This window comes from Proteiniborus sp. DW1, from assembly GCF_900095305.1.
GTDB lineage: Bacteria > Bacillota > Clostridia > Tissierellales > Proteiniboraceae > Proteiniborus.
This window is the reverse complement of the sequence record NZ_FMDO01000038.1, coordinates 1-57,671: the sequence shown is the minus strand read 5'-3', so window position 1 is coordinate 57,671 and position 57,671 is coordinate 1. Positions and strand designations below refer to the sequence as shown.

At 31.5% G+C, this 57,671-nt stretch carries 62 protein-coding genes, 1 tRNA gene and 1 riboswitch (1 of these 64 running past the window's edge); of the genes, 56 read left to right on the top strand and 7 right to left on the bottom strand.

The window, feature by feature from the left end; all coding sequences use genetic code 11:
• From aspS to DW1_RS09805, 4 genes are all read left to right on the top strand, one after another.
• Positions 1-1,597: the 3' portion of an aspartate--tRNA ligase gene (gene aspS, locus DW1_RS09820; RefSeq protein WP_074350445.1), read on the top strand. Its footprint begins 185 nt before the window's first position; the window shows 1,597 of its 1,782 coding nt (coding positions 186-1,782); the start codon falls outside the window, past its left edge; it ends in the stop codon at positions 1,595-1,597.
• Between the two features lie 230 nt (positions 1,598-1,827).
• A complete protein-coding gene (locus DW1_RS09815; RefSeq protein WP_074350444.1) occupies positions 1,828-2,586 on the top strand; it encodes a tRNA threonylcarbamoyladenosine dehydratase in 759 nt (252 codons plus the stop codon).
• Between the two features lie 22 nt (positions 2,587-2,608).
• Positions 2,609-3,037 carry a SoxR reducing system RseC family protein gene (locus tag DW1_RS09810; RefSeq protein WP_074350443.1) on the top strand — a complete coding sequence of 143 codons (429 nt, stop codon included), beginning with the start codon at positions 2,609-2,611 and terminating at the stop codon, positions 3,035-3,037.
• Positions 3,038-3,078: 41 nt separating this feature from the next.
• Positions 3,079-3,357, top strand: coding sequence for a metal-sensitive transcriptional regulator (locus tag DW1_RS09805; protein ID WP_074350442.1), 279 nt, complete (start codon positions 3,079-3,081; stop codon positions 3,355-3,357).
• A 125-nt stretch (positions 3,358-3,482) separates the two neighbouring features.
• Here the strand turns inward: DW1_RS09805 and DW1_RS09800 are convergent, their stop codons facing one another.
• Entirely contained in the window at positions 3,483-3,926 is a 444-nt protein-coding gene (locus DW1_RS09800) for a threonine/serine exporter family protein (protein ID WP_074350441.1), read from the bottom strand.
• 2 nt (positions 3,927-3,928) lie between these two features.
• Positions 3,929-4,699, bottom strand: coding sequence for a threonine/serine exporter family protein (locus DW1_RS09795; RefSeq protein ID WP_083605621.1), 771 nt, complete (start codon positions 4,697-4,699; stop codon positions 3,929-3,931).
• Between the two features lie 229 nt (positions 4,700-4,928).
• On the opposite strand from DW1_RS09795, the gene glyA reads away from it, so the two are divergent.
• From glyA to DW1_RS15920, 7 genes are all read left to right on the top strand, one after another.
• Positions 4,929-6,158 carry a serine hydroxymethyltransferase gene (gene glyA, locus DW1_RS09790; protein ID WP_083605620.1) on the top strand — a complete coding sequence of 410 codons (1,230 nt, stop codon included), beginning with the start codon at positions 4,929-4,931 and terminating at the stop codon, positions 6,156-6,158.
• A gap of 342 nt (positions 6,159-6,500) precedes the next feature.
• On the top strand, positions 6,501-7,853 hold the full coding sequence (locus tag DW1_RS09785; protein ID WP_074350439.1) for a DUF512 domain-containing protein: 1,353 nt from the start codon (positions 6,501-6,503) through the stop codon (positions 7,851-7,853).
• A 4-nt stretch (positions 7,854-7,857) separates the two neighbouring features.
• Positions 7,858-9,183: a ribosome biogenesis GTPase Der gene (gene der / locus DW1_RS09780; protein ID WP_074350438.1), complete on the top strand. Its 1,326-nt coding sequence runs from the start codon at positions 7,858-7,860 to the stop codon at positions 9,181-9,183.
• 2 nt (positions 9,184-9,185) lie between these two features.
• Positions 9,186-9,785: a glycerol-3-phosphate 1-O-acyltransferase PlsY gene (gene plsY, locus DW1_RS09775; RefSeq protein ID WP_074350437.1), complete on the top strand. Its 600-nt coding sequence runs from the start codon at positions 9,186-9,188 to the stop codon at positions 9,783-9,785.
• A gap of 17 nt (positions 9,786-9,802) precedes the next feature.
• Positions 9,803-10,828: an NAD(P)H-dependent glycerol-3-phosphate dehydrogenase gene (locus DW1_RS09770; protein ID WP_074350436.1), complete on the top strand. Its 1,026-nt coding sequence runs from the start codon at positions 9,803-9,805 to the stop codon at positions 10,826-10,828.
• A 185-nt stretch (positions 10,829-11,013) separates the two neighbouring features.
• Entirely contained in the window at positions 11,014-12,492 is a 1,479-nt protein-coding gene (gene spoIVA, locus DW1_RS09765) for a stage IV sporulation protein A (protein ID WP_074350435.1), read from the top strand.
• A 125-nt stretch (positions 12,493-12,617) separates the two neighbouring features.
• Positions 12,618-12,743 carry a hypothetical protein gene (locus tag DW1_RS15920; protein WP_278335737.1) on the top strand — a complete coding sequence of 42 codons (126 nt, stop codon included), beginning with the start codon at positions 12,618-12,620 and terminating at the stop codon, positions 12,741-12,743.
• Between the two features lie 700 nt (positions 12,744-13,443).
• Here DW1_RS15920 and DW1_RS09760 read toward each other — a convergent pair.
• A tRNA-Pro gene (locus tag DW1_RS09760) sits at positions 13,444-13,520 on the bottom strand.
• A gap of 225 nt (positions 13,521-13,745) precedes the next feature.
• Between DW1_RS09760 and DW1_RS09755 the strand changes: the two genes are divergently transcribed.
• From DW1_RS09755 to pyrR, 13 genes are all read left to right on the top strand, one after another.
• On the top strand, positions 13,746-14,123 hold the full coding sequence (locus tag DW1_RS09755) for a hypothetical protein (RefSeq protein ID WP_074350434.1): 378 nt from the start codon (positions 13,746-13,748) through the stop codon (positions 14,121-14,123).
• Positions 14,124-14,191: 68 nt separating this feature from the next.
• On the top strand, positions 14,192-15,511 hold the full coding sequence (locus DW1_RS09750) for a biotin/lipoyl attachment domain-containing protein (RefSeq protein WP_159433581.1): 1,320 nt from the start codon (positions 14,192-14,194) through the stop codon (positions 15,509-15,511).
• 18 nt (positions 15,512-15,529) lie between these two features.
• The gene (locus DW1_RS09745) at positions 15,530-16,228 is read left to right on the top strand and encodes a YggS family pyridoxal phosphate-dependent enzyme (RefSeq protein WP_074350432.1); all 699 of its coding nucleotides are present in this window, start codon (positions 15,530-15,532) and stop codon (positions 16,226-16,228) included.
• 3 nt (positions 16,229-16,231) lie between these two features.
• Positions 16,232-16,681, top strand: coding sequence for a cell division protein SepF (locus DW1_RS09740; RefSeq protein ID WP_242942473.1), 450 nt, complete (start codon positions 16,232-16,234; stop codon positions 16,679-16,681).
• A 16-nt stretch (positions 16,682-16,697) separates the two neighbouring features.
• Positions 16,698-16,961, top strand: coding sequence for a YggT family protein (locus DW1_RS09735; RefSeq protein ID WP_083605618.1), 264 nt, complete (start codon positions 16,698-16,700; stop codon positions 16,959-16,961).
• A gap of 13 nt (positions 16,962-16,974) precedes the next feature.
• A complete protein-coding gene (locus DW1_RS09730) occupies positions 16,975-17,760 on the top strand; it encodes a YlmH family RNA-binding protein (RefSeq protein WP_200800504.1) in 786 nt (261 codons plus the stop codon).
• An 18-nt stretch (positions 17,761-17,778) separates the two neighbouring features.
• Positions 17,779-18,249 (top strand): DivIVA domain-containing protein, encoded by a 471-nt coding sequence (locus DW1_RS09725; protein ID WP_074350430.1) that lies wholly within the window; start codon positions 17,779-17,781, stop codon positions 18,247-18,249.
• Between the two features lie 163 nt (positions 18,250-18,412).
• Positions 18,413-19,231, top strand: coding sequence for a bifunctional 3-deoxy-7-phosphoheptulonate synthase/chorismate mutase (locus DW1_RS09720; RefSeq protein ID WP_074350429.1), 819 nt, complete (start codon positions 18,413-18,415; stop codon positions 19,229-19,231).
• A gap of 402 nt (positions 19,232-19,633) precedes the next feature.
• Entirely contained in the window at positions 19,634-19,912 is a 279-nt protein-coding gene (locus DW1_RS09715) for a DUF5665 domain-containing protein (protein WP_200800503.1), read from the top strand.
• 9 nt (positions 19,913-19,921) lie between these two features.
• Entirely contained in the window at positions 19,922-20,578 is a 657-nt protein-coding gene (locus DW1_RS09710; RefSeq protein ID WP_074350427.1) for a TraR/DksA C4-type zinc finger protein, read from the top strand.
• 98 nt (positions 20,579-20,676) lie between these two features.
• Entirely contained in the window at positions 20,677-21,132 is a 456-nt protein-coding gene (lspA, locus tag DW1_RS09705) for a signal peptidase II (RefSeq protein WP_074350426.1), read from the top strand.
• 13 nt (positions 21,133-21,145) lie between these two features.
• Positions 21,146-22,057, top strand: a complete 912-nt coding sequence (locus DW1_RS09700) for an RluA family pseudouridine synthase (RefSeq protein WP_074350425.1) — start codon at positions 21,146-21,148, stop codon at positions 22,055-22,057.
• A 120-nt stretch (positions 22,058-22,177) separates the two neighbouring features.
• A complete protein-coding gene (gene pyrR, locus DW1_RS09695; RefSeq protein WP_074350424.1) occupies positions 22,178-22,717 on the top strand; it encodes a bifunctional pyr operon transcriptional regulator/uracil phosphoribosyltransferase PyrR in 540 nt (179 codons plus the stop codon).
• A 228-nt stretch (positions 22,718-22,945) separates the two neighbouring features.
• Here the strand turns inward: pyrR and DW1_RS09690 are convergent, their stop codons facing one another.
• Complete coding sequence (locus tag DW1_RS09690; protein ID WP_074350423.1) at positions 22,946-24,721, bottom strand: Rqc2 family fibronectin-binding protein; 1,776 nt, start codon at positions 24,719-24,721, stop codon at positions 22,946-22,948.
• Positions 24,722-25,229: 508 nt separating this feature from the next.
• Here DW1_RS09690 and DW1_RS09685 point away from each other — a divergent pair.
• From DW1_RS09685 to DW1_RS09605, 17 genes are all read left to right on the top strand, one after another.
• The gene (locus tag DW1_RS09685; RefSeq protein WP_347499720.1) at positions 25,230-26,123 is read left to right on the top strand and encodes a YicC/YloC family endoribonuclease; all 894 of its coding nucleotides are present in this window, start codon (positions 25,230-25,232) and stop codon (positions 26,121-26,123) included.
• Between the two features lie 27 nt (positions 26,124-26,150).
• Positions 26,151-26,411, top strand: a complete 261-nt coding sequence (locus DW1_RS09680) for an extracellular matrix/biofilm regulator RemA (protein WP_074350421.1) — start codon at positions 26,151-26,153, stop codon at positions 26,409-26,411.
• 26 nt (positions 26,412-26,437) lie between these two features.
• Positions 26,438-27,034 carry a guanylate kinase gene (gmk, locus tag DW1_RS09675; RefSeq protein WP_074350420.1) on the top strand — a complete coding sequence of 199 codons (597 nt, stop codon included), beginning with the start codon at positions 26,438-26,440 and terminating at the stop codon, positions 27,032-27,034.
• An 11-nt stretch (positions 27,035-27,045) separates the two neighbouring features.
• The gene (gene rpoZ, locus DW1_RS09670; protein ID WP_074350419.1) at positions 27,046-27,249 is read left to right on the top strand and encodes a DNA-directed RNA polymerase subunit omega; all 204 of its coding nucleotides are present in this window, start codon (positions 27,046-27,048) and stop codon (positions 27,247-27,249) included.
• A gap of 20 nt (positions 27,250-27,269) precedes the next feature.
• Entirely contained in the window at positions 27,270-28,463 is a 1,194-nt protein-coding gene (coaBC, locus tag DW1_RS09665) for a bifunctional phosphopantothenoylcysteine decarboxylase/phosphopantothenate--cysteine ligase CoaBC (RefSeq protein ID WP_074350418.1), read from the top strand.
• A gap of 97 nt (positions 28,464-28,560) precedes the next feature.
• Entirely contained in the window at positions 28,561-31,047 is a 2,487-nt protein-coding gene (gene priA / locus DW1_RS09660; RefSeq protein ID WP_074350417.1) for a primosomal protein N', read from the top strand.
• Positions 31,048-31,058: 11 nt separating this feature from the next.
• Positions 31,059-31,511 carry a peptide deformylase gene (gene def, locus DW1_RS09655; RefSeq protein WP_074350416.1) on the top strand — a complete coding sequence of 151 codons (453 nt, stop codon included), beginning with the start codon at positions 31,059-31,061 and terminating at the stop codon, positions 31,509-31,511.
• A gap of 10 nt (positions 31,512-31,521) precedes the next feature.
• Positions 31,522-32,451: a methionyl-tRNA formyltransferase gene (gene fmt, locus DW1_RS09650; RefSeq protein WP_074350415.1), complete on the top strand. Its 930-nt coding sequence runs from the start codon at positions 31,522-31,524 to the stop codon at positions 32,449-32,451.
• A gap of 176 nt (positions 32,452-32,627) precedes the next feature.
• On the top strand, positions 32,628-33,971 hold the full coding sequence (rsmB, locus tag DW1_RS09645; RefSeq protein ID WP_074350414.1) for a 16S rRNA (cytosine(967)-C(5))-methyltransferase RsmB: 1,344 nt from the start codon (positions 32,628-32,630) through the stop codon (positions 33,969-33,971).
• Positions 33,972-34,043: 72 nt separating this feature from the next.
• Positions 34,044-35,087 carry a dual-specificity RNA methyltransferase RlmN gene (gene rlmN / locus DW1_RS09640; RefSeq protein WP_074350413.1) on the top strand — a complete coding sequence of 348 codons (1,044 nt, stop codon included), beginning with the start codon at positions 34,044-34,046 and terminating at the stop codon, positions 35,085-35,087.
• A 31-nt stretch (positions 35,088-35,118) separates the two neighbouring features.
• A complete protein-coding gene (locus DW1_RS09635) occupies positions 35,119-35,862 on the top strand; it encodes a Stp1/IreP family PP2C-type Ser/Thr phosphatase (protein WP_074350412.1) in 744 nt (247 codons plus the stop codon).
• A gap of 4 nt (positions 35,863-35,866) precedes the next feature.
• Positions 35,867-37,819, top strand: coding sequence for a Stk1 family PASTA domain-containing Ser/Thr kinase (gene pknB / locus DW1_RS09630; protein ID WP_074350411.1), 1,953 nt, complete (start codon positions 35,867-35,869; stop codon positions 37,817-37,819).
• 22 nt (positions 37,820-37,841) lie between these two features.
• Positions 37,842-38,717, top strand: a complete 876-nt coding sequence (rsgA, locus tag DW1_RS09625; RefSeq protein ID WP_074350410.1) for a ribosome small subunit-dependent GTPase A — start codon at positions 37,842-37,844, stop codon at positions 38,715-38,717.
• 2 nt (positions 38,718-38,719) lie between these two features.
• A complete protein-coding gene (gene rpe, locus DW1_RS09620; protein ID WP_200800502.1) occupies positions 38,720-39,367 on the top strand; it encodes a ribulose-phosphate 3-epimerase in 648 nt (215 codons plus the stop codon).
• Between the two features lie 43 nt (positions 39,368-39,410).
• Positions 39,411-39,513: riboswitch (TPP riboswitch) on the top strand.
• 85 nt (positions 39,514-39,598) lie between these two features.
• Positions 39,599-40,168, top strand: coding sequence for an energy-coupled thiamine transporter ThiT (gene thiT / locus DW1_RS09615; protein WP_074350409.1), 570 nt, complete (start codon positions 39,599-39,601; stop codon positions 40,166-40,168).
• Positions 40,169-40,181: 13 nt separating this feature from the next.
• Positions 40,182-40,808, top strand: a complete 627-nt coding sequence (locus tag DW1_RS09610; protein ID WP_074350408.1) for a thiamine diphosphokinase — start codon at positions 40,182-40,184, stop codon at positions 40,806-40,808.
• A 94-nt stretch (positions 40,809-40,902) separates the two neighbouring features.
• Positions 40,903-41,091, top strand: coding sequence for a hypothetical protein (locus DW1_RS09605; RefSeq protein ID WP_074350407.1), 189 nt, complete (start codon positions 40,903-40,905; stop codon positions 41,089-41,091).
• Between the two features lie 66 nt (positions 41,092-41,157).
• On the opposite strand, the gene rpmB is transcribed toward DW1_RS09605, so the two are convergent.
• Positions 41,158-41,349, bottom strand: a complete 192-nt coding sequence (gene rpmB / locus DW1_RS09600; protein WP_074350406.1) for a 50S ribosomal protein L28 — start codon at positions 41,347-41,349, stop codon at positions 41,158-41,160.
• A gap of 230 nt (positions 41,350-41,579) precedes the next feature.
• Here rpmB and DW1_RS09595 point away from each other — a divergent pair, with 230 nt between their 5' ends.
• From DW1_RS09595 to DW1_RS09570, 6 genes are all read left to right on the top strand, one after another.
• Positions 41,580-41,936: an Asp23/Gls24 family envelope stress response protein gene (locus DW1_RS09595; protein ID WP_074350405.1), complete on the top strand. Its 357-nt coding sequence runs from the start codon at positions 41,580-41,582 to the stop codon at positions 41,934-41,936.
• A 45-nt stretch (positions 41,937-41,981) separates the two neighbouring features.
• Positions 41,982-43,589 (top strand): DAK2 domain-containing protein, encoded by a 1,608-nt coding sequence (locus DW1_RS09590; protein ID WP_200800505.1) that lies wholly within the window; start codon positions 41,982-41,984, stop codon positions 43,587-43,589.
• A gap of 92 nt (positions 43,590-43,681) precedes the next feature.
• Positions 43,682-45,754: an ATP-dependent DNA helicase RecG gene (gene recG / locus DW1_RS09585; RefSeq protein ID WP_347499719.1), complete on the top strand. Its 2,073-nt coding sequence runs from the start codon at positions 43,682-43,684 to the stop codon at positions 45,752-45,754.
• Positions 45,755-45,885: 131 nt separating this feature from the next.
• Positions 45,886-46,440 (top strand): 16S rRNA (guanine(966)-N(2))-methyltransferase RsmD, encoded by a 555-nt coding sequence (rsmD, locus tag DW1_RS09580; protein ID WP_074350402.1) that lies wholly within the window; start codon positions 45,886-45,888, stop codon positions 46,438-46,440.
• A complete protein-coding gene (gene coaD / locus DW1_RS09575; RefSeq protein ID WP_074350401.1) occupies positions 46,441-46,923 on the top strand; it encodes a pantetheine-phosphate adenylyltransferase in 483 nt (160 codons plus the stop codon).
• Positions 46,924-46,925: 2 nt separating this feature from the next.
• Positions 46,926-47,372, top strand: a complete 447-nt coding sequence (locus tag DW1_RS09570; protein ID WP_074350400.1) for a cell division FtsA domain-containing protein — start codon at positions 46,926-46,928, stop codon at positions 47,370-47,372.
• 38 nt (positions 47,373-47,410) lie between these two features.
• On the opposite strand, the gene ylbJ is transcribed toward DW1_RS09570, so the two are convergent.
• On the bottom strand, positions 47,411-48,718 hold the full coding sequence (ylbJ, locus tag DW1_RS09565) for a sporulation integral membrane protein YlbJ (protein ID WP_083605615.1): 1,308 nt from the start codon (positions 48,716-48,718) through the stop codon (positions 47,411-47,413).
• A 110-nt stretch (positions 48,719-48,828) separates the two neighbouring features.
• Positions 48,829-50,085 (bottom strand): nucleotidyltransferase, encoded by a 1,257-nt coding sequence (locus DW1_RS09560; protein ID WP_074350399.1) that lies wholly within the window; start codon positions 50,083-50,085, stop codon positions 48,829-48,831.
• 177 nt (positions 50,086-50,262) lie between these two features.
• Between DW1_RS09560 and DW1_RS09555 the strand changes: the two genes are divergently transcribed.
• The 9 genes from DW1_RS09555 to fabG all read left to right on the top strand — a co-directional run bounded on the left by DW1_RS09555 (position 50,263) and on the right by fabG (position 57,659).
• A complete protein-coding gene (locus DW1_RS09555) occupies positions 50,263-51,459 on the top strand; it encodes an acetate/propionate family kinase (protein WP_074350398.1) in 1,197 nt (398 codons plus the stop codon).
• 113 nt (positions 51,460-51,572) lie between these two features.
• On the top strand, positions 51,573-52,076 hold the full coding sequence (locus tag DW1_RS09550) for a YceD family protein (protein ID WP_074350397.1): 504 nt from the start codon (positions 51,573-51,575) through the stop codon (positions 52,074-52,076).
• Positions 52,077-52,095: 19 nt separating this feature from the next.
• The gene (rpmF, locus tag DW1_RS09545) at positions 52,096-52,275 is read left to right on the top strand and encodes a 50S ribosomal protein L32 (protein WP_074350396.1); all 180 of its coding nucleotides are present in this window, start codon (positions 52,096-52,098) and stop codon (positions 52,273-52,275) included.
• A 134-nt stretch (positions 52,276-52,409) separates the two neighbouring features.
• Positions 52,410-52,991: a transcription factor FapR gene (gene fapR / locus DW1_RS09540; RefSeq protein WP_074350395.1), complete on the top strand. Its 582-nt coding sequence runs from the start codon at positions 52,410-52,412 to the stop codon at positions 52,989-52,991.
• A gap of 1 nt (position 52,992) precedes the next feature.
• Complete coding sequence (gene plsX / locus DW1_RS09535) at positions 52,993-54,012, top strand: phosphate acyltransferase PlsX (RefSeq protein ID WP_074350394.1); 1,020 nt, start codon at positions 52,993-52,995, stop codon at positions 54,010-54,012.
• Complete coding sequence (locus tag DW1_RS09530; RefSeq protein ID WP_074350393.1) at positions 53,990-55,006, top strand: beta-ketoacyl-ACP synthase III; 1,017 nt, start codon at positions 53,990-53,992, stop codon at positions 55,004-55,006. Before plsX ends, DW1_RS09530 begins: the two co-directional genes overlap by 23 nt.
• 1 nt (position 55,007) lies before the next feature.
• A complete protein-coding gene (gene fabK, locus DW1_RS09525; RefSeq protein ID WP_074350392.1) occupies positions 55,008-55,946 on the top strand; it encodes an enoyl-[acyl-carrier-protein] reductase FabK in 939 nt (312 codons plus the stop codon).
• A gap of 10 nt (positions 55,947-55,956) precedes the next feature.
• A complete protein-coding gene (gene fabD / locus DW1_RS09520; RefSeq protein ID WP_074350391.1) occupies positions 55,957-56,904 on the top strand; it encodes an ACP S-malonyltransferase in 948 nt (315 codons plus the stop codon).
• An 11-nt stretch (positions 56,905-56,915) separates the two neighbouring features.
• Positions 56,916-57,659 (top strand): 3-oxoacyl-[acyl-carrier-protein] reductase, encoded by a 744-nt coding sequence (fabG, locus tag DW1_RS09515; protein ID WP_074350390.1) that lies wholly within the window; start codon positions 56,916-56,918, stop codon positions 57,657-57,659.
• Positions 57,660-57,671: the final 12 nt, after the last annotated feature.

Genomic DNA, 57,671 nt, shown 5'->3' with positions numbered 1-57,671 from the left:
AGAAGAAACTTTTAATAAAGCAGAAATCATAAGAAGTGAATATGTGTTAGCTGTTAGAGGTAAAGTATACAAGAGACAATCTATAAATAAAGAATTACCAACGGGTGAAATTGAAGTATTCGTAGAAGAACTTAAAATATTAGATGAAGCAGAGACGCCACCTATTTATATTAAGGATAATGATGATGTGGCAGAATCCATGCGTCTAAAATATAGATATCTTGACTTAAGAAAGCCTTCAATGCAAAGTAATTTAAGAATGAGACATAAAGCTGCAAAGTTAGTAAGAGATTTCTTAGACGAAAACTATTTTGTAGAAGTTGAAACGCCAATGTTAACAAAGCCTACTCCAGAAGGCGCAAGAGACTATGTAGTGCCAAGCAGAGTTAATCCAGGAAAATTCTATGCATTACCACAGTCACCACAGCTATTTAAGCAACTTCTAATGGTATCAGGCATGGATAGATACTATCAGATAGTTAAATGCTTTAGAGATGAAGATTTAAGAGCAAACAGACAGCCTGAATTTACTCAAATAGATATTGAGATGTCTTTTGTAGATATAGAAGATGTGTTGGCATTAAATGAAAAGCTAATCTATAAAATATTTAAGGAGCTAAAGGGAATAGAAATATCTCTTCCGATAGATAGAATGACTTACGATGAGGCTATGAGCCGATTTGGTTCAGATAAACCAGACTTGAGGTTTGGCTTTGAAATCAAATGTTTGTCTGAAATAGTCAAAGATAGTGAATTTAAGGTATTTAGTGATGCTATTAAGAATGGTGGAGATGTGAGAGCAATTAATATTAATGGTTATGGAGATGAATTTACTAGAAAAAATATTTCTCAGCTTGAAGACTTTGTTAAGACATACGGAGCAAAGGGATTGGCATGGATTAAAATAACTGATGAAGGTATCACATCGCCTATAGCTAAGTTCCTGAAAGAAGAAGAGCTAACTGGAATAATTGAAAAGATGGAAGCACAAAAGGGTGACTTAATTTTAATAGTTGCTGATAAACCATCTGTGGTATTTGCATCATTAGGAAGCTTAAGAGTAGAAGTGGCTAAGAGACTTGATTTAATAAAGAATGACGAATATAAATTAGTTTGGATAACTGAATTCCCGTTATTTGAATTTGATGAAGAAGAAAATAGATATGTAGCCAAACATCATCCATTTACTCATCCAGTAGATGAAGATATAGACCTATTAGAAACAGCACCAGAAAAGGTAAGAGCAAAGGCTTATGATATTGTAATAAATGGAGATGAAATAGGTGGGGGAAGTATTAGAATAAATAACTCTCAGCTACAAGAAAGAATGTTTAAAGCACTAGGATTTACTATGGAAGAAGCATGGGATAAGTTTGGATTTTTATTAGAAGCATTTAAGTATGGAGCACCACCACACGGCGGAATAGCATATGGATTTGATAGGCTAGTAATGCTTCTTACAGGCAGCGACAACATAAGAGATGTTATAGCTTTCCCTAAAACACAAAGTGCAACATGTCTACTTACAAATGCGCCAACTGCATTAACAGATGCACAGTTATCGGAGATACATGTAAGTACTATATTAAATGAATAATGAAAGGCTAAAAGCTTAGGGCTCTAGAATGTTTTGAGCCTTAAGCTTTATTTTTTAATATATTATGATAAACTGAAGTTTTACCTAGATACATGAAAAGTCCATACATTCTATTTACTTTTTCTTTAAAGTATAAATACTACATTATTGATACAAAATTAAAACTATGCTATTATTTATTTGGCTAATAAAATGAAATAATATAATATTTATATAAGGAGATGTAATATATGCTGCACTCTTTTTCACGTACAGAGATGTTAATAGGTACAGAAGGATTACAAAAGCTGAAAGAAAGTAAAATAGCTGTATTTGGTATTGGGGGAGTTGGTAGCTTCTCAGTTGAGGCTCTTGTTAGGAGCGGAGTAGGTTCATTTGTACTTGTTGATGATGATGATATTTGCTTAACAAATATAAATAGACAAATTCATGCTACTAGAAAAACTATAGGAAAACCTAAAGTAGAGATTATGAAGGACCGCATTTTAGAAATCAATCCAAAAGTAAAAGTTGTTGCACATAAGGAACTATATAATAGTGATAGTGCTGAAAGGTTATTAGAAGACGATTACACATATGTAATAGATGCAATAGACATGGTCTCAGCTAAGCTAGATTTAATTGAGAGATGTAAAAGCAGAAATATACCAATTATTAGTGCCATGGGCGCAGGTAATAAGTTAAATCCAACTATGCTTGAGGTATCGGATATTTATAAAACTAGTGTATGTCCTTTAGCAAAAGTTATGAGAAAAGAGCTTAGAAATAGAAACATTAAAAGTCTAAAAGTTGTATATTCAAAGGAAGTACCTATAACACCACAGAGCGTTGGTGGTAATTGTAAAACAGATTGTATTTGTCCAAATAAGGATAGAACATGTTCTGTGAGAAGACAAATTCCTGGAAGCGTATCATTTGTTCCTTCAGTAGCTGGTTTAATTATTGCCTCTGAGGTTATTAAAGATATTTTGGGTATAAATAATTTATAACAAATTAAATGGAGGTATAGTAATGGAACAAGTTGGGCTTGTAGTTAATACAAATAGGAACACAGCAATGGTAGTAGTTGGTAGGGCATCAGCATGTGGAGGAAGCTGTGCTTCATGTAGCTCAAGTTGTAAAACACCTGGTATTTCACTGGAAATCAAAAATACTCTTGGTGCTAAACCTGGAGACTATGTGGAATTAAGAGCACAAACAAGTCAGATTTTAAAATCTGCTGCAATTGTATATTTGATACCGTTATTTGCTATGATAATCGGAATTATAGTTGGTATAAATATTTTCATGTCTGCTGGTTATTCAAATTATGAATCATATGGTTTTATTGTAGGCTTAGTATTTCTAGGATTATCTTATATTATTCTAAGGATAATTGATAAAAAAGTCAAAATGAGAAATAAAGCTATTATTGAAATGATTAGAATAATAAATAACTAATCAAACTTGTTTTTATCAGATATACTTTGGGAGGTGTCTGGGTGGAGACTATTAAAGAAAAAAATAATACTGATAATATCTTAAAAAGACTTAGAAGAATTGAAGGCCAGATTAAAGGAATACAAAGAATGGTAAATGAAGAAAAGTACTGTGGAGATATTTTGATACAGATAGCAGCTGCTAGAGCAGCACTTAATAAAGTTGGAGGAATTATCTTAGAAAGTCATATGAAAGACTGCTTAAAAAAACATCTTGAGAACAAAGGAGAAGATGAAGTTTTAGATAATCTAATAGAAACCATGATTAAGTATACAAAGTAAAGGTAACTATAGTTAAATTAAGTAGTTAAATTAAGTAGTTAAATGAATAAAATATGAAGATATACAGTAAAAATAGCCTTTATGAATACAAGTTCTAAAGGCTATTTGTTAATATAACAAGCAAATTACTTAGATTCTTTCATTTTATATTTGATTAAAGCTCTACTGAATGATGAAGATACTATTATTCCTACTGCAATAGCGATAGCAATAAATATAGCTTCCGTACCTGATTCTGCTGCATCAATAAAGTTTTTATCAATTACAGCTAGCATTGTGTAATACATTCCTGCTCCAGGAACTAATGGGATAATGCCCGGTATTGTAAATATGGTAGCAGGTTTTTTATATTTTTTTGCCATAAACTCACCTGTTAAACCTACTGTTATGGCTGCTATAAGCGTTGCACCTATTGTAGAGGAGAGTAACTTAGTCGAAATAATATATACTAGCCAGCCTATTGCGCCACAGAGGCTAGACTTAACGACAGAATCTTTAGGTATATTAAAAAAAACAGCAAAGCCAGTAGTTGATAAAAATGCAAATATAAATTGTATGATGTAAGACATAATTACATTCCCCCATGAAAAATAATTAACATTAATCCTACACCAAGAGCAACAGATAGTGCAACTATAATAGCTTCAAGGCCTCTTGACATACCTGCAACAAAGTCTCCAAGCATAGAATCTCTAGCAGCATTTGTTATGGCTACGCCAGGAACTAAAGTCATTATGATTCCAATTACTATTTTATCCATATTATTTCCTAATCCGAGCTTAACAGCTATTATTGCAAAGAAAGTTCCTACGGCTGCAGCTATGAAATTATTAATAAAATATATCATGTTAACTTTACCAAGGATACTATTTGATTTAACAACTATAATACTTATGAGGAAGGCACAAATAAAATCAAAAAAAGTACCTCCAAACAAAAGGGAGAAAAATCCTCCAGCAATTCCACCAAATAAAGCATTAACGAAGCCTGGATAAGCTTTCTTATTGTCTATTTCTTCAAGACGCTTGAATCCCTCATCAATAGTCATTTTTGAACTAACAAAATCTCTTGAAAATTCATTTACTAGAGCTATCTTATTTAAGTCTATAGTTTTACTTTTTGTTCTTTGTATGTATGTTAATATATCGTCTCCAAAACCAATTGCTAAAAGTATTCCTGTAGGAATTACAAAGGGTTCTGCATATGTGATAAATTTTTTTGACTTACATATTCTAGAAACCGTATCTTCAACACGATAGGTCTCTGCTCCATTTTCAAGCATCATTTTACCTGCTAATATTGCCATACTTAATAGTCTTTTAGCATCTTTTTTTGTTTCCACATATAACACCACCTAAAACATTATATTTCTATTATACCAAAACAAACCTAATATCATATCTAAATAATTGACATAATAACAGTATACAATTAATCTATTTGTATTAACTTTTTGATAAAAACAATTAATAACTATTTATTATATTTCTCTAAAATGGTATATTATATATGTATTAATTATAATCAGATATAATTAAATAAGAGTCTATATAAGAAAGGAGCAAATGATTATGGATTTTAGTAGTCTAAGAGAGTTTGACCCAGAAATTATGAAAGTAATTGAGCAAGAAACAGAAAGACAAAGAAGTAAAATTGAACTTATTGCATCTGAGAACTTTGTAAGCAAGCAAGTTATGGAGGCAATGGGAAGCCAATTAACAAATAAGTACGCTGAAGGTTATCCAAGTAAGAGATACTATGGTGGTTGTGAATATGTTGATGTAGCAGAGGAGCTAGCTAGAGAGAGATTAAAGAAGCTTTTTGGAGCAGATCATGCTAATGTTCAGCCTCATTCTGGAGCAAATGCTAACCTAGGTGTATATTTTGCAGTATTAAAGCCTGGCGATAAAGTTCTGGGTATGAACCTTTCTCATGGTGGTCATTTAACTCATGGTAGTCCAGTTAATATATCTGGTACATACTATAACTTTGTTGCATATGGTGTAAATAAAGAAACTGAAACAATAGATTATGACGAAGTGAGAGAAATTGCTTTAAAAGAAAGACCAAGACTAATAGTTGCAGGTGCTAGTGCATACCCTAGGATAATAGATTTTGCGAAATTTAGAGAAATAGCTGATGAAGTAGGAGCATATCTAATGGTTGATATGGCTCACATAGCAGGTCTTGTAGCTGCAGGACTACATCCAAATCCAGTTCCTTATGCAGATTTCGTTACAACTACAACTCATAAGACACTTAGGGGACCTAGAGGTGGAGCTATTCTATGTAAAGAAGAGTATGCAAAGCAAATTGATAAATCAATTTTCCCTGGAATCCAAGGGGGGCCATTAATGCATATTATAGCTGCTAAAGCAGTTAGCTTTAAAGAAGCTCTAGAAGATGATTTTAAAGAGTATCAAAAACAAGTCTTAAAAAATGCTAAAACTTTAGCAGATAGTCTTGTTGAAAAAGGATTTAGACTAGTTTCAGGTGGAACTGACAATCATTTAATGCTTGTAGATGTTAGCAAAAAGGGACTAACAGGTAAGAAGGCAGAAGCTTTACTTGATCACATCGGTATAACAACAAATAAAAACACTATACCATTTGAAACAGAGAGCCCATTTGTTACAAGTGGTCTAAGAATCGGTACTCCTGCTGTTACTACAAGGGGTATGAAGGAAGAGGATATGAAAGAAATCGCAAATATTATTAGTCTTACATTTGAAGAAAAAACTGATGAAAATACTTTAAAAGGACTAGTTAAGTCACTTTGTGATAGGTTTCCACTTTATTAGTATGAAATAATTTTAAATGTTCAAGAAGGTATTGTAAGCTTTTTTAGTCTTATAATACCTTTTCTTTTTCTATACTAAGAATAAGAGGCTTATTTAGGTAAAAAAATACTATGAAGACATATGACGGAAAATGAATGTCAAGCTGTAGTCTTAAATATTATTAATCAGGTATAATGAAAGTTCATTATGCCTTTATTTATTCGATAATTAAATAAGCATAATTATTTAGTTTATGCTATAATTATTGAAGAAATAGTAAAATATATATTAAATTGTGATATAATATTGAAACTGGGCTAGCTTTATGCCTTATCAAATATAAATTTTTTCGAAGGAGATAATATGGAAGTAAATAATTATGAGGTTAATACCTATTATGATGGAAAAAATATTATAGATAATGTTGATGAGAACAGTATTGCTGAAGAATTAGGAATCGAACCGGGGGATATACTAATTTCAATAAATGATAATAAGATTATAGATATAATTGATTATAAATATTTAATTACAGACGATTTCATAACTATGACTATCCAAAAAAAAGATGGAGAGTTGTGGGACCTTGAAATCGAGAAAGATTACTATGAAGACATAGGAATTACTTTTACAAATCCGCTTATTGACAAAGCAAAGAATTGTAGAAATAAATGTATATTTTGTTTTATAGATCAGCTACCAAAGGGTATGAGAAAAACTCTATATTTTAAAGATGACGATTCTAGATTATCTTTTTTACAAGGTAATTTTATAACATTGACAAATCTTAGTGATGAGGAGATAGATAGAATAATTAGGTATAGACTAAGTCCAATTAATGTGTCAGTACATACTACGGATCCAGAACTAAGAATAAAGATGTTGAATAACAAGAATGCAGGAAATGTTTATAGTATTCTAAAAAGATTTAGTGAAGCAGGAATAGAGATGAATTGTCAGATTGTTCTCATACCTGGTATCAATGATGGAGATAATCTTAAAAAGACATTAAAAGACTTATCAAATCTTTATCCAAGTATATCTAGTGTTGCAGTAGTACCTGTAGGTATTACAAGATATAGAGAGGGATTAAGTCAATTAAAAACCTATGACTACGAAAGCGCTAACGAACTTTTGGAATGCATTCATAGCAAGCAAAAAGAATATTTAAGTGAAATTAATACTAGATTTGTTTTTGCTTCAGATGAGTTTTATGTCTTAGCAAATATGCCAATTCCTGAATTTGATGAATACGAGGGTTTCCCTCAATATGAAAATGGAGTAGGTCTCCTAAGATCATTTCATCAAGAGGTTCAGGAAGCACTTAATAATATCAAAAAGAATTCAATTTTAAATAAGAGCTATACTATAGCTACTGGCACTTTAGCATATGACTTTATTAATGATATTGCTAATATGGTGACATCTAAAATAGAAGGACTTAGATTAAATGTGGTACCAATAATTAATGATTTTTTTGGAGAAAAAATAACAGTTTCAGGATTAATTACAGGAAAAGATTTAATAGAGCAGTTAAAAAGACATGAAATAGGGGATGGAGTAATTATTCCTAATTCTATGCTTAGAAGAGGAGATAAGGTTTTTTTGGATGACATTACAGTTGCAGATGTTGAGAGCAGCTTAAATACTAATGTAATTATTTCTGACGTTGACGGTGGAAAGTTTGTTGATATTTTCAAAAATAGAATGAGGTGATAAAATGGCTAGGCCAATAGTTGCAATAGTTGGAAGACCTAATGTAGGTAAATCTACTCTTTTCAATAAACTTGCTGGCAAAAGAATATCTATTGTTGAGGATATGCCTGGAGTTACAAGAGATAGAATATATGCAGAGGGTGAATGGCAAAACAAATATTTTACTATGATAGATACAGGAGGAATTGAACCTCGGAGCAATGATATAATCATGTCTCAAATGAGGAGACAGGCTGAGATAGCAATTGAAACAGGAGATGTCATACTTTTTGTAGTTGATGGAATAGAAGGTTTAACTACTACAGATAGAGAAGTAGCTGATATGCTTAGAAAGACTAATAAAAAAGTTATTCTAGTAGTTAATAAAATCGACACTCCAAAAACCCCAGATACAATTTATGAGTTTTATGAGTTAGGACTAGGGGTGCCAATTGTAATATCTGCTGGGCAAGCACTAGGTTTGGGTGACTTATTAGATGAGGTTGTCAAGCATTTTCCAGAGGATAAGGATGTCGATTACAATGAAGATATCATTAAAGTTGCAGTAATCGGTAAACCCAATGTAGGCAAATCATCTCTCATAAATAAAATATTAGGAGAAGAAAGGGTAATTGTCAGCGATATTGCGGGAACTACAAGAGACGCAATAGACACTTATTTCACTCATGGAGAAGATGAATATGTCTTTATAGATACTGCAGGAATGAGAAAAAGAAAGAGAGTAAATGAAAATATAGAAAGATACAGTGTAGTTAGAACATTAACAGCAATAGAGAGAGCAGATGTTTGTATAATAGTCATAGATGCAGTTGAGGGAATTACAGAGCAAGATACAAAGATTGCTGGATATGCACATGACAATGGAAAAGCTGCCATAATTGCAATAAACAAGTGGGATTTAATTGAAAAGGAAACAAACACATACTTGAAATTTGAAGAAGATGTAAAAAGAGTACTATCCTTTATGAGCTATGCTCCTATTGTATTCATTTCAGCTGAGACTGGAAAAAGAGTTGAAAAGCTACTGGATTTAGTAAAGGTAGTTTCCAACAATCATGCTATGAGAATATCTACTGGTACTTTAAACGACATTATAGGAGAGGCAGTATTAATGAATCAACCGCCTTCAGATAAAGGAAGAAGATTAAAAATATATTATAGTACACAAGTTGGTATTAAACCTCCTAAGTTTGTCATATTTATTAATGACGAAGAACTCATGCATTTTTCATATGCAAGGTATCTAGAAAATCAAATTAGGCAGTCCTTTGGCTTTGAAGGGACACCTATTCAGTTTGAGTTTCGAGAAAAGGGAGAAAAGGGGGATTAATATTGTCTGATGTTATAATTGTCTTGTTTATTGGGTATGGAATAGGGAATTTTGCTACATCCTATATATTAGGAAAAATTCTCAAGAAAACTGATATAAGAAAACACGGGAGTGGTAATGCAGGTGCTACTAATGCGTTACGGGTGTTCGGGATAAAATTGGCTGCTGCTACATTTGTTATTGATGCGCTAAAAGGTGTACTGGCAGTTATAATTGGAAACTCTATTCTAGGACCTTTAGGAGGACTAATTGGAGGAGTTTCAGCTGTAATAGGGCATAACTGGCCTGTTGTTCTAAAGTTTAAGGGAGGCAAAGGGATTGCTTCTACAATAGGTGTAGTTGCTACTATTAACTACCAAATAGCATTGGTATGCGTTATAATTGGACTAATAATAGTAGTTAAAACAAGGTATGTTTCATTAGGTTCTATAATAGCAATATCTTTATTACCGATATTATCAGTTATTATGATAAAACCATTTGATTTGAACTTCTTTGTTTTTTCACTAGTATTAACAGCAATGGCAATTTTCAGACATAGAAGTAATATAAGAAGATTAATAAATGGAAACGAATTAAAACTAGGTCAAAAAGCACTTTAACAAGGGGTGAACTAAGGTTGAAGAATATTTGTATACTTGGAGGAGGTAGCTGGGGGACAGCATTAGCTGTTGTTCTTGCTAAAAAAGGCTATCATATAGACCTATGGCTAAGAGATAAAAAACAATGTGATGAAATCAACAATGCAAGAGAAAACCTTAAATATTTACAGGGAATTTTATTGTCTAACAATATAAGAGCAACTAATGATATTATCAGGGCAGTTTCAAATAAGAAAATAATAGTTTCTGCTGTTCCTACTCATGCCGTTAGGGAAACAATGAAGCTAATAAAAAGCCACATATGTGGTGAGCCTATTATAGTAAATGTTGCAAAGGGAATTGAAATGAATACATTATCAAGAGTTTCTGAAGTTGTTGCTGAAGAAATTCCAAATGCAGAATACACAATTTTATCAGGTCCCTCTCATGCAGAGGAAGTTGCTAGGGATATGCCAACTACTGTTGTAGCAGCATCTACTAAAAAAGCTGTTGCTGAACTCATACAAGATGTTTTTATGACTCCAAAGTTTAGGGTCTATACTAATCCAGATGTAATAGGAGTGGAATTAGGTGGAGCATTAAAAAATGTAATAGCTTTAGGTGCTGGAATATCAGATGGATTAGGTTATGGAGATAACACAAAGGCTGCATTGATGAATAGAGGATTTGTTGAAATAGCTAGGATGGGCGAAGCTATGGGAGCTAATAAAATGACATTTGCAGGCCTATCTGGAATTGGAGATTTAATAGTTACCTGTACTAGCATGCATAGTAGAAACAGAAGAGCAGGAATATTAATTGGACAAGGGTATAGCTTACAGAAGGCTATCGAATCAATTGGAATGGTGGTAGAGGGCATAAAAACAGCAAAGGCATCATATCAACTTTCAAAAAAATATGGTGTGACTATGCCTATAACAGAGGAAATATATAAGGTTCTCTATGAAGGTGCAGATGTTAAGAATGCTGTAGTAAAATTAATGCTTAGGGATAAAACTCATGAAATAGAAGATATAGTTAATGAAGACCAACTTTTTTGGTAAAGACATGTTAAATACATGTCTTTTTTTGTTAGCATGTCATATTGTTCGAGTATGAAGTCATATATATTATAAAAGGGTTTTGTTTTTTGAAAGTAAACTATATTTATCTAAGTAGCTAGCATTCAAATAGCTATCTACAGAGAAATAAATATATATTTCTATCATTTTAAGAAGGAGGTTTGTTAGTGGAAAAGTTTAATATCTACAGGGATATTGCAGAAAGAACTGATGGAGACATCTATATTGGCGTAGTTGGTCCAGTTAGAACAGGAAAATCTACTTTTATAAAAAGATTTATGGAAAAACTGGTTGTACCAAATATAGACAATAAGTTCAAGAAAGAAAGAGCAAATGATGAATTACCCTTAAGTGGATCAGGAAAAACAATAATGACAACAGAACCCAAATTTGTACCTACTGATGCAGTAGAACTAACTTTAAAAGATAATGTGAAATTTAGAGTTAGAATGGTGGATTGTGTTGGATATTTAGTCAAAGGAGCATTAGGTCATGAAGAGAATAACATACCTAGAATGGTAATAACCCCATGGTATGAAAAAGAAATACCATTTGAGGAAGCGGCTGAAATTGGTACAAGAAAAGTAATTACAGATCACTCAACAATAGGAATTGTAGTTACAACAGATGGATCAATCACTGATATAGACAGATCAAATTATATAAAAGCTGAGGAGAGAGTTATCAGTGAGCTTAAGGAATTAGATAAACCTTTTGTTATACTTCTTAACTCAAAACACCCAGAGTTAGATAGTACTATAGCTTTAAGAGAGAATCTAGAAGAGAAATATAAAGTGCCAGTTATAGCTGTAGATTGTTTAAATATGGAGATGACAGAGATAAATCACATACTTGAAAAGGTATTATTAGAATTCCCAATTAAAGAGATAAACATTAATCTACCACAATGGATTGAAGGGTTACCAAAGAATCATTGGGTAAAGAGCTCCATTTTTAATTCCATAAAAGAAATTGTTCACAATCTTCAAAGATTAAGTGAGATAAATCATGCTGTAAATAAATTTGGGGAATTAGATATAATAAGCAATGTTAAAATCAAAGGAATTGAACTTGGAGAAGGAGTAGCAAATATAGAGATGAATGTTGATGGGCAGTTATTCTACAGAATTTTGAATGAACTAACTGGATATAAAATTGACGGTGAACATCAATTGCTAGGATTAGTGACAGGCTTAGCTAAAGCTAAGAGAGAATTTGATAAGGTTGAAAGAGCTTTAAATGATGCGAGGCTCACAGGATACGGATTAGTGCCTCCTAGTCTGGAAGAATTAGACTTAGCTGAACCAGAAATTTTCAAGCAAGGAAATAGATTTGGAGTCAAGTTAAAGGCTATGGCACCAAGCCTGCATTTTATTAGGGCAGATTTGACTACTGAGGTTTCTCCAATAATAGGAACTGAGAAGCAAAGCGAAGAGTTAGTAAAATATTTATTAGATGAGTTTGAAAGCGATCCATCAAAGATATGGGAATCAAATATGTTTGGGAAGTCCTTACATGATTTAGTAAAAGAGCAGCTGGAAAGCAAACTAAACATGATGCCAGAAGACGCCAGAAGTAAAATGCAGAGAACTTTAGAGAGAATAGTAAATGATTCAAGCGGAGGGCTAATCTGTATCATAATATAAAATGGGAAGGGGCACCTTCCCATTTTTGTGTATGCACTCGGCATGTTCAACAACTTGGTGGTGAAAGTCCAGTGCGAGCTTGATGATAGGAACCGTTAGCTGAGGGCAAGGGTGTTCATGCTGACATGGAATTTGAAGGAAGCCTAAAGCAAAATCCTGAGCATAATATCCAAAAATACAGGCAGTTAAATAAAACAATTTGTAGAAGAGTTGAATATAATAAGTCAGGTGTTTTTTTAATAGATGGATGATTAATTACTAAACTTAGATTTTGTGATCAAAATAAACAAGTCAGGGTAAAACCTCGACTGTTTAGAACTAAAAGAAAAATCCACAGCTACAGAATATTAGCACTAATAATATAAAGAAAAATAGTAGAGTATCATTCGAACCAAATATTCCTTGATTTGACATAGTATTACTACCTCCTACTAGTTAATTTTTAATTGTTTTTTAAGGGAGCTCCTAATGGGTGTAATATATAGTATGAAACTTTCAATAAGATGTTACGAAAATATATAATGAAAGGTATAGAAGAAGTATAGAAGTTTAGGGGTTATAACTTATGAGCAAAATTAATAAAATAATAAGATTAAATTCTCTATCATTTATCAGAAGTATCCTTTAAAAAGAATGTGAGGAATGAAAAGTTGGATTAAACTTAGATATTGAAAATGTGGAGGAGTATCTCAAGAAAATATTGAGGGATAAATAAAACTAAATCTATGATAAATTGTTATATAGCATAAATTTTTTCACTAATAAGAGTAGGTTTCTAAAATATTTTGTAAAGATGAAATCTAAAATGAAATAAGGTGGCTGTTAAGCCACCTTTGTCATTAAATATGTAAGCTGCTTATGCATCCAATTAAAAAATACAGCTTTTAATCAAAATACTTATAATATGAATGGCTAATTTACAACGTTAGTTGACTATATAAAACTATAAACTGGTCGGGATGACAGGACTTGAACCTGCGACCCCAAGTCCCCCAGACTTGTGCGCTACCATGCTGCGCTACATCCCGATAATATCATAAGTAAAGCATTCATAAAATAAGCTCATAGGATATTTTGTTAATAATATAAGTAATATTATATCATAAAAATATCAAAAAGCTAAGTGAATATTTTCTTTAATTTTATGTATCAGTAGTAAAATAGAGATTTAATATTAGTTGTTTCTATATGTTTTATAGTTCTTGAATTTATGATATACTTTTTATATAAAGCTAATAGAAAGTAGGTATATTATGTTCTTATCTGAAATTATATTGGTTTTGATAATGCTTTTTTTAGTGAGCATAATTGGATATATTTTAGTAGTTGTTAAAGAAAAACTCTATTTAAGTGATAATATAATAGTTTTAGGCAAAAAATCTGTGACCCAGGATCATATTGATGAAACAGACATGAAGTTTTTCTCCTTAAGTGGAGTCAAATTAAAATCAGGAGATGAGATAAGGGTAACTTTATATAATAACGATAAAGTAGATGGAATAGTAATTGGAGCAAAAACTAAAAATAGAGAGCTATTATTAGTGACCCATAAAGATGAGGTAAAAAGCTTTGAATTAGATAAAATCAAAAAAATAAAAGTAGTAAGTAAATATGGATGCTTTTTCAAATAAATGCTTCATAATTTAGAATTTCTGAATTTTTTCGTTTTAGTTTGAAGGAAAATAGAATTGTATGAAGAATTATAATAGGCAAGAGGTGGTCTAATGTCTCAAGAGGAACGAAAAAAAAAAGAATTAAGCGTAAAAGATTTAGAATTACTTTAATAATAATTGTAGTATCCTATATTTTTTCTAGAATGATACCTGTATTTTCCATAGGAATTCATAAGACTGTTATTGCTGAGGCTGGAGTTATAGAAGATATTGTTTCTTCTAAAGGAATAGTTATTAAAGATGAGTTTGTATATAAGTCAGAAACTCAAGGTACTGTATCTTTGCTAAAGCAAGAAGGTGAAAAGGTGGCTAAGGGAGTTCAAGTTGCTAGAATTAACAGAGCAGAGGGGAGTACATATTCAAATGAGTTAGAAGAGATAAATAGACAGATAGAGATATTAAAAAAATCATCAGATAATAAGGAAATACTTAATGAAGATAAAAATAAAATACATGATAATATTGCTTCAATAATTGATGAACTTCAAAATAGTATATTAAGTGGAAATTATAGCGATGCTCTTATACACAGGGATACCTTACTAATGACTATTGACAAGCAACAGCTAGTTGCAGGGCAAAATAGTCTCATGTCTAATAGCTTAGATAATCTCCTAGAACGAAAGAATGAAATTATCAAAAATATGGAAAGTTCTAAACATGTAAGCTACGCTCCAAAATCTGGAATAATAAGCTACCAGCTAGATGGTTTAGAGGATATTTTTACAATAAGCAAAATCAATGATTATGAATCTAGTGATTATAGACTTATAGATGTAAACAAAACAGACTTGACAGAAAAGAATATAGTTAATTTTGGAGAGCCTGTTTATAAGATAATAGATAATTTCACATGGTATATAATGACGGAAGTTGATTCTAAGGGAATGGACAAGCTTGAAGAAGGTAAGACAATATACATAAAAATCAATGATGATGAAAGAAAAATAATATCTAGAGTAGTAAGACTTGTTAAAGAAAATGACAAATGCTTTATTATCTTAAAACTAACGGAATATTTCCACGAATATTACAATGAAAGATACTTAGATATCCATATAGTTAAAAACACATATGAGGGACTGATAATTCCAAGTAAGTCCATAATAGAAAAAGATGGAATAAAGGGTGTTTATATTAAAGATATAAGCGGAATAGTTAAATTTAGACCAATAAAAATATTAGCTAGCCATAATGAGCATACTATTGTAAGTAAAGGGGCTGGGCTTAATAGTGTAATAGAGCTTGAAATAAATGGTGAAGTTCAGAAATTTAATACTATGCAAATGTATGATGAAGTATTTGTTAATGGAAGTAAGATTAAAGAAGGACTTATAATTGATTAACATAGGGAGGGATTATCGATTTATATTAAAAATAACATTGATAAAATTTATGAAAGAGTAAACAGTATCATATCTAAAAAAGGCTTAAGCTTGGATGATATTACAATAGTAGCTGTAACTAAAACAGTAGATGTTGACAGAATTAACGAGGCTATTTCCTATGGAATTTCAGATATTGGAGAAAATAAAGTTCAGGAAATTCAATGCAAATATGAGAAAATAGTTCCAAACACAAAATGGCATATGATAGGGCACCTACAAAGTAACAAAGTAAAGTATATTATTGATAAGGTTCATTTGATACATTCATTAGATAGAGTTAGTTTAGCTAAAGAAATCCAAAAAAGAGCTGAAGAACATGATATATGTGTAGATACATTAGTTCAGGTAAATATAGCTGAGGAAGACTCTAAATTTGGCTTAAGAAAAGAAGAAGTTATCCCTTTTATTGAAACTATAAAAGACTTTAATCGAATAAGAGTAAAGGGCTTAATGACAATAGCACCATATGTAGAAAATCCTGAAGAAGTGAGATTTGTTTTTAGAGATTTAAAGAATATGTTTGAGGATATTAAGGAATTTAAATTTTCTAATGTAGATATGAAATATCTATCTATGGGAATGACAAATGACTTTGAAGTTGCATTAGAAGAAGGTGCAAATATGATACGTATAGGAACTGGTATTTTTGGAAAAAGAACATATAAGGAGGATTAATAAATGGGAGACATTGCAAACAAGTTTATGAATAAGGTTAAATATATAATAGGGATTGATGATATGGAAGAACCAGATGATGAAATAGTTGAAACTAATAATGAAATTGAATTAGATTTACAAAAAAATATGTATAGACAGAATAAGATTTTAAATATTCATACTAATAATACTGTTAAGCTAGTAGTTTATGAGCCCATAAAATATGAAGAAGCTCCTAAAATGGTCGAAGATTTAAAAAACAGGAAAATTGTAGTCATAAACTTAGAAGAAATGGAAACAGAACCAAAGAAGCAAATTTTTGATTTTTTAAATGGTTCAATTTATGCATTAGATGGTAATATTCAAAAAGTTTCTAAAGATATATTCATTTTAGCTCCAAGTAATGTAGAAATAGATTCAAGATTAAAGGAAGAATTAAAAAACAAAGGAATATTTCCTTGGCAAAAATAATTAAGAGGTGAAAAGCTTGGGCGTTTTAAAGATGGCATTAGAAAGGCTAATTTATATAGTTGAAACTCTTATTTTCATTAGAGCTATATTATCATTTATTGTAATAGATACAAATAATGCTATAACCTCTTTTATCTTTCAAGTTACTGAACCAGTTTTATCACCATTTAGGGAAATTTTGAGAAGACTGAAAGTTGATACAGGAATGATAGATTTTTCGCCTCTTTTGGCTATACTATTCCTATCTTTTCTGTCTAGAATTATTAATATAATTTTTTAGGATAGATATGACAATGGATAAAAACGCATTAATAGAACATATTAAAGATAAAAATCAACACTTAACTATGCGCAGAGTTTTAGATAAACTTGAAAGAGTAGTTGGAAAATATTCTATAGAATTTACTGATTTTCTAGATCCATATCAAAGAAAGCTATGTTATTCATTTATTAATAGGTTTCAGGAAGTTTCATTTTTTGAAGATGGAGGACTAGAAAACTCTGAAAGAAAGTCTATAATAATATTTCCGTCTTATATGGATAGGAGCGATGTTTTATCACCAATACAGGCATTGAGAATTGATGGAAGCTTTAAGTTCAGAGAATTAACTCATAGAGATTATTTGGGCGCCATAATGAGTTTAGGTATAAAGAGAGAAAAAATTGGTGATATATTAATCCATAAAGATTATGGAAATATAATTACTTTTAAGGAAATCGCAGATTACATAAAATTCAATTTGGATATGATCAACAGGGAACCAGTAGTAATAACTGAAGTAGAATCATTTGAATTGGAAGAGGCGCAGGATGATTTTATTGAAAAAAGCTTAACCCTATCTTCTTTTAGGCTGGACGTATTTGTAAGCGCTATTTGCAATCTTTCTAGAGAAAAAAGTTCTTCACTCATTAAAAATGGTTATGTTAAGGTTAATTGGCAGACTATAGATTTAATTTCTAAAGAAGTACATGAAAATGACATGATATCAATACGTGGTTTTGGAAGAACAAAAGTTAGTATGATTTTGGGAAAGACAAGGAAAGATAGATATAAAGTCGTTGTAAAAATAATTAAGTAAAGGGGATGACATAGCAATATGCTTACACCACTTGACATTCAAAATAAGGAGTTTAAAAGAGGAGTAAGAGGATATAAGGAAACAGATGTGGATGCTTTTTTAGATGAAATTATGATTGATTATGAAAAAATATATAAAGAAAACATTGAACTTAAAGATAAAATTTCCATGCTTAATGACCAAATTAAGCATTATAATAAAATAGAAGAAACTCTTCAAAATACATTAGTTGTAGCACAAAGCACTGCTGAAGAAGTTAAGATTAGTGCGAAAAAGAGTGCAGAGTTGATTATTAAAGAGGCTGAAGATAATTCAAAAAAGATTATTGAAGAAGCTAAAAATGAAGCACTTAAGGTTAGAGAAGAATATGAGACACTACGGAAAGATATGTTGGTGTTTAAGACTAGATTTAAAACATTGCTTCAATCACAACTAGAATCATTAGATGACTATTATAAGGATTTAGGAATAGATAATAGTGAAGAGTAAGGGATATGTGTTTATATTGCATATCCTTTTTTTCTTGACACATTAAAATGTGGTTATATAATAAAGTATGAAACTAAGAAAAATAAGAATTCATATTCTATGTTTATATGTTTAAACTAAAATTGAAAACAGTAATTATTTTGTGCTTTATGGAGGATTATAAATGAATATTTTTACTATTAAAAACAACAGAGAAAATAAAAAAATAATTGATTTAGGTAATGGAATTACAATAGGTGGCAATGAGTTTACAGTGATATCAGGGCCTTGCGCAGTGGAAGGTGAAGAGCAGATAGAAACTTCTGCCAAAGCTTTAAGTGACATGGGTATAAGAATACTTAGAGGAGGTGCATTTAAGCCTAGAACTTCACCATATACATTTCAAGGATTGGGATTTGAGGGTTTAAGATTACTAAAGAATGCTGGACAAAGGTATAAAATGAAAATAGTATCGGAAATTATGGATCCAAGGGATTTAGATGCTTCATATGACTATGTCGATATTATTCAGATAGGATCAAGGAACATGCAAAATTATACATTACTAAAGGAAGCAGGTAAGCTAGATAAACCTGTACTTTTAAAAAGAGGAATGGCATCAACAATAGAAGAGTGGTTAATGGCTGCTGAATATATCGCATCAGAAGGTAATGAAAATATTATTCTTTGTGAAAGAGGGATAAGAACCTTTGAAAAATATACAAGGAATACCCTTGATTTAACAGTAGTCCCAATAATAAAAGAGCTAGCTAATTTACCTATTATCATTGATCCAAGCCATGGTACAGGTAGAAAAGAGCTTATTAGACCAGCAACTAGAGCAGCAGTAGCTATTGGAGCAGATGGTGTTATGATTGAAACACATCCTAACCCAAGTGAAGCTTTGTCTGATGGAAAACAATCCTTGGATATAGAAGAAATGAAAACAGTGTTATTAGATATAGAGTCAATAAAAGATTGTATATCTAAGCTAAATAGCTAATTAGTTACTTAGCACAGGAAACTTCAATATTTCATACTATATAACAAGAATGAAGTATGCTTTTGATAGTGCACTAATAATGGAATATTGAGGTGATATAGTGTATCTTAATAAAAATGTAGAGAATGCAGACTATTTATTGTTTTTTTTCATATTACTAGTACAAATCTGGGGAGCAAAATTTAAAAAAAACAATTTACTGTTTTTCTATATCTTATTAGCTTTTTTTACCTAGAATTAGATAATGCGAATTGGGCTTTATCAGTTTAAGAAACACTTAAATAGATAAAGCCTATTACATTTCAAATAAATGTAATATAATGTAATCAGGCATATATGATACATAATATATATGATTATAATTATGATCTTTTGGGAAGATTATTATAAGGGGGATTAATTGTGAGCAAAAATAACGAAATAGAGAAAAGATTAGAAGAACTAGCAAATAATCTAGAAAAAGCAAAACTTCATGAGTATGTAGATTTTGTTAATAATAAAAAAAGATTATTATATGTTAATTTTCTAGGGGGACTAGCTAGAGGATTCGGTATGGCAATAGGGTTTACCATACTAGGTGCATTGGCAATATATTTTTTGAACAGAATTATATCATGGAATATTCCCTTAATAGGTGACTTTATCGCTGAGATAGTAAGAATCGTACAAGAAAGATTGTAGGAGGAGGAAATGGAGAAACAAAAGCTAAGGTATTTTCAGAATTTGCTAATGAATGAGAAAGAAGATTTACTTAATACACTAGAACTAATGAATAAAAATGAACCCAATGAGGAGTTGCGAGAGCATTTTGAGGAGTTGTCTAGCTATGATAATCATCCTGCTGACTTGGGAACAGAAACTTTTATGATGTCACAAAATATGAGTTTAAAAAGTAGTCAATCTAGCGTTGTAGATGAAATAGATGCTGCACTAGAGAGAATTGACAATGGTTCCTATGGAGTATGCAGAGTTTGTGGAAAAAATATAGAGGAAGATAGATTAGAAGTAATTCCATATACTAGCCTTTGTATAGAATGTACTAAGGAAGAAATTCCTATGGATAAAAAAATTAGATTTCGACCCCAAGAGGAAGAAAGAATAAAATACCCTTATGGAAGATCAAATACTGGCATTTCAGATGAGGATAATGTAGGCTTTGACGGGGAGGATAGCTTACAGTCTGTATTAAGATTTAATGATGTCTCAGGAGATCCTTCATTTTCAACAGGTGATAATCAGGGAGTATTTGACGATGTAGAGCGAGGTTTGGTAGAGGAAGTTGAGGGAATATCAGAAGAATATTATAGAGAACAGTATGATGATATTAGGAAAGAAGATTTTGATTAAGAGGCTGGATACCATTCTAGCCTTATTTTTTGGCTAAATGTTGTCAAAAGAAGTCTTATAATTTAAAATAGTAGTATATCATTTTGAGGAGGTTGTAAATGCTATACGCAATTATAAGTTTAGTAGTAGTACTATTAGATCAAGTTACTAAGTTTTATGCAATAACATCACTTAAAGGTAATGCTCCAATAGTAATTATCGAGAATTTTTTGCAGTTCAATTATGTTGAAAATTTTGGAGCAGCCTTTGGCATACTACAAAATAAAAAGATTTTTTTTATTGTGATGACAACTGTAGTAGTGATAGGGATTATTATTTACATAAAAACAAATACTAATTTAACTACAATTATGAAAATAGCTTTATCTATGGTAATTGGAGGAGCCATAGGTAACCTTATTGATAGAATTAGACTAGGCTATGTAGTTGATTTTATTGATGTAAATTTTTGGGGACTTTATGACTTTCCTGTATTTAATATAGCAGACAGTTCAATTGTTATAGCTACAATATTTATATGTTATTTAGTGATTTTTAACAAATATGAATTTTAGAAAGAGTGTTATTATGGAACTATTAGAAATTTTTGTTGATGAAGATGATAATGAAAGATTAGATTTATATTTAGCTCATGAACTTGATGATATTTCTAGATCATATATTCAAAAGCTTATAAAAGAAGGACTAGTTAAAGTTAACAATAAAGTAGTGAAAGCAAGGTATATAGTATTAGAAGGGGACCATATACAAGTCTATCTTCCTGAGCCTAAAGAGTTAGAAATAGAGCCAGAAAATATACCTATAGATATAGTCTACGAAGACAAAGATATAGCAATAGTTAATAAACCTCAAGGCATGGTAGTACATCCTGCCCCTGGTAATTATAATGGTACACTAGTAAATGCATTATTGTATCATTTAGGTAATTTATCTAGTATTAATGGCATAATTAGACCAGGCATTGTACACAGAATAGATAAAGATACTTCAGGATTGCTAATGGTCGCAAAAAATAATTTTGCCCATGAGGAATTATCAAAGCAGTTAAAGGCTCATACCATAAATAGAATATATAATGCACTTGTAGATGGTAACATTAAAGAGGACATGGGAACAATTGATGCGCCAATAGGAAGGCATCCAATAGATAGAAAAAAGATGACAGTAACAGATGTAAACAGTAGAGAGGCAGTAACTCATTTTAGGGTTTTAGAAAGATTTGGCCAATATACATTAATTGAGGCAAAGCTTGAAACAGGTAGAACACATCAAATAAGGGTACATATGTCTTTTATCAATCATGCAGTAACTGGCGATCCTGTTTATGGAGGTAAAAATCAAAGATTTAATACTAATGGACAACTTCTACATGCTAAAACTTTAGGCTTTATCCATCCTAGAACTGGTGAGTACTTGGAGTTTGACTCTTCACTGCCCGAACACTTTACTAAAATATTAAATATGTTAAGGGATAAATAGTTCAAGAAAAGCAATATTCAAAATATACTAAGTATTTTTAAATTTAACTATTATAGTTAATAAGTTTCTTTAATTTTTATATTAATAAAAGTTTTAAGAAATAATATAGGAGGAATTAGGATGAATACAAAAGCCATTATCATGGATGAAAATGCAATAAATAGGGCTATTACTAGAATAGCTCACGAAATACTTGAAAAAAATAAAATTGTAGATGATTTAATACTAGTAGGTATAAAGACCAGAGGAGTACCATTTGCTAATAAGATTGCAGAGAAAATTAAGCAGATTGAAAATAAGGATGTACCTGTTCAAATCTTAGATATTACGCTGTATAGAGATGATTTGACAGAAATAGATCAAGTGCCAATAGTAAAGTCAGAAGAATTTAGCTGTGATATAACTAATAAGATAGTTGTTTTAGTTGATGATGTTTTATTTACGGGCAGAACTGTAAGGGCAGCACTTGATGCCTTGATTGACAAAGGTAGACCACAGAAAATTCAATTAGCCATATTAATTGATAGAGGGCATAGAGAACTTCCTATAAGGGCAGATTTTGTGGGAAAAAATGTTCCTACTTCACGAAATGAGGTTATTAGCGTAAACTTTCATGAAACTGATGGTCTAAACCAAGTATTGATAAATACATTGAAGTAAAAGTTTCTATCGAAACGTTATAAACTAAGGAAACTTTTATTGAGCATTTGCATAAGCGACTTGCACGAAATCAAAGATTTCGGCAGTCTGCTTAAAACTCATTGAGGTTATAACGAGTTCTTGATTATAAGGACTGCAAAGTAGACCTTTCTTATTCGTTATAAGAAAGGTTTTATAGAGAAACAATAAACTCCAGCACTACTTTATGCTGGAGTCTAGTTTTGGTTATTATTTTGATTTGACAAAATTATTTATTAAAGTTTTCTCAGGCGTTACATAGACCGTATTATAATAATCATATATAACCATACCTGGCTTGGCGCCATTAGGTTTCTTGACATTTTTTCTTTCGGTATAATCTACTGGCACATTACTAGATAACCTAGCCTTACTATAGTAGGCTGCGAGTATTGCTGCCTCTAATATGGTGGTTTCGGGAATCTGATTATTCTTATTTTTAATAATTACATGAGAGCCAGGTATATTTTTAGTATGCATCCATATATCATCTTTATTAGAAAGTTTCAAGGTAAGATAATCATTCTGCTTATTATTTTTTCCAACAAAAATATCATATCCATCCGAAGAAATAAAATGAAGTGGAATGGAGGATATTTCTTTTTCTTTCTTTTTTATTTTTGATGAAGATTTTTTTATATAGCCTTCACTAATCAGCTCTTCTCTTATTTCCTCTAATTCGCTAAGTTCTGTGCAGTTTTCAAGGCTAATTAGTATATTTTCTAAATAATCTATTTCTTCTTGTGTTTTTATGATTTGTTCACTAACAAGATGATATGCGTTTTTTAGTTTATTATATTTTTTATAATATCTTTGAGCATTTTGAATAGGTGATAACCTAGGATCTAACGCTATTTTAATCTTATCTAAGTTCTCACTATAAAAGTTTTCCAAAACAACTGAAGTTTGTTTTTTTTCAATCTTATGAAGATTTGCAGTCAACAAATCACCATATATCTTAAATATTTCTCTTTCTTCTGCTTCCAAGAGCTCTTCTTTTTGTTTCGCAAATTTATTAAGAGCTCTATCAAGCTTTACGGAAACGGATTTTCTCAAGTCAATGGACTTATGTTTAATTCTGTCTATTTTATCTCTTGTAATATAGAAATCCTCTAACAATTCATTTATAGAAGAGTAATGTTTTTTTGGAAGCTTACCATATTGTAGTATATCTATGGTTGAGAAGCCTATAATTTCACTTTCATTCTCATCCAGTATTACCGTTGGTGAATATACTTTTTTAATTATATTTTCATAAAATTTTTCAAAAGAGATATAAAGACTCTCAATTTTTGTATTATCTAATTCTCCTACTATTAAATCTACTTCTAAGTTAGCTCTGAAGCATATTTCTCTTGCTAATAAAGGGCTTAGACCAATAATATTTCCATATAATGCTTTATATACAGGTTTTCCTTTTTCGCACCTATATATAAAATCAATAAAATTCTCCCTAGATAGATGAATAGGATACATTTTATCCTGAGAAGGGGGGGTATTGTACTCAAGGCCAGGTAAAATTTGTCTAACACTACTTACAGATATAGGGACACGTTTTACAGAATCAATGATTTTATTTGAATTTTTGTCGATTAAAATAATATTACTGTGTTTTCCCATAATTTCTATAATTAAAGTTTTAGTAGACAGTACTCCAAGCTCATCTAGACTTTGTATATCTATGCAAAGGACTCTATCTAAAGAATATTGATAAATGTCTAATATTTTTCCACTTTGAATATGTTTTCTAAGAAGCATGCAAAACATAGGTGGAGTGTTTGGATTTGCTTTTGTATTATTTGTAACATAAATCCTAGGGTTACTGCTACTTGCAGAGATAAGCAGTTTGTAATTTTTGCTATCTTTTCGTATGTTTAAGATTATTTCATCATTCTCAGGCTGATGTACTTTCTCTATCCTCCCGTTTACTAGCAAGTTAGCTAGCTCATATACTAATGAACTCATTACTATTCCGTCAAAAGACATAAGTTATTCCTCCAAATAAGTTTTAATAAAGTATAACATTTTTTAAAACCAATGGGAAAGTTCTATTTAATTTTATTTAATGAACTTCCTTATTTGTATTTTACAATAAAATTCTAGAAAGCTGAAAATATTTTAAATAAATGATTAATATCATAAAACATTATAAAAATAACTAAAACGATAATAAAAGACTTTATTCAAAATTTAATTATTAAGATTTCGTAATACCATGAAGGATTGACAGATATAGAGTCAAATAATTTATAACGAATAAGAAAGTTATACTTTAGAACTATCCAAAGAGTTTTTTTACCAATGGAGTTCAATAAGAATTTTCTTTATGTTAATATTATTAGCATAAGGTGCTTGATTTTATATTTTCTAGATAATTTATAAAGTATTCAAAAGTAATATATGGATAGAATTAAACTATATATTGATATTACTGGCTTCATGACATTGACACTAGTGTATTTTATGGTAAAATTGATTATAATAGTTGGGAAGGATGAGTAGCTTGGTAAAGAGTATGACAGGATTTGGTAGAGGAGAAATGAATGATGGATTAAGGAATTTCACTGTAGAGATTAGATCTGTAAATCATAGGTATAATGATACTTTAGTGAAAATGCCCAAACATATTTCATATCTTGAAGAAAATGTAAAGAAGAAAATTCGAAATGTAATTAGTAGAGGAAGAGTGGAGACTTATATTAACCTAGAATATGTCGGAGAAGGAGATATTGAGGTAAATGTTGACTTACCTTTAGCTAGGTCTTATAAAAGTGCTATAGATTTACTATGTGATGAGATCGGATTAAAAAGAGATATTTCTGTAGAGCTATTTGCTAGATTTCCAGACATACTAAAAACAAAGAAAAAGGAAGAAGATGAAGATGAAATATGGCTATGTCTAAGTAAGGCAGTAGACATGGCTTTAACAAACTTGATTTCTATGAGAGTTGAGGAAGGTCTTGAGCTTTCTAAAAATATTAAAGCAAAACTCCTTAATATACGTGACATAGTTAATCAAATTGAAAACAGAGCACCTTTAGTAGTAATAGAATATAAGGAAAAGCTTTGGAATAGAATTAAAGAGCTGTTAGATGAGAAATATGAAATTGATGAAAGCAAACTAGCTAACGAAGTAGCTTTTTATGCTGATAAATGCAGTATTGACGAAGAAATAGTCAGACTATATAGTCATATAAATCAATTTATTGATACCTTGGACTCAGGAGATGATTCTATAGGTAGAAAGTTAGACTTTTTAGTTCAAGAGATGAACAGAGAAGTAAATACAATTGGTTCAAAAGTTGGAGATATTTTGGTCACTAATTATGTTGTTGAGCTAAAAAGTGAAATGGAAAAGATTAGAGAACAAATCCAAAACATTGAGTAATTTATTTTTTATTTGAGGAGGATGAGCATGAGTATTAAGCTGATTAACATAGGTTTTGGTAATATAGTGTCTGCAAATAGGATTATAGCTGTAGTAAGTCCTGAATCGGCACCAATTAAAAGAATAATACAAGAAGCAAGGGATAGAGGAATGCTTATTGATGCTACTTACGGTAGAAGGACAAGAGCTGTAGTTATTACAGATAGTGATCATATTATTTTATCTGCAGTACAGCCAGAAACAGTTGCACATAGATTAAATAATAAAGATACCAATGAAATAGAATAATTATATTACGAAAAGAGGAGAGCTACATGGGAAATGGGTTGCTTATTGTAATTTCGGGTCCATCTGGTGTAGGCAAAGGGACTGTATGCAAACGCCTATTGGCTGATAATGACAGAATTAGCTTATCAGTTTCTGCTACAACAAGAAAGGCGAGAGCAGGTGAAATTGATAAAATAAGTTACTTTTTCATTAGTAAAGAAGAATTCGAAGATATGGTAAAAAGAGAAGAATTTCTTGAATATGCATATGTACATGGTAATTATTATGGTACTCCTAAAAAGTATGTCCTTGATAAAATTGAAAATGGACAGGATGTTTTGCTTGAGATTGATATACAAGGAGCACTTAAAGTAAAAGAAATATATCCAGATGGGGTCTTTATTTTCATAATGCCACCTTCAATGGAAGAATTAAAGAAGAGGATTATTAACAGAGGAACAGAGACAGAAGAAGCAATTTCAAAGAGATTAGAAGCTGCTTATGAAGAAGTTGAACATGTTCTTAAGTATGACTATGTGGTACTCAATGATGAAATTGAAACAGCAGTAAAAAAAATAGAAGCTATTATTGATGCTGAAAGATGTAAAGTTAGCAGACAGTTAGACATTATTAATAAGATTTAGGAGGTTTTTTTATGTTATACCCTTCAATTAATGACTTATTGAAAAATGTAGATAGTAGATATACCTTAGTATTATTAGTTTCTAAAAGAGCTAGACAAATTGTGGATGGGGCAGAGCCTCTAGTAGAACCAAAATCTAACAAACCAGTATCTATTGCAGTACAGGAAGTATCAGAAAATAAGGTTACCTATACAAGACCACAAGCAAATAAATAATTATCCTGTGAGGTGTCTAAATGTTCAGTGGAAAAAACATAGTAATGGGAGTTACAGGAGGTATTGCTGTATATAAGGCGGTAGATGTAGTTAGCAGATTAAAAAAGTTAAACGCAAATGTAGACGTCATAATGACTAAATCTGCAACTGAGTTTGTAACACCTTTAACTTTTCAATCAATATCTCAAAATCCAGTTACAGTAGATATGTTTAATGAACCGAAACAATGGGATATACAACATATTTCTTTAGCAAAGAAGGCAGATTTGTTTATAATAGCACCTGCCACAGCTAATATTATTGGTAAGGTAGCCAATGGTATTGCAGACGATATGCTTAGTACTACGATAATGGCTACTAGAGCAAAAGTGGTTTTTGCACCTGCTATGAATACAAACATGTATAATAATGTTATTTTTAAAGAAAATATGAATAAACTAAAAAGCCTTGGTTATGAATTTATTAATCCTGGTTCCGGTAGATTAGCCTGTGGAGATATTGGAGAGGGTAAGATGGCAGAACCTATTGATATAATTGACTACCTGACAAACCTATTTGCCAATAATCAGCTTAAGGGAAAAAAGTTTATTATTACTGCTGGTCCTACAATTGAACCTCTTGACCCAGTAAGATATATGACTAACTATTCTAGTGGGAAAATGGGGTTTGCTTTAGCTAAAGTGGCGCAGCAAAGAGGTGCAGAGGTTATTCTAATAACTGGTCCAGTGAATCTAGAGCCACCAATAGGAGTTAAGCTTATTAAAGTAAATACAACTCGAGAAATGCTTAATGCAATTGAGAAACATTTTGATGACTGTCAGGTACTTATTAAGGCAGCAGCTCCGCTTGACTATAGACCAGTTACAGTTAGTGGACATAAGATAAAAAAAGAGAAAGATGAAATAGAATTTAAATTTATTAAAAATCCAGATATTGCAGCACATTTTGGAAAAATCAAAAAGAATCAAATAATAGTAGGTTTTGCTGCAGAGACAGAAAATATTATTGATAATGCATTAAAAAAGATTGATAAAAAGAATCTAGATTTTATTGTAGCTAATAACGTCTTAACAGAGAATGCAGGATTTAAAAGCGACAATAATATTGTAACAATTATTGATAAAAATGGAGCCAAAGCCGACTATCCAATGATGAAAAAAGAAGATGTAGCAAAGGTTATTATTGATAAAGTTATCGAAATGCTGAATTGTTAACTAGAGCTAGATATTTGATATGGTAGAGGTAAATCTTTATCATGTAAATATCTAGCTTTTAAAATACTTTATGTATTTATTTGAAAGGTTGGGTTTTATGACTGATAAAGATTTTGTTGAAGTAGTCGTAGATAATACTAGCGCCAGTACTGATAGATTCTATACTTATGTTGTACCCGAAGAATATAAAAAACATATAGAAGTTGGGAAAAAGGTTTTAGTTCCTTTTGGAAAAGGCAATAAACTTGTTGAGGGAGTAATAGTAAATGTTATCAATAATACAGAGATACCTAAAAGTAGAATAAAGCCTATTAAAGACATATTTAATGATGATCCTATTTTATCAAAAAACCTCATTGAGCTAAGCTTTTGGATGAAAGATAGGTATTTAGCTCAATATTCTGATATTCTAAAATCTATGATGCCATCAGGTACAATTAATAAGGTGGTTGAGATTATAAAGTTAGTGAATAATGAAGAGGCTGTTTATGAAAAACTCAAGTCTAAGAATCAATTAAAAATAATAGAGTTTTTAAAAAAGCATGGAGAAACTGAACTCCAAAAGATTAGAGAAGCAACTGGAATAATAAATATCAATCCAAGCATAAATACACTTGCCAAGAATGAAATAATACAAGTTACTAGAAAAATAAACTCTGAAGTAAATAAAAAATATGAGAGGTTTGTTAAAAGAGTATTTTCTACTAATGATACAGAAGAAGTAATCAATACATTATCTAAAAATGCAATAAAGCAGATTGAAATCGTAAAATATTTAAAGAATATTGAGTCTATAAGCTTAAAAGACATAATGGTGGAGACTAGCTGTAGTCTTAGTTCATTGAAAGCTTTAGAAGAGAAAGGCTTTATAACTATTGTTGATGTCGAAATCAAAAGGGATGCCATAACAAAAGAGATCAATCCATATAAAAAAATAAAACTGACAAAAGAACAAGAAGATTGTATTGATAAGATATATAGAGACTATCTTGAAAATGGGTATAATAAGTACTTACTACACGGAGTAACTGGAAGTGGAAAAACTGAAGTCTATCTTAATTTAATTGAAAGAATCCTTGAGTCAGGAAAACAAGCAATTGTATTAGTTCCAGAAATATCACTTACCCCTCAAACTGTAGAAAGATTTGCAGGAAGATTTAGAAACAATGTGGCTGTGTTGCATAGTAGATTGTCAAATGGTGAAAGATACGATGAATGGAGAAAGATAAAAGAAGGAGAAGTGCAAATAGTTGTAGGAGCTAGGTCTGCAATCTTTGCTCCCTTTGATAAGCTGGCATTTATTATTATTGATGAGGAGCATGAGGCAAGCTACAAATCAAGTATGAATCCTAAATATAATGCAATAGAAGTAGCAGAAAAAAGATGCGAAATTGAAGGTGCTACTTTAGTTCTTGGCTCTGCAACACCATCTATTGAAAGCTATTATAAAGCTAAACAAGGTGAGTACAAACTAATTGAATTACCTAACAGAGTAAATAATAAAGAGATGCCTAAGATTGAAGTTATAGATATGAAAAAAGAACTTGATAATGGAAACAAATCAATGTTTAGCAATTCTCTATATAGTTCTATCTTAGAAAACCTTAGGGCTAATAAACAAACCATATTGTTCTTGAACAGAAGGGGATTTTCAACTTTTATTTCTTGTAGAAAATGTGGCTATGTTGTAAAATGTAAAGAATGTGATATTTCTTTAACCTACCATATGTCACAAAATACTCTAAAATGTCACTATTGTGGCTTTGCCTTAAAACCACCAACAATATGTCCTAGTTGTGGTAGTAAATATATTAAGTATTTTGGTACAGGTACACAAAGAGTAGAAGAAGAGATTAAGAGATTATTCCCTAACGCAAGAGTTTCTAGAATGGATTTGGATACTACTACAGCAAAAGGAAGTCATGAAAAAATATTTGAAAAAATGAAAAAGGGAGATATTGATATCCTTATTGGAACTCAAATGATAACAAAGGGCTTAGATTTCCCTAATGTGACTTTAGTAGGAATAATAGCGGCTGATCTCACACTAAATATACCAGATTTTAAGGCTTCTGAGAGAACATTTCAGTTATTAACACAAGTTGGAGGTAGGGCAGGAAGAGGAGAATATGATGGAAAGGTAATTCTTCAGACTTATGAACCTGAGCATTATAGCATAATGACTGCTAAATCTCATGATTATGTAAATTTTTATAATAAAGAGATATCTATAAGAAAAGAATTTAACTATCCACCATTTAGAGATATAATAAATATTATAATATCGGGAGAAAATGAGAAGGATACTTACAATGTGGCTAGCTCAATAGCAAGAGATATTAGGCTTGAAGTATTTAAACAGATCGATAGTGCAGAACATAAGGAAACCATTATAGGCCCCATGGAGGCTCCAATATATAGAATAAAGAATAAGTATAGACGTCAAATTATTATTAAAGCAAAGAGAAGCAATATTACTTTGATAACTAAGGCAATAGATAGGGTAAATAAGGATAACATAGAAAAAAATAATGCTAAGAATATAAGTGTAAGCATTGATTTTAATCCAGTTTCAATTATTTAGGAGGTTATAAAATGGCCATAAGACAGTTAAGGTATGAAGATGATCCGATTTTAAGGAAAAAATCTAGAGAGGTAGATGTAATTGATGAGAGAGTTAAGATTTTAGTACAGGATATGCTTGAAACAATGTATAAGGAAGAAGGAGTTGGCCTAGCAGCTCCACAGGTTGGTGTTCTTAAAAAAGTAGTGGTAATTGATATAGGTGAAGGGCCAATAATACTAATAAATCCTTATATAGTCCGAGAAGAAGGAGAAAACATTGATTTAGAAGGTTGCTTGAGCATACCAGGAAAAAGTGGTAAGGTGTGTAGACCTGAAAAAGTGACAGTAGAATATTTAGATTTAGGTGGAAATAAGAATGTAATTGAAGGAACTGACCTTTTAGCTAGAGCGCTTTGCCATGAAATAGATCATTTAAATGGAATATTGTATACTGATAAGCTAGTAAGTATTGAAGAGGAATAGGAGTGTTAGGATGAAAGTTGTATTTATGGGTACTCCAGATTTTTCTGTGCCAACACTTGAAGCACTATATAATAATGGACACCATGTATCTCTTGTAATTTCTCAAGCTGATAAGGCAAAAGGAAGAGGCAAGAAAGTTCAATATACACCAGTAAAAGAAAGAGCCCTTGAACTTGGATTAAATATATATCAGCCTGATAATGTTAATTCAAGCGAAAGTGTTGAAATAATTAAAAATGAGAATCCAGATGTAATAGTTGTAGTAGCCTATGGGCAAATTTTAAAAGAAAGCATATTAAATATTCCTAGGTTTGGATGCATAAATGTTCACGCTTCACTTCTTCCTAAGTATAGAGGAGCAGCTCCAATCAATTGGGCAATAATAAATGGTGAAAAGACCACAGGTGTGACTACTATGTTAATGGAAAAGGGATTAGACTCTGGTGATATGCTACTAAAAAGAGAGGTTGATATACTTGATGGGGAAACAGCAGGTGAGCTACATGATAGGCTGATGAAATTAGGAGCAGAACTTCTAATAGATACTATTGCGGATTTAGAAAGAGGTTCTATAATTAGAATTCCACAAGATCATGAAAAAGCTACTTATGCACCTATGATGTCTAAAGACCTTGGAAAAATCAACTGGAATGAAAAAGCCATCGATATTCAAAACTTAGTTCGTGGTACACAGCCATGGCCAGGAGCATTTACAACATATAAAGAGAATAATATAAAAATATTGGAAGTAGATATTGTAAATAAATTCAATGATGAAGAAAGTGGTAAGGTAGTTAAAGTTAATAATGAAGGAATATATGTAAATACTTTAGATAAATGTATAGCCATAAAACAAATTCAGTTTCCAGGCAAAAAAAGTATGTCAGTATCAGATTTTTTAAGAGGGAATGATTTTGAAGTAGGGGTTCTATTAAAATAAAAATTAACTTAAATAATATCTAATAGAACTCATATTAAATAATACAGCTTTTAAATTGCTGCAATAAAAAAGAGGTTAAGGGGCTGTCTAGTCCCTTATTTTTGATTAAGCCACTGCATAAAAGATTTGCATGGAGGCAAATATTTTAATATTTGCTTATATTATGAGGTGAAATAATGAAAAAAAACCCTAGAGAAGTTGCAATCAAAATTTTAAACGAAATTAATGAGGAGAAGGCATATTCTAATATATCTATAACAAGAAATATTGACAATGATTTGAGTAGTTTAGATGAGTCCTTAATAAGAGAAATAGTCTATGGAGTTATGGAAAATAAACTTTTAATAGACTGGGTTATAATGCAATTTTCTAAAGTGAAGCTTAGAAAAATTGCACCTATAATTAAAGAAATTTTGAGAGTTGGGGTCTATCAAATACTCTTTATGGATAGAATACCAAATAGTGCTGCTGTCAATGAATCAGTGAAATTAGCAAAAAAATATGGTCATAAAGGTTCTATAAGTTACGTTAATGCCATACTGAGAAATATCTCAAAAGATATAAATGAATTAAAATTACCTGAAAAACATAAAAACCCTGTTGAATATTTATCAGTAAAGTATTCTCATCCTAGATGGATGGTAGAGAGTTGGTTAAATGACTTTGGTATGGATTTTACTGAAGAACTTTGTATTGCCAATAATGAAAGACCTAAATTAAACATAAGAGTAAATACCTTAAAAATTTCCAAAAAAGATTTAATGGATAGGTTAGAAAGTAAAGGATTTATTATAGGTGAAGGCAGCTATGCATATGACTGTATAATTATATATAATCCTGTTAGAATTACAGACACAGATGAATTTAAAGATGGACTATTCCAAATACAAGATGAAAGCTCTATGTTAGTAGCTCAAATAATGGATCCAAAGCCAGGTGACTTTGTAGTGGATGTTTGTTGTGCACCAGGAGGAAAGACAACTCATATTGCTCAAAAAATGAAAAATAAAGGTAAGATAATAGCTAGAGATATTCATGAACATAAACTTAAGCTAGTTGAAAGCAATATAAATCGATTAGGAATTAAAATTATTGATACAGAAAAGTATAATGCCCTAGATTTAGATGAAAATTTAGTGAATAAGGTTGACTGTTGTCTTGTGGATGCCCCATGTTCAGGCCTAGGATTAATAAGAAGAAAGCCAGATATTAAATGGAGAAAGGAAAAAGACGATTTATCAGCAATTACAAAATTACAATTTGAAATATTACTAAATGGCAGTAAATATGTTAAAAAAGGTGGGACGCTTGTTTATAGTACATGTACAATTCAAAAAGAGGAAAATATTTATCTAATAAGAAAATTCATTGAATATAATAATGATTTTCGATTAGTTAGTTTTGAGGATTGTATAGATAATGTTGAATTGAGTAAATCAGCTGCAAATGGATATATTGAACTATATCCCAATATTAATAATACTGATGGCTTTTTTATTGCAAAGATGATTAAAATATAGATGTTTATAGTTAAATTTTTATTTATTATGATATAATATATTATGTCTTGCAATATTTGTAGGAGGGATTATTTGGACAAAACTGATTTAAAATCGCTTGAAATAGAAGAATTAGAGGAAATATTTCTAAAACTTGGAGAAAAAAAGTATCGAGCAGCCCAAGCATTTAAATGGATGCATCAGAAGATGGTTTCTTCTATAGATGATATTACAGAACTTCCTCAGGGGCTCAGGGACAAGCTGAACTCTAATTATAGAGTCAGTAACCTTAAGATTGCGGAGAGACTAGATTCTAAACAGGATGATACCATAAAATACTTATTTGTACTAGATGATGGAAATGTTATTGAAAGTGTGATGATGAAATATAAACACGGAACTTCTGTATGTCTATCTACTCAGGTAGGATGTAGAATGGGATGTGAGTTCTGTGCTTCAACCAAAAGTGGTTTAGTACGTCATCTATTACCAGGAGAGATACTGGAACAATTTTATCAGATACAGAAAGAACAGAATATTAGTATTTCAAATGTAGTATTAATGGGTAGTGGAGAACCACTAGATAACTATAATAATGTAATGAAATTTTTCAAAATCATACATGATAAGAATGGACAAAATTTAGGCTATAGACATATTACAATTTCAACATGTGGTCTTGTACCTAGAATTTTTGACTTAGCAGATGAGGGAATACCCATTAACCTATCTATTTCTCTTCATTCTCCATTTGATGAGGAGAGAAAAAAGATTATGCCAATAGCTAAGAAATACAGTATACGCGAGATAATGGAAGCATGTAGTTATTATATTGCTAAAACAAACAGAAGGGTAACCTTTGAGTATACCTTAATTAAGGATGTAAATGATCATCAGAAGGACGCATTAGAAATAGTTAAATTGCTAAAAGGTATGTTGTGCCACGTTAACCTAATTCCTCTTAATACTATAAAAGAATTTAGTCATACAAAATCTAATGAAAAATCAGTACTTAAATTTAAAGATATTTTACTTAAAAACGGAATAAACACTACTATAAGGAGAGAAATGGGTGCAGACGTAAATGCTGCTTGTGGACAATTAAGAAGAGACTATATTGAAAGGGGATACTCTTAAACTACATTATCTTGTGAAGCGGGGTGTTAAGATGTTTATATGTGCGTGTTCAGATGTGGGTAAAGTAAGAAATATAAATCAGGATTCATATTATTACTCAGATGATGACAAACTACCTTTATTTGTAGTCGCAGATGGTATGGGAGGTCACAATGCAGGTGAAGTGGCCAGTTCTTTAGCAATTGATACAATTAAAGAAAGCTATTGCAGAGATAAAGAGAATATTATTCAAGGTAACCTGGATATTCCAAGGTTTATAAATACAACATTATTAGAGGCTAATAATAGAATATTAAAGGAAGCTAAAGATAATCAAAGTTGTGTAGGTATGGGAACTACAATCACCTTAGGGATTATTCACTATAATGAGATATTTATTGGGCATATGGGTGATAGTAGAGCATATTTATTTAGCGAACATGAACTGTATCAGTTGACCCAAGATCATTCTCTTGTAGCTGAATTAGTTAGAAATGGAAGTATTAGCAATGAAGAAGCTATTCATCATCCCCAAAAGAATATTATTACAAGAGCATTAGGTACTGATACTGAAATAAAGGTTGATATAATTAATAGAAATCTAAATGATGGTGATCTAATAATATTATGTACTGATGGACTAACTAACTTAGTAAGCGATGAGAAAATAAAAGAAGTATTAAATAGTTGTGAGGATATACGACAAGCTTGTTGTTTACTTACAGATGTAGCAAATGAAATGGGTGGTTTTGATAATACAACAGTTATGATTATTAGATTTGTTGAAAAGAGGTGAAAACATGATTGGGAAAATATTAGGAAATAGATATGAAATCCTCGAAAAAGTTGGCGGTGGAGGAATGGCTTTAGTCTATAAGGCTAAATGCAGATTACTAAATAGGTTTGTTGCTGTAAAGATACTAAGATCTGAATTCATACATGATGAAGATTTTATTAATAAATTTAGAAGAGAATCTCAGGCAGCTGCAAGTTTATCTCATCCTAACATAGTAAGTATTTATGATGTAGGTGTAGAGGATAACATTCATTATATAGTAATGGAATTTGTTAATGGAAAAACCTTGAAGCAACTAATAAGAGAGAAAGGGCAGCTTAGTATAGAAGAGTCTCTAGACATTGCTATTAAAATTGCTGAAGCCTTAAGCCATGCCCATGAAAACCATATAGTTCATAGAGATATTAAGCCTCATAATATTTTAGTAACAGAGGATGGTATAGTTAAGGTAACTGATTTTGGAATTGCCAGAGCTGCTACTACCTCTACAGTGACTAATACAAGTAACGTTATAGGCTCTGTTCATTATTTTTCACCAGAGCAAGCTAGAGGTGGCTATACTGATGAAAAATCAGATATCTATTCTCTTGGAGTAGTTATGTACGAAATGATTACTGGTACAGTGCCTTTTCAAGGGGATAGTCCTATTTCTGTTGCTTTAAAACATATACAAGAGGATATAGAACCTCCATCTCATATTGATAGCTCTATCCCTTTGGATTTGGAAAGTATTATTATGAAATGCGTTCAAAAAGACCAAAGCTTAAGGTATAGTGATATCAAAACTCTATTAAGTGACTTAAAAAAATTTAGAAATAGTGACGAAATTCACATAAGTAATTTCAACGATTCACCTACTAGAATTATTCCAAGAATAGATGATACTTTGATAAACCAAGAGGGAAATGATTCAATGAAAAATCAAAGAAAAAAAGTTGATAAACGTAATATGAATAGTGATAACATCTATAAAGATGAAAAAGGAGGCTCATCTAAGTTAGTTACATTAACAGCAATTATTTTAGCCTTATTGTTGACTATAGGGATAACTGCAGGATTTCTTTGGCTTAGAGGCCAGATACAGGGTCAGGAAGTAAAGGTAATTGATGTTAGAGGGCTTCATAAAGATGTTGCAGAAGAAAAATTAAACGAAATTAACCTTGTTTTGAGAGTGAAGAGTGAAGTTTATAGTAGTGAATATGAAAAAGGTCATGTAATAGATCAAAGTGTAAAAGCTGGAGAGACTGTAAAAGAAGGATATCCTATTGATGTTACAATAAGTAAGGGCGTAGAAGAAGTAGATGTTCCATATGTAGTTAATAAACATATAGATGAAGCTGAGAATCTTTTAGAATCTGAGGGACTGCGCAGTGTTCCCGAACGTGTTTATAGTGACATTCCAAAGGATTACGTTATAAGTCAAACACCAGAAGAAAATCAAAGAGTGCCTAAGGGTTCTACAGTGAAATTAGTCGTTAGTGATGGACCTGAGATAAAATATGTTATTGTACCAAATGTAATCGGAGAAAATATAGATAAAGCTAAGAATGAGCTAACAAACTTAGGATTAGTTGTAGACATCAAGTATGAGTACAATGAAAATGTAGATAAGGATATCATAATATGGCAAGACCTTACTGCTGGCTCAGAAGTTGAAGAAAACACAACTATAAAACTAACGGTAAGTAATGGTCTGGAGGATATGGAAAAACCAGATGGAAGTGACAAAAAAGAAACAGATGTAGACGAAATAATAAACAATAACCTATCTATTATATTACCAAAAGATAAAAATGAAGTTGAGGTCAAAATATATAGGATACAAGATGGAGAAAGAGAAGTAATTTATAATGAAGTTCACAGTACAAGTGAAGAATCTATATCTGTTTTAGTTGAGGGTAAGAGAAGTGCAAAGTATGAGGTTTATTTTGATGGTGTGTTTATTGATGAAATATAATTATATAAAGGAGAACTGATTTATGCTAGAAGGAATTATTATTAAAGGCATAGGCGGTTTTTATTACGTAAAAGTAGAGAATAAAGTCTATGAGTGTAGAGCTAGGGGGCTTTTTAGAAAGAATAAAACCATTCCTCTTACTGGAGATAGAGTTTTAATTAGAGTTAACGAAGAGGACAATACAGGCTATGTAGAACAAATATTAGATAGAATTACTGAACTAAAAAGACCTCCAGTTTCAAATGTAAATCAAGCTATAATAGTGTTTGCTGCGCAAAAACCAGAGCCTAATTTATGGCTTCTAGATAGATTTTTGCTTCTAGCATCATATCAGGAACTAGATGTGATAATATGCATAAATAAATATGATTTGGATACCGATGGAAAAGCAGATGAGATTTATAATATTTATCATAATGCAGGGTATAAAATAGTGAAAACTAGCTGTGAAACTAAGCAAGGTATCGATGAAATAAAGGATTTACTTAAAGATAAAATAACTGTATTTGCAGGACCATCTGGAGTAGGTAAATCTACACTATTAAACAACATCCAATCAAACTTAAAGCTGCAAACTGGCGATATTAGTCACAAGACTAGTAGAGGAAAACACACTACAAGACATGTTGAGCTTATAGAGTTAGATTTAGGTGGTTGGGTTGTAGATACTCCTGGATTTAGCACTTTAGATATTGATTTCTTAAATGAAAAAGAGCTTCAGTATTATTTTATTGAAATATTCGACAAAAGCAATTCCTGCAGGTTTTCAGGGTGCTCACATCATAAAGAGCCTGGTTGTGCAGTGAAAGAAGCAGTAGACAATGGTGAGATAAGTAAATTAAGATATGAGAATTACTTAAGTATGCTACAGGAAATAAAAGATATTAGGAGGTACTAACTATGATTAAAATAGCTCCTTCTATTTTATCAGCAGATTTTAGTAAATTAGAAGAACAAATTAAATTAGTTGAAGAAGGCGGAGCAGATTTTATTCACCTTGATGTGATGGATGGTCATTTTGTACCCAATATTACATTTGGTGCACCAGTAATAAAAATGCTTAGAAAGGTTACTAAAGTGCCTTTTGATGTGCATTTGATGATAGAAAAACCTGATCAGTATATAAAAGACTTTGTAGATGCAGGTGCAGACATAATTACTGTTCATCAAGAAGCTTGTGTTCATCTTCATAGAACAGTACAATATATAAAGAGTTTTGGAATAAAAGCTGGGGTTGCTTTAAATCCATCTACTTCACTTGAAAGTATTAGATATATTCTTGATGAAATAGACATGGTACTGATAATGACTGTTAATCCTGGATTTGGTGGCCAGTTTTTTATCAGTCAGATGAAAGATAAAATAATTGATTTAAAAAAAATGATAGAAGATAGTAAATTGAATATTGATATACAAGTTGATGGTGGAATCAAACTAGATAATATTAAAGAAATAGAATCATATGGAGCTAATATATTTGTTGCAGGTTCTGCAATATTCAATAGTGAAGATATAGTTAATATTACTAAGAAATTTAAAAGTATTTAGCTTTACAACGCTTACAATATTTGCTATAATGTAAGCGAACAGGAATAATCACTAGGGGAGCATTAATGCTGAGAGGAGGCAATTTAGCTTCGACCCTTAAACCTGATCTAGTTAATACTAGCGTAGGGAAGTGTTTATTTTATATTATCCATTACCTATATTTATGTAGTGGTAACTTAATAGACACAGTCCCTCCCTAGTCAATATTAAAAACATAAGGGAGGTTTTTTTATGATTTTAGTTGCAAAAAAAGAAAAGGTAAGATTTATGGCCGAGGGTGGTATCATGATAGCTCTAGCTACCATACTTAGTATGTTTAAAATTTATGAAGCACCCTTTGGAGGCTCAGTAACAGCAGGTAGTATGATACCCATAATACTTATAGGCATAAGATGGGGGACTTTACCAGGTCTTTTAGTAGGAGTAGTATATGGATTACTACAAGCAGTTTTAGAACCTTATATTGTTCATCCAATTCAATTTCTTTTAGATTACCCTATAGCTTTTGGATTACTAGGGCTAAGTGGATTTTATAAGAATATAAAGAGCATAAAGATAGGTAGCAAAACCTTAGAATATGTTGGAGTAATATTGGGAATTTTCATAGCCATACTCGGAAGATTTATTAGTCATGTGTTAGCAGGAGTTGTATTCTTTTCAGAAAATGCTGGAGATATTAACTCATGGTTATATTCTTTGGGTTATAATGGAAGCTATTTAGCATTAGAATTAATAATATCAGTTATAATTATTATCCTGCTATGGAAACCTATAAAAACCTATAATAAAGAGATTAGATAAAGAGAGTGATTAAATGAAGGTGCTAATAGTATCAAATGGGGATTTAAAAGATATTGATTTAGCTAAGTATTATCATGATGCAGACATGGTTATTTGTGCAGATGGAGGAGCCAGACACTTATATAATGAAGATCTAATGCCAGATATCATTGTAGGAGATTTGGATTCAATTGATAATAAAACATTTGAGGATTTTCAGGAGCAAGGAGTGCAATTTATTAAGTATCCAAGTCATAAGGATAAAACAGATACAGAATTAGCTATAGAGTATGCAATAGATTATGGTGCAAATGATATTGTGTTTCTTGGTGTTACAGGGAGCCGTTTAGACCACTCCCTGGCAAATATTCTAATTTTATATAGACTAGCTAACCAAAATATCAATGCAAGCATTATTGATAGCCATAATGAAGTATTTATTACAAAAGACATGTTTAAGATAGATAATAAACCTGACCATTTTGTTTCAGTGATACCTTTGACTGATTCAAAGGTTACGTTAAAAGGCTTTAAATACGATACTCATTCAGTAGACTTTAAACTTGGTACTACATTAGGAGTAAGTAATGAGGTTAAGGATAAGGAAGCTTTAATAAAAGTTGAATCGGGAATTTGTCTTGTTATAAGATCAAGGGATTAACAAGGAGAGAGCCAGCAATGCTGGCTCTTTTTGTAACACTTCATTTAGAAATTGAATAATATATAATACTAGTAGCCTTATAAGGGGTGTCTATATGAGAAGATATAGAAGATATAGTTTTAAGAAGCATTTTATTGATGGTAGTATAAAAAAATTATTAGGAATGGTTTTGGGTATTTTAGGAGTTATTATAATAATACAAGTAGTACCTATAAAAGCATGGATATTTGCATTGGGCTTACTTTTTATTTGTTTAGGTTGGTTTCTATATAAAATTAATTAGATATGAATATTTGAAAATAGAGATACAAAAAATCAGACAGGCTTCCATTGCACTGGAAGCCATCTATTATAATGCTCTTTCAACATTACCTGATCTGATACATCTTGTACATACGTAAATTCTCTTTGGAGTTCCATTAACCATAGCTCTTATTCTACGTACATTTGGAGACCAAGTTCTATTACTTTTCTTATTTGAGAAAGTTACTAAGTGACCTGACACTTTTCCCTTACCACATACCTCGCAGAACCTTGCCATAAAAACACCTCCTTAAACCTCTAGGTTTGCTAATAAATCCTTGTTTACTATACATTCTAAAATCAACATATACTATTGTATCATACCCTAGGTATTTTTTGCAATATAAAGATATTTTTATCCCTATTTTAATTATTATTTATTCTTAAGTTGAAGATAATACAAATATAATGTAAAATAAGACTATAAAATCCTTTATCCACTTTTCAATTTAAAAAGGAGGACTGTAAATGGCAGGTAAATTGACCAATATATATGGCTCAATAAATATCGATGAAAGTGTTTTAGAGACCATTGCTGGATTAGCAGCTACAGAGAGTTATGGTCTTGTTGGAATGTCTAGTAGAAACGCTACTGATGGTTTAGTGGAGTTATTAAAAAAAGATCATGTAAAAAAAGGCGTGAAGGTATATACAGATGGTGATAAAGTTATTGTCGATCTATTTGTGGTAGTTCAGTTTGGTACAAAGATTTCTGTGGTTGCAGACAACATCATAGATAAAGTAAAATACAATATCGAAAGTATGACTGGTTTAAAAGTCCAAAAAGTAAATATAAATGTACAGGGAGTAAGAGTACAAAAGTAGGCTAAGGAGGTACTAATATTGAAAATTCAATATATAGATGGAAATATGCTCAAAAAACTATTTTTTGGAGCTGCTAACTGTCTTGAAAATAATAAAGAAGCTGTCAATGCATTAAATGTCTTTCCTGTTCCTGACGGAGATACTGGTACAAATATGTCATTAACAATGCAATCAGCTATTAAGCAAATAAGAGCTTTAGAGACAGATGATATAGATAAGGTTGTAACTGCTGCTTCTAATGGTTCACTAATGGGAGCTAGAGGTAACTCTGGGGTGATATTATCCCAATTATTTAGAGGATTTGCTAAAGGATTAAAGGGAACTGATAGAATTGATACTTCTACAATTGCATTAGCATTTAAGCTTGGTTCTGATACTGCCTACAAAGCGGTCATGAAGCCTATAGAAGGGACTATATTGACAGTCGCTAGAGAGTGTGCTGAAATGGCTATTGAAATATCAAAAAAGGAAACTGATGTTGTGGAATTTTTAAGAGCTGTAATCAGGCATGGAGAGACTACTCTAGATAGAACACCAGAAATGCTTCCTGTGCTTAAACAAGCTGGAGTTGTGGATGCAGGAGGAAAAGGGCTTGTTACAATTCTAGTAGGAGCATTAGAAGCTTTAACAGGCAAGGAAGAAGCATTAATGGATGAAATTACTAAGGATGATTATGATCACTCATTTGCAGAATCTGAAGGAGATATTACCTTTGCCTATTGTACAGAATTTATTATAAATGACTCAAAGGTAGATTTTGAGACATTTAGAGATGAGATAGTTGAATTAGGAGATTCCATGCTTGTAGTTGGTGGCGATAATATCATAAAGGTACATATTCATACAAATGAACCTGGAGTAGTAATACAGAAAGCACTACAGCATGGTGAACTTATAGATATTAAAATTGATAATATGAGATATCAGCATAGAAATAATATGGCTAATGATGATACTACCATAACAGCTATGGAAAACATAGAGCCATTAGAAAGAAAGAAATATAGCTTCATTACTGTTTCGATGGGTGAAGGACTATCCAGTGTATTTCACGATTTAAATGCTGACTATGTAATTACTGGCGGTCAAACCATGAATCCAAGTACAGAGGATATTCTTAATGCTATTGAAAAGGTAAGAGGAGATAATATTATTATATTACCTAATAATGGGAACATTGTTTTAGCAGCTACTCAAGCAAAAGAGCTTAGTAGTAAGAATGTAGAAGTACTACCGACAAAGACTATTCCACAAGGAATAGCTGCCTTAGTTACTTTTGATGAAGAGCTTGATATGGAAGAGAATATTGAAAATATGAAAAATACAATAGCATCAGTAAAAACTGGTCAAGTTACTTTCTCAGTCAGAGACACAATTATGGAAGAAAAAGAAATTAAGAAAGATGATATAATGGGAATATATGATGGAAAAATTGAGGTAATTGGTAATAACGTCCAAGATGTGGCTTTTGAACTGGTAAAAACTATGGTGACTGATGATGATGGGTTAATTACTTTATTTTATGGAAATGACTTATCTGAGGATGATGCAGCAGAACTAGTAAATAGAATAGAAGAAGAGTATGAGGATTTAGATGTTGAAGTAGTCTTTGGAGGACAGCCTTTATACTATTATTTGATTTCGGTTGAATAACTAAATAGTATTATAAGAAGACAAGAATTCCAGGCAATAGTCTTTGGATTATTGTCTTTTTTTTTATATAATATATTTAATAAAGCATAGAGGTGGGTAATTTGAATAAATTAGAGAATAGTGTTCAATATCTTAAGGGCGTTGGTCCTAAGAAGGCTAAACTATTAAATAAAATAGGTATCAAAACCATTGAAGACCTTATGTACTATTTTCCTAGGTCTTATGAAGATAGAAGAACCTTAAAGAAAGTATCAACTTTAGAGAATGGTGAAAAAGCAAGCTTAAGAGTTATAGTTTGTGGTGTTCCGAGAAAATATAAACCTAGAAGAAATATGAGAATAACTAAAATACCAGCAAAGGACGAAACGGGAGTATTATATTTAACTTGGTTTAACCAGGACTACATAATAAACAGTATCAATATAGGAGACATTATTAGTGTAAATGGAAGAGTAAAGAAAATAGGAAATCAAATTGAGATGCAGAATCCAATATATGAAAAGTATAATGAAACTAGTAAAAAAACAGGTAGAATAATCCCTATTTACCAGTTAACTGAAAAACTATCTAATAATGAGCTCACAAAGATAATAGAGCAGGCTCTGGAAACCTATACAGATTATACTGTGGATATAATTCCTAAAAGTATAATTGATGAGTTGGAATTATGTTCGTTTAGTGAAGCTATTAAAAATATACATTTTCCTAAGGACAGGATCTCATATAAGAAAGCAAAGGAAAGATTAGTTTTTGAGGAATTATTATTATTACAATTGGGCCTACTCATAATGAAAAAAAAGAACATTCAAAATAATGAGGGAATTATGTTTTCTAAAAATGATGAAACGCACAAACTTATAGAATTACTCCCCTATAAACTAACATCTGCTCAGGTTAGAGTTTTTAAAGAAATTGCTAGGGATATGGAATCACCTAAGCAAATGAACCGTTTAGTACAAGGTGATGTTGGTTCAGGTAAGACTATCATAGCTGTATTATCAATGCTAAAGGCATATAATTCGGGCTATCAGTCTGTGATGATGGCACCTACTGAAATACTAGCAGCTCAGCATTATGAGAATGTAAAGTCTTTACTTGATAAGTTTAATATTAATTGTCAACTATTAACTAGCAATATAACTGGTAAAAAGAAAATGGAGATTTTAAGAGGAATCGAAAATGGAGAAATTGACATAGTTATAGGTACCCATGCTGTATTACAGGAAAAAGTTAGTTTTCATAAGCTGGGGTTAGCTATTACTGATGAGCAGCATAGGTTTGGAGTTAGACAAAGAGCTACATTATCCTTGAAGGGTACAAACCCAGATATACTTGTAATGACAGCTACACCTATACCTAGAACTTTGGCATTAATATTATATGGAGATTTAGAAGTATCAATAATTGATGAACTTCCAGCCGGAAGAAAAAAAATAAAGACCTATGTAGTTAATAGTCAGATGAAGGACAGAGTTTATTCATTTATACGAGAACAGATAAATAAGGGGAGGCAGGCATATATCGTATGTCCGCTAGTTGAAGAATCAGATAGTATTAATGCTCAGTCAGCAAATGAGCTATATGAAATATTGAAAAGCAATGAATTTAGAAACTTAAGTCTAGGACTATTACATGGTCAGATGAAGGCAGGAGAGAAAGACAGCATAATGTCAAAGTTTAAAAATGGAGAAATTGACATCCTAGTGTCTACTACTGTAATTGAAGTTGGAGTAAATGTTCCTAATGCTAATATTATGCTCATAGAGAATGCAGAAAGATTTGGCTTAGCTCAACTACATCAACTAAGGGGGAGAGTTGGAAGAGGCAATTATCAATCATATTGTATATTAGTAAATGAAAGTAAAAGCAAGATTTCAAAAGAAAGAATGCATATAATGGAGAAAACCAATGATGGATTTGTAATAGCCGAAAAAGACCTGCAAATAAGAGGTCCAGGTGATTTTTTTGGAACTAGGCAACATGGGCTTCCTGAATTGAAAATAGCTAATTTATTTTCGGATATCAATACTTTAAAAATTGCACAGTCAATTGCCTTTAGAATATTGGAAGAAGATCCAAGTCTAGCAAGAGATGAAAATAAAATGATGAGAGAAAGAATATTAAAGTTATTTAACAAAGAATCTCAGTTAATATCATTTAATTAAATAGTTGGAAAATGTAGTGAATTGTAAGGAGCTTGTAGCAATGTTTGAGTTTTTTCCAATAATAATAATAAATTATTTAGAATTTAGTGTTTTTGTGATAAAATATTATTTAATATAAGGAGGAATATTTTTTGCGTGTTATTACAGGGAAATCAAAAGGTCGCAAATTGATTGCCCCTAAAGGGCTACATACGCGCCCTACAACGGATAATGTAAAAGAAGCTATTTTTAATATATTAGGCGAAATTAAAAGTGATAGTCAAGTTCTTGATCTCTATGCAGGCTCTGGAAGTATAGGTATAGAGTTTTTAAGTAGGGGAGCCAGTAGATGCTATTTTATTGATAATGATATTAACAGTATTAAGTCAATAAAGGAGAATTTGGAGAGGACAAGACTTGCTGATCAAGCTTTTGTATATAAAAATACTGCCGAAAAGGCAATTAAAACATTGAGTTCGAGGGGTATTATTTTTGATTATATTTTTCTAGATCCTCCCTATGAAAAAGAAATATTAATACCTGTACTTGAGAATATAAGTATTAATAACATTCTTAATTGTAATGGGATTATAATTGCTGAGCATGAAGATAAAATTACTCTACCAGAAAGTATTAATACTTTAGTAAAGAAAGATTCAAGAACTTATGGAGGAACTAAAATATCTTTTTACACCATGGGAGGTTAAATGATGAAGGTAGTTTATCCAGGGACTTTTGATCCAGTCACTAATGGACATTTAGACATTATTGAAAGATGTTCAAAGAAGTTTGATAAGATAATAGTTTTAGTTTTAAATAATCCCTCAAAGAAACATATGTTTAGTGTAGAAGAAAGAATTAATTTATTAAAAGACGTTACACATGAGTTAGGGAATGTGGAAATTGCTTCATTTACAGGGTTGCTAGTAGATTATATGAAGGAAAATCAGGTAGAGTTAATTGTAAGAGGGTTAAGAGCTGTTTCAGACTTCGAATATGAAATGCAGATGGCTTTAATGAATAATAGACTATATGATAATGCAGAAACTTTGTTCTTGATAGCAAGGAATAAATACTCTTATTTAAGTTCGAGTATTGTCAAAGAGGTTGCAAGCTTTAATGGAAATATTAAAGGTTTAGTACCTGAAAAAGTAGAATTAGCAATAAAGGAAAAACTAAAGGGGGTATAAGAATGGATGTTTTAAAATTATTAGATGAGATAGAAGATATAATAGAGGGTAGTTCTACAATACCATTTGCAGGCAAAGTTTTAGTAGATAAAGATGATGTGCTAGATATCATCAAAGAAATAAGAATTAAGTTGCCGGACGAAATAAAACAAGCTGAATGGATTAAAGAAGAAAGACAGAGAATTTTAGCAGAGGCACAAAATGAAGCAGATACTATGGTTGAAGAAGTAAAATTACATATTGAAGAAATGGTAGAGCAACATGAAATTACAAAGCAAGCATATGAGAGAGCAGAGGAGATAACTTCAAAGGCACAGAGTAATGCTAAAGAAATGCGAATCGGCGCAAAAGAATATGCAGATGGGCTACTCAAAGAAGTAGAAATGAATTTGAGGAGTATTATTGAAACATTGCAAAAAAATAGACAAGAATTGAATAATTTTAAATAATAAAGGGTTCTTACTATAGAACCCTAACTTATTTTAGACTATTTGCTAGAAATAGATTTTATGTCATATAAAGCTCCAACAAAAAATGAAATGGCAATTATAACGATTATGATAGCAAATTCTAAACTAATTGAAAATCTTAAATTATTTAACCAGTCTCCAACTATGTTTTCACTTCTACTAATATCATTAGATAGAAATGACACTATAATTTTATTTTTAAAGAAAATCCTATATAGGACAAAGCAATATAAAGACGAAAATATAGCATGAAGTAATTTGGACAGCATATACAGCCTAGTATTAATATCAGTATTGCTTAATATACTGATGGCTTGACTGTGTATTGACAAACCACTCCATCCTATTAAAAAACTTACTGAGCATAGCTGCGCAACTATGCTTGCATTGCTAGCTTCAGAAAGCAATTTACATCCATTTGTCATTTCTAATAGTCCGCTGATTAATCCTTCCATAAGCTTAGGCTCTAAATTAATAGGAAATAAAAGATTTAATAGACTTGTAAGGAAATTAAAAATTCCTGTAATTCTTAGTATTTCAATAATCACAGAGTATATCATTATAAATCCCCCCACCATAACCATGGATTCAAGGGAGGATTTAATTGCATCGCCCATAAGCTTACTTATACTTCTTCCATCTTGTTTTCGAGCACAAACTAACTTTGACAGAGCAATTTTAAAGAAACTGATGTTTTTATTATGCTTGTTGTCAATCTTATTAACACTTTGTGTCCTTCCATAGTATTTAAAAAGTAGTCCTACAGTAATAGCACCTAAATAATGTGAAGATGCAAGTAAACTACCTATGGAAGAATTTTTGAACATTCCTACTGAAACTGCTCCAATCATGAACAGGGGTCCAGAGGTACTACAAAATGAAACAAGTCTTTGAGCTTCTATTTTGCCTATTAGGTTTTGTTGTCTTAGCTTGGAAACTAAAGAGACTCCCACTGGATATCCTGATGTCACACTCATAGCAAAAGCAAATGAGCCCTCACCTGATGTTCCAAATAAAGGATACATTATTGGTCTTAATAGAACTCCAATAAAGTCAACTACACCAAGTCCTATGAGTATTTCTGCGCCAATTAAAAACGGTAATAAAGAAGGTAAAACTACATTAGCCCAAGTCATCAATCCATTTAATGCAGCATCTATGGTGTTATTCGGGAACACTATTAAGCATGAAACTAAAAACATTGTTACTATGATTAGTAAATAAACTTTTACATTTTCAAACTTGTTTAATATTTTTTTATGTACTTTACTAAGTGCTAAGAAAACAATAATTGAAGTTAAAAATAATAATAGATAACTATGCATAATAGACCTCCTACTAATACATTATATTGAGGTCTTTTTAATATTATGTTAGCCACTTATCCTACATAACTGCTACTATTAGCAAATTAATTTAAAATTTTGCTAAGGCGTCAATTAGCTAGTTTAATGTAAGGTGACGTGGTATAGTCCAAGTTAACTTTTGATTTGTCTTTACTCAGGCCTAATTCATATATGTCCGTAGCTTTTTTATCTAATTCTATCATTTGACTTACAAGGGCATTATTTAGTTTAATATAATCAGCAAACTTTGTGATGATTGGTAATTTACTAGATTTTTTTGCCATCTTTAATATTTCAATACCCTTAGAGTTTGCTCCTAAGACTCTTATGTATTGAGGACCGATTGGAACAAGTTCATGTACTATTTCTTTATTTAAATTTAGTAATAAATGAGTAAAAATCCTTTTTAATCGTGTCATTGTATATCGCTTAGTGTTTATACAATCTAATATGTCATAAATTGAACTATATTTTGTAGAACAATCTATAATTCTATTGTCTAATCCTTCATTTACATCTAAAATATTCTTCAAGCTATCAGAAGTACTGTTTCTAAGTAAATATAGTAGAATCGTAGAATAATTATCGAGATAATTAAAGCCTCTATATTCATTATAGAAGTCCTCTAGATACTTATAAGTTTTGCTAGGGACTACATGCTTAATATTCTCTATTGAAGTATTATTTATAAGCTGCTCTCGAATTGCAGTTGCACTGGATATAGTGCCAGTAAGAGATTTATCATGATAGTTAGAGTGCTTTCTTTTTAATGTATAAGGTTTAATGCTACTGTCGATTTTTTTTAATGATTTTAGGTATTCTATTGATAGAATATTATTTGGATTAGAAACAATGCTGTTTATAGTTGATGGATCAAAAAGGTTAGAACTTTCAATATATTTGGTAAGAGCATATTCTCTTGCTTTTGGATAAGAGTGTCCTTGACTTAATCCTATTTTCAAGCACTCTCTAAAAAGTTCGGGCTCATTATTTAATATTTCTGCAATGCAATCTAATTCCTTAATATTCCCTGACTCACTTCCAAAACAAACACTATCTATAATGCCAAGGCTATCAAGTATTTTTATAGCACCAAAAGCAAATATTTCTGCGCTTTGACATGCGTATATTACCGGGAGTTCAATAACTAAATCAACCCCATTATCTATAGCCATTTTTGCTCTAGTCCACTTATCAACTAATGCAGGTTCTCCTCTTTGCAAAAAATTTCCGCTCATAATCGCTACAGAGTACTCAGAATTAGTGATACTCTTAGATTTATTTAAATGATAAAGATGTCCATTGTGAAAGGGATTATATTCAGTAATAAGTCCTACTATTCTCATAAAAACCTCCAATATTTAAGGCACGAAGTCGTGTTTTTAAATGCTCATATATGTTATTATAGCATTAAAAGAGATTATTAATAAATTAAAATGGAAATAATCTTTATATAGTTGATTTTTTTGTCGTATTATAATATTATGGAAGTTGTGAATATGTAAACATATAGGAGGTATAAAATGAATATTTTAGTTATTAATTGTGGTAGTTCTTCATTAAAATATCAGTTAATAGACATGTCAAATGAATTTGTATTGGCAAAGGGTTTAGCTGAGAGAATAGGAATTGAAGGCTCTAGAATCAAACATAAACCAACTGGTAAAGAAGATGTGGTAATTGAAAAACCAATGGATAATCACAAAGTTGCATTAGAGATAGTTTTAGATGCAATAGTTGATCCAAATCATGGAGTTATAAAATCTATGGATGAAATAGTTGCAGTAGGACATAGAGTTGTTCATGGTGGAGAAAAATTTGCTGAATCTGTGGTAATTGATGACGATGTAATGAAAGCTATAGAGGAATGTGTAGAGCTAGCACCATTACATAATCCACCAAATATCATAGGGATAGAAGCTTGTAGAGAGCTTATGCCAAATACACCTATGGTAGCTGTGTTTGATACAGCTTTCCATCAAACTATGGAGTCTGATAACTATATATACCCTATACCTTACGAATTCTACGAGAAATATAAAATTAGAAGATATGGCTTCCATGGTACTTCTCATAAATATGTAGCTAATAGAGCTGCTGAATTACTAGGTAAAGACATTAAAGATTTGAATATAGTTACTTGTCACCTAGGAAATGGCTCTAGTATATGTGCAGTACAAGGTGGAAAATCTATGGATACAAGTATGGGTTTTACTCCTTTAGAAGGTTTAGCAATGGGAACTAGATCAGGAGATATTGACCCAGCAATTATTCCATTTATTATGGATAAAGAAAACATGACATTCGAACAAGTTAACGATATGCTAAATAAGAAATCTGGAGTATTAGGTATTTCAGGACTTAGCAGTGACTTTAGAGATTTAGAAATAGCAACTGAAGAAGGAAATGAAAGAGCTAAACTTGCATTAGATGTTTTCGTTAATAGAGTCAAAAAATATGTTGGTGCTTATGTAGCTACTATGTGTAGTATTGATGCATTAGTATTTACTGCAGGTATTGGTGAAAACTCAGGCTATATTAGAGAAAAGGTATGTGAAGGTTTAGAGTGTCTAGGTATTAAAATAGACCCAGAGTTAAATAATGTAAGAGGTAAAGAAGCACAACTTAATAGAGATTTAACTTCCACAGCAATATTTGTTATTCCTACTAATGAAGAACTAATGATAGCTAGAGACACTAAAATGTTAATATTAAAATAGGCAGGTTTTTCCTGCCTTTCTGTGCTATTATTTGATAATGCAACATTTATTCTTGACAAACTATCTATAACTTATATATAATAAAATTTGGCAATGTTTAAGAGGTGAACTTAATGAAGATAGATCTATCAAGGCTTATTGATAGAACAGTTTACGAAATTGACTTTGAACACTCCTTGGATCTGGTAAAAATACAGTCAACTTCAGGTGAGATTGTACTGGCTAATCCAGTGATAGTAAAGGGCAGTGTTTATAAGACAGATGATGACTTGTATCTTAATGCTAAGGTTTCATATGAATATTATGAAAACTGTGCACGATGTCTAAAAGAGTTTGTCAATAAAGCAGAGACTGTTTTATCAGGAAGACTTATGGAAACTTCTCAGTCATTAGATACAGATGATGAGCCTGTGTTCTATTATGATAATGACCATCTAGAAATAAAAGAACAAGTTTTAACCTCTATTTTATTGTCTTTACCTATGAAATCACTATGCAATGATAACTGCAGAGGATTATGCCTAGTCTGTGGAAAAGACTTGAATATAGAGGAATGTAGCTGTGATATTCAAGAAATTGATCCTCGCCTAGCTAAACTAAAGGATTTATTTGATTGATTTAAGGAGGTGTTTTTAAATGGCAGTACCAAAGCGTAAGACATCTAAAGCGAGAAGGGATAAAAGAAGAGCTTCAGCTCAAGTATTAACAAAGGCAACTGTAGTAGAATGCCCACAATGCCACGAGCCAAAGCTACCACATAGAGTATGTAAATCTTGTGGGTATTATAAAAACAAAGAAGTTGTATCTGTTGAATAATGTATAAAAAGAGATAGTGTATAAGATCACTATCTTTTTTTTTGCAAAAATATCCTTGATTTTTATATATTAACGATGTATACTTAATATTAGTATCAGGTACTAAATACAAGTATTAACTCGAGGTGAAGATTATGAGTATTGGAAAGCTTAGCAAAAAAGACAGACATAAAAAACTTATTGAAAAATTAAAAGGGGATCCTTTTCTAACTGATGAAGAGTTAATGCAAATGTTTAATGTAAGCATTCAAACTATAAGGCTAGATAGATTAGAGCTTGGGATACCTGAATTGAGAGAAAGAATAAAAAACGTAGCTGAGAAAAGTTACTCGAAGGTTAGGACAATTGGAGGGACTGAAATCGTAGGAGAGCTTGTAGATATTGACTTAGGCAAGAAAGGTATTTCAATACTTGAAACAGATGAGAGTATGGCCTTTTTAAAAACAAGTGTGGTGAGAGGACATAATATCTATGCTCAAGCTGAGTCTCTAGCTATTGCGGTAATAGACGCTGACGTTGCATTGACAGGGGTTGCAAATGTAAAATATAAGGATTTAGTTAAGGCGGGAGAAAAGCTTATTGCAAAGGCAGAAGTAATTAGAAAAAGAGGTAACAAATACTTTGTACATGTTTTTACTTATGTAGGACAGAAGCAAGTTTTTAGGGGAAAGTTCATTCTTGTTTCTATTGAACAGAATAATCGGGAGGAGATTTAATATGATAATAGCTGTAGATGCAATGGGTGGGGATCAAGGTTTATTAGCTACAGTAAAAGGTAGTATCGATGCAACAAATGAGCTGGGAGTCACAATAATTCTTATTGGAGATGAGGGAAAAATCAAAGAAGAATTATCAAAGTATGAGTATAAGAATGATAAAATACGGATTATTAATTCAGAGGAATTCATTACTAATGATGAAGAACCGGCCATGGCTATAAGGAGAAAAAAACAATCATCAATGGTAATTGGACTTAATCTTGTTAAGGATAAAGAAGCAGATGCCTTCGTATCTTCTGGAAGTACTGGTGCATTACTAACAGGAGGCATTCTAATTGTTAAGAGGATTAAGGGAGTGGACAGAGCAGCGCTTGCTATTCCTTATCCTACTAAGAAGGGAATATCACTATTATTAGATGCAGGGGCTAATACTGATTGTAAAGCAAAATATCTTCAGCAATTTGCAATAATGGGCTCAATATATGCAGAAAAAATATTAGATATTTCCAATCCAAAAGTTTCACTTGTTAATATTGGCATTGAAGAAGGGAAAGGAAACGAACTATCAAAAGAAGCTTATGAACTATTAAAAAATACTAATATAAATTTTAATGGGAACGTAGAAGCGAGGGATATTCCAGAAGGAAATACCGATGTAATAGTGTGTGATGGATTTGTAGGAAATGTTATATTGAAGCTAACTGAAGGTCTTGCTATGTCAATTTTCAGTATGTTAAAAGAAGAATTTATGAGTTCTTTTACTAGCAAAATAGGTGCTTTATTATTAAAGCCTGGCTTAAGGAAGTTTAAGAAAAGACTAGACTATACTGAATATGGAGGAGCGCCATTATTAGGTACTAAGGGGGTTGTAATAAAAGCCCATGGGAGCTCAGATTCAAAAGCCATTAAGAATGCAATTAAACAAGCTAAGGTATTTGTAGAAAATAAAGTAATTGAAAAAATAGAGGCTGAGGTAAACATTCTAGGAGGTAATTATGACACAGAAGAGAAGTTTTAAGAGTGTTGGAATAATTGGCACAGGAAGCTATGTTCCTGAAAAGGTACTAACTAATCTTGATTTAGAGAAAATGGTGGAAACTTCAGATGAATGGATAAGAACACGAACTGGAATAAAAGAAAGAAGAATTCTTGATAAAGAAAAGGGTTCATCATATATGGCAATTAAAGCAGCAGAAAAAGCCTTAGAAGCTGCAAAATTAGAACCAGAGGATATAGATTTAATTATTGTAGCAACTGTAACTCCAGATATGATGTTTCCTTCTACAGCTTGCTTAGTACAGGAAGGATTAAAATGTAAGAATGCTGCTGCATTTGACTTGGAAGCAGCTTGTTCAGGATTTTTGTATGGTCTTACTGTCGCATATTCATTTGTACGTTCCGGTGTATATAGCAACATTCTACTTATTGGCACTGAAGCTCTTTCTAGAATAACAGACTGGACCGATAGAAATACCTGTGTATTATTTGGAGATGGAGCAGGAGCTGCTGTAATCAGTGAAGTTCCAGAAGGTAGAGGAGTATTAGGCTTAGACCTAGGTGCAGATGGTGAAGGAAAGAATCTCTTAAAGCTTGCTGCTGGTGGTTCTCTAATGCCTGCCACAGAAGAAACCATTAGAAACAAACAACATTATATACACATGGAAGGTAACGAAGTGTTTAAATTTGCTGTGAGGAAAATGGAAGAGATATCCCTAAAAGTAGTTGAAAAAAGCAAGCTGGAGATATGTGATATTGATTATTTAGTGCCTCATCAAGCAAATATAAGAATTATAGAATCTGCTAGAAAAAAGCTTAGACTTGATGAAGACAAAGTTTATGTCAATTTAGAGAATTACGGAAACATGTCTTCTGCTTCCATACCGGTAGCTTTAGATGAAGCAGTGAGAAAAAATAAAATAAAAGATAACGATGTGGTTTTACTAATCGGATTTGGTGGAGGCCTTACTTGGGGAGCCATGGTGTTAAGGTGGTACAGTAAAGGAGGATTCTAAATTGATAAAAACAGAAATATGCGAATTGCTAAATATTGAATATCCAATTTTACAAGGTGGAATGGCTTGGGTAGCCACAGTCGAGTTAGCTGCTGCTGTATCTAATGCAGGTGGTTTAGGAATTATTGGATGTGGTGCTGCTCCTAAGAATGTAGTCAAAGAGGAAATAGCTAAAATCAGAAAACTTACTAATAAACCTTTTGGTGTAAATGTAATGCTATTATCCCCACATGTAGATGATATAATAGAGCTTTTATGCAAAGAGAGAGTACCAGTAATAACAACTGGAGCAGGAAATCCTGGTAAGTATATTAGTAAATTTAAAGAAATAGGGACTAAAGTAATACCGGTAGTTCCTTCAGTTGCGTTGGGAAAAAGAATGGAAAAAATCGGAGCTGATGCAATTATTGTAGAAGGTACTGAGGCAGGCGGTCATATCGGGGAGTTAACTACCATGTCATTAATACCCCAGGTGACAGATGAGGTCAATATACCTGTTATAGCAGCAGGTGGAATAGCAGATGGTAGAGGATTAGTTGCAGCTTTGGCATTAGGCGCTAAAGGAGTTCAAATAGGTACTAGATTTGTATGTACAGTTGAGTGCAGAGTACACGAAAACTACAAAAATGCAATTATTAAATCATCAGATAGAGATGCAATAGTTACCGGAAGAAGTACAGGTCATCCTGTTAGAGTATTAAGAAATAAACTTACAAAAAAACTTATTGAGCTAGAAAAACAGAATGCAGATATAGAAACTCTAGAGAAATTTGGGGTGGGTAGGTTAAGAAAAGCTGTAGTTGATGGAGATGTTGAAAATGGCTCTGTAATGGCAGGTCAAATAAGTGGATTAATAAAAGACATCAAAACATGTAAGGAAGTCATACAGGATATTATGGTAGAAGCTGAGAAAGTAAGAAGTAGTATACTTAGTATTTAGAGGTGATTAAATGGAGAAGATGGCTTTTCTATTTCCAGGTCAAGGTGCACAATATATAGGAATGGGCAAGGAAATTTCTGAAAAATATTCTGTTGCTAATAGAATATTTGAAACTTCTAGTGAAGCGCTTAAATTAGATATGAAAAAGCTATGTTTTGAGGGGCCAGATTCAGAATTGATGAAGACTGAGTTTACCCAGCCTGCTATTTTAACGACATCTATTGCGATACTAAGAGTTATAGAGGATTATGGATTATCAGCAGAAGTGTGTGCTGGACTAAGCCTCGGAGAATATTCAGCATTAGTGTATGGTGGAGCTTTAGACTTTGAAGATGCTGTAGTCTTAGTGAGAAAAAGAGGAAAGTATATGCAAGAGGCTGTCCCTTTAGGAAAGGGTACTATGGCTGCTATATTAGGCTTAGATAATATTAAAGTAGCAGAGATAATTAAAAAGGCTAGTGAAAAAGGAATTGTAGAAGGTGCTAATTATAATTGCCCCGGGCAAGTCGTTATTTCAGGAGAAATAGATGCAGTAAATGAGGCATGCAGCATTGCTAAGGATATGGGAGCTAAGAGAGCCGCAGTTCTATCTGTTAGCGCTCCATTTCATTGTAGTATGCTAAAAGGTGCAGGTCACAAAATAAAAGAAGAATTAAATAAAGTAGAAATCAATAAACTCGATAAAAAAGTTATTTCAAATGTTACTGGGAATTATATAAGTAATGAAAATGAAATTAAAGATTTATTGGTAAAACAGGTTTCCATGCCAGTTTTATGGGAACAATCTATAGAACGTATGGTGCATGATGGCGTAGATACATTTGTAGAAATTGGTCCTGGGAAAACACTAGTAGGATTTGCAAAGAAAATAGGTAAAAAGAACAAAAAGGAGTTGAACCTCTACAATATTGAAAATCTTGAGAACCTTGAAAATCTAATAAATATACTCAGGAATTAAGGGGTGGGAAAATGAATCTTAATGGAAAGGTAGCTTTAGTCACTGGTGGCTCTAGAGGGATTGGAAAAGCCGTAGCTTTAAAACTGGCTTCCCTTGGTGCTGACATAATTTTTTCATATACTAGCAGTGAGGAACAGTCAAAACAGGTGCAGGATACAATAGAAAGTATGGGAAGGCGAGCATTAGCTATAAGAGCAGATGTATCAAAAATGAATGATGTAGAGAAAATGATTCAAGATGGAATGAATTATTTCTCTAAAATTGACATATTAGTAAACAATGCAGGAATCACAAAAGATAATCTATTAATGAGAATGTCAGAGGACGAATGGGATAACGTTATAGATGTAAATCTAAAAGGAGTCTTTAATGTTACCAAATGTTTAATTAGAAATATGATTAAACAAAAAGACTGCAGTATTATTAATATAGCATCTATTGTAGGAGTTTCAGGGAATGCTGGCCAATGTAATTATTCTGCGTCAAAAGCAGGTGTTATTGGCTTTACTAAGTCACTAGCTAAGGAAGTAGGTAAGAAGAATATTAGAGTAAATGCAATAGCTCCAGGTTTCATATCTACTGATATGACAGATAAGCTTCCTGAAAAGATTATAGACCAATACTTGGAAAAGATAACATTACAAAGATTAGGAGAACCTGATGATATAGCTAACGCTGTAGCTTTTCTTGCTAGTGATATGTCAAAATATATTACAGGGCAGGTTATTGTTGTTGATGGAGGTATACTAATTTAATATAATATATCT

What these genes read in the sequence shown, in the direction of transcription:
- DW1_RS09800 (WP_074350441.1), bottom strand. Translation starts at nt 3,926, where the DNA reads ATGTCTTACATCATACAATTTATATTTGCATTTTTATCAACTACTGGC.
- DW1_RS09530 (WP_074350393.1), top strand. Translation starts at nt 53,990, where the DNA reads ATGACACAGAAGAGAAGTTTTAAGAGTGTTGGAATAATTGGCACAGGA.
- DW1_RS09690 (WP_074350423.1), bottom strand. Translation starts at nt 24,721, where the DNA reads ATGTCTTTTGACGGAATAGTAATGAGTTCATTAGTATATGAGCTAGCT.
- DW1_RS09560 (WP_074350399.1), bottom strand. Translation starts at nt 50,085, where the DNA reads ATGAGAATAGTAGGACTTATTACTGAATATAATCCCTTTCACAATGGA.
- DW1_RS09700 (WP_074350425.1), top strand. Translation starts at nt 21,146, where the DNA reads ATGGAACTATTAGAAATTTTTGTTGATGAAGATGATAATGAAAGATTA.
- fmt (WP_074350415.1), top strand. Translation starts at nt 31,522, where the DNA reads ATGAAAGTTGTATTTATGGGTACTCCAGATTTTTCTGTGCCAACACTT.
- DW1_RS09725 (WP_074350430.1), top strand. Translation starts at nt 17,779, where the DNA reads ATGCTTACACCACTTGACATTCAAAATAAGGAGTTTAAAAGAGGAGTA.
- gmk (WP_074350420.1), top strand. Translation starts at nt 26,438, where the DNA reads ATGGGAAATGGGTTGCTTATTGTAATTTCGGGTCCATCTGGTGTAGGC.
- fabG (WP_074350390.1), top strand. Translation starts at nt 56,916, where the DNA reads ATGAATCTTAATGGAAAGGTAGCTTTAGTCACTGGTGGCTCTAGAGGG.
- fabD (WP_074350391.1), top strand. Translation starts at nt 55,957, where the DNA reads ATGGAGAAGATGGCTTTTCTATTTCCAGGTCAAGGTGCACAATATATA.
- DW1_RS09720 (WP_074350429.1), top strand. Translation starts at nt 18,413, where the DNA reads ATGAATATTTTTACTATTAAAAACAACAGAGAAAATAAAAAAATAATT.
- DW1_RS09710 (WP_074350427.1), top strand. Translation starts at nt 19,922, where the DNA reads ATGGAGAAACAAAAGCTAAGGTATTTTCAGAATTTGCTAATGAATGAG.
- rsgA (WP_074350410.1), top strand. Translation starts at nt 37,842, where the DNA reads ATGCTAGAAGGAATTATTATTAAAGGCATAGGCGGTTTTTATTACGTA.
- DW1_RS09610 (WP_074350408.1), top strand. Translation starts at nt 40,182, where the DNA reads ATGAAGGTGCTAATAGTATCAAATGGGGATTTAAAAGATATTGATTTA.
- DW1_RS09635 (WP_074350412.1), top strand. Translation starts at nt 35,119, where the DNA reads ATGTTTATATGTGCGTGTTCAGATGTGGGTAAAGTAAGAAATATAAAT.
- DW1_RS09785 (WP_074350439.1), top strand. Translation starts at nt 6,501, where the DNA reads ATGGAAGTAAATAATTATGAGGTTAATACCTATTATGATGGAAAAAAT.
- DW1_RS09755 (WP_074350434.1), top strand. Translation starts at nt 13,746, where the DNA reads ATGTTCTTATCTGAAATTATATTGGTTTTGATAATGCTTTTTTTAGTG.
- DW1_RS09680 (WP_074350421.1), top strand. Translation starts at nt 26,151, where the DNA reads ATGAGTATTAAGCTGATTAACATAGGTTTTGGTAATATAGTGTCTGCA.
- coaBC (WP_074350418.1), top strand. Translation starts at nt 27,270, where the DNA reads ATGTTCAGTGGAAAAAACATAGTAATGGGAGTTACAGGAGGTATTGCT.
- DW1_RS09570 (WP_074350400.1), top strand. Translation starts at nt 46,926, where the DNA reads ATGGATGTTTTAAAATTATTAGATGAGATAGAAGATATAATAGAGGGT.
- DW1_RS15920 (WP_278335737.1), top strand. Translation starts at nt 12,618, where the DNA reads ATGGAATTTGAAGGAAGCCTAAAGCAAAATCCTGAGCATAATATCCAA.
- pknB (WP_074350411.1), top strand. Translation starts at nt 35,867, where the DNA reads ATGATTGGGAAAATATTAGGAAATAGATATGAAATCCTCGAAAAAGTT.
- DW1_RS09590 (WP_200800505.1), top strand. Translation starts at nt 41,982, where the DNA reads ATGCTCAAAAAACTATTTTTTGGAGCTGCTAACTGTCTTGAAAATAAT.
- DW1_RS09685 (WP_347499720.1), top strand. Translation starts at nt 25,230, where the DNA reads ATGAGTAGCTTGGTAAAGAGTATGACAGGATTTGGTAGAGGAGAAATG.
- ylbJ (WP_083605615.1), bottom strand. Translation starts at nt 48,718, where the DNA reads ATGCATAGTTATCTATTATTATTTTTAACTTCAATTATTGTTTTCTTA.
- rsmB (WP_074350414.1), top strand. Translation starts at nt 32,628, where the DNA reads ATGAAAAAAAACCCTAGAGAAGTTGCAATCAAAATTTTAAACGAAATT.
- DW1_RS09550 (WP_074350397.1), top strand. Translation starts at nt 51,573, where the DNA reads ATGAAGATAGATCTATCAAGGCTTATTGATAGAACAGTTTACGAAATT.
- DW1_RS09605 (WP_074350407.1), top strand. Translation starts at nt 40,903, where the DNA reads ATGAGAAGATATAGAAGATATAGTTTTAAGAAGCATTTTATTGATGGT.
- DW1_RS09730 (WP_200800504.1), top strand. Translation starts at nt 16,975, where the DNA reads ATGGATAAAAACGCATTAATAGAACATATTAAAGATAAAAATCAACAC.
- DW1_RS09555 (WP_074350398.1), top strand. Translation starts at nt 50,263, where the DNA reads ATGAATATTTTAGTTATTAATTGTGGTAGTTCTTCATTAAAATATCAG.
- rpoZ (WP_074350419.1), top strand. Translation starts at nt 27,046, where the DNA reads ATGTTATACCCTTCAATTAATGACTTATTGAAAAATGTAGATAGTAGA.
- lspA (WP_074350426.1), top strand. Translation starts at nt 20,677, where the DNA reads ATGCTATACGCAATTATAAGTTTAGTAGTAGTACTATTAGATCAAGTT.
- DW1_RS09595 (WP_074350405.1), top strand. Translation starts at nt 41,580, where the DNA reads ATGGCAGGTAAATTGACCAATATATATGGCTCAATAAATATCGATGAA.
- DW1_RS09815 (WP_074350444.1), top strand. Translation starts at nt 1,828, where the DNA reads ATGCTGCACTCTTTTTCACGTACAGAGATGTTAATAGGTACAGAAGGA.
- thiT (WP_074350409.1), top strand. Translation starts at nt 39,599, where the DNA reads ATGATTTTAGTTGCAAAAAAAGAAAAGGTAAGATTTATGGCCGAGGGT.
- rpe (WP_200800502.1), top strand. Translation starts at nt 38,720, where the DNA reads ATGATTAAAATAGCTCCTTCTATTTTATCAGCAGATTTTAGTAAATTA.
- der (WP_074350438.1), top strand. Translation starts at nt 7,858, where the DNA reads ATGGCTAGGCCAATAGTTGCAATAGTTGGAAGACCTAATGTAGGTAAA.
- coaD (WP_074350401.1), top strand. Translation starts at nt 46,441, where the DNA reads ATGATGAAGGTAGTTTATCCAGGGACTTTTGATCCAGTCACTAATGGA.
- priA (WP_074350417.1), top strand. Translation starts at nt 28,561, where the DNA reads ATGACTGATAAAGATTTTGTTGAAGTAGTCGTAGATAATACTAGCGCC.
- DW1_RS09810 (WP_074350443.1), top strand. Translation starts at nt 2,609, where the DNA reads ATGGAACAAGTTGGGCTTGTAGTTAATACAAATAGGAACACAGCAATG.
- fapR (WP_074350395.1), top strand. Translation starts at nt 52,410, where the DNA reads ATGAGTATTGGAAAGCTTAGCAAAAAAGACAGACATAAAAAACTTATT.
- DW1_RS09740 (WP_242942473.1), top strand. Translation starts at nt 16,232, where the DNA reads ATGGGAGACATTGCAAACAAGTTTATGAATAAGGTTAAATATATAATA.
- rpmB (WP_074350406.1), bottom strand. Translation starts at nt 41,349, where the DNA reads ATGGCAAGGTTCTGCGAGGTATGTGGTAAGGGAAAAGTGTCAGGTCAC.
- pyrR (WP_074350424.1), top strand. Translation starts at nt 22,178, where the DNA reads ATGAATACAAAAGCCATTATCATGGATGAAAATGCAATAAATAGGGCT.
- glyA (WP_083605620.1), top strand. Translation starts at nt 4,929, where the DNA reads ATGGATTTTAGTAGTCTAAGAGAGTTTGACCCAGAAATTATGAAAGTA.
- def (WP_074350416.1), top strand. Translation starts at nt 31,059, where the DNA reads ATGGCCATAAGACAGTTAAGGTATGAAGATGATCCGATTTTAAGGAAA.
- rpmF (WP_074350396.1), top strand. Translation starts at nt 52,096, where the DNA reads ATGGCAGTACCAAAGCGTAAGACATCTAAAGCGAGAAGGGATAAAAGA.
- plsX (WP_074350394.1), top strand. Translation starts at nt 52,993, where the DNA reads ATGATAATAGCTGTAGATGCAATGGGTGGGGATCAAGGTTTATTAGCT.